Source organism: Pseudomonas sp. 4CAES_32.4 (genome assembly GCF_058136335.1).
Map to the genome: position 1 here is coordinate 3,197,968 of NZ_CM176882.1, position 55,206 is coordinate 3,253,173.

The window sequence follows — 55,206 nt, forward strand, 5'->3', positions numbered from 1 at the left end:
CAACGCTAAAAATAAAATTGCTTTCACTACCGTTTGGAAAAGTAAGCTCGATCATAGAAGGGTATGACAAATCAGCTATGTCGGGGGCGTAAATCCCTAGAGAGCCCGGAGCGTTGAAAAGATCAAATGTATTGTTGATGCCACTGTATTCCTGCTTGATACCTTTGTTATATTGGAAAAGTACCTGATCAAAGGTCATATCTTCTCCTTCTCGAAAATACAAAATAATTATCCCGTACGCCCTTACCATTATCCGCTTCCTGCGTTTATTTATAGCTACAATTACGAATAAAGTTTAACCGAAGTATAGCTGGCGTGAGCGCCCTGAACAATAACCTATAAGTGTGTTGGTTTTATGGGCAGTTATGAAATGGTTTAAGCGCCGCTCCGATTTTGAATGTCATGTCCATTTTTATGCTGGGTAGGGGATCAAACTTTCGTCTTTCTGTAATCCATGCGCGAGTTTGATCAATGTCGAATCTTAAGCCTTGCAAAGTCATGCAGCTTAAGAGAATAGATGATAGCCGACAGTGTCCGCACTCTGGGCAATGAAGATCTTGAAAACAGCCGATTGTCGCGATTTGCGCCCCCTGGTGATCGCAAATTGGGCAGTTCATAAATACTTCATCACATAATCCTTTCTGTCTTGTTAATTCCATTCGAGCCGCAGGCCTGGATATTTGCAATTAGTTAATAAATGACGAAATGCCACGCAAGCAGACAAGCATAGATGTATAGCAGTCGATTTATAAACCTGATAGAACGTTTGGCTATTGCAAAAGCGTGTTTTAATTCTATCTCTCGGTGCGCAAATCGCTTCAGCGGTATAGCTGTTGTAGGGGAAATTCTGAAAATTAACCACTAGTGGTTGCTTCCCGCGTGATGTGCATTTGATTTCATTGTGTTTAATAGTCGTTAGGTCATCACGTCTTGAAGTGCACTCATCATTTTCTTGGAACTCCCCCACCGATGCTCCGTCCTCTGAGGGAGGGGAGGCTGTTTAATTCGGCACGCCCCGCAACTAACTTTCATTAGGAAGGCGAGGGTACGTCATGAACACAGCAGACAACACAACAGGAAATCAGGGTAGTCAACAGGATCCGCCCGCATCAGAACAAGATTATGAGCACCTCAAGGAGAACGTGTCGGACGTGTTGGGAGGTGCCAGGGAGCAAGCTGATGCTCAGTTTGGGCAGTACCGTGACACTGCCGCCGATCAGATCGGAGCGTTTGCTGAAGGAGCAAAATCCTTTGTTTCCGAGCTGGAGGATAAGGATGCCATTGGGGTTTCGCATTACTTGACGGATGTCGCAGAGTCGATGGCTGGATTAGCGGAAAATTTGCGAGGCAAGAGTGCTGAGCAGCTTCTGCATGACGGTGCGGAATTAGCGCGAAGTAATCCCGCTCTTTTCATTGCGGGCAGCATTGCGCTTGGTTTCGGATTATCCCGATTTCTTAAAGCAGGGGTGTCAACGGCCATTACGCCTACTTCCATTAGTGGAGCAGATACTCCAGCAGCGCGATCTGAATTGGCCTTCGGTGCGAATCGCCCCAACGAAACCTCAATTTCTCCCACCGCCAGCGCAAGTCCGGGCCTCGCGACGGGCAGCACTCCTTCATCCTCAATTCAATCTTCTAATCCAGCGAGCGACGTGCTAGCTCCGTCGTCCGATTCCTCAAGCCAAAAAGGAGAAATGTAATGGACAGAGACAATTCAGACTTGCCCGAAGCCCGACCACTTCCTCATCAGGAAGATGCATCTGTTGTTGGCCTACTGAAGCAGCTGTCTAGGGAAGTGCCTGCTTTATTCACCAAGGAACTGGCATTAGCAAAGGCAGAACTTCAATCCAGCCTCACTACTTTGAAGGCCGGTATCGCGGCGGTGGCGGGAGGGGCCATTGTATTCTTGGCGGGCTTTATAATCCTGCTGTTATCAGCAGTCTATGGACTGAGCCTTTTTATGGCTCCGTGGCTTGCGGCGCTTATCGTCGGTGTCGTTGTAATGATCATCGGCTTCGCGATGCTGCAGTCTGGTAAAAAACAATTCGAGCCCTCTCACTTTAAACCCGACCGAACGCTGGACGCTTTGAACAAAGATCAGGAAGCACTGCGGAGGAAAGTGTCATGAAAAGCGAGCTAGAGATGGAGTCTGAAAAAAGTCCGGAGCAGATTGAGCGGGAAATCGACGCACAACGCGCGAGTATTGGCAACATTGTCGATAAGCTCGAAAGTAAATTTACTCCCGGCCAAATTATTGATCAGGCGTGGGGATTGATGCAAAACAACGGTTCGGCTTTTATCGGCAATCTCGGTACCAGCGTCCGGAACAATCCGGTACCCGTTGTCCTGACATCGATAGGATTGCTCTGGATGATGATGAGTAAGAACCGCCCACCAGTACCTCAACCTGTTTATCGCACTGGCGCCGATGACAAAAAGGGTGAATGGGGAGAAGGTATCGCAGACGGCTTGGATAGCGCGCGCGACAGCCTTCATCAGACGACTGACTCGTTAAAGGAGGGCTACCAGTCGCTTAAAGAAAAAGCGGGACAACTTGGTGATAACGTAAGCGCTGCTAGTGAGAATTTTAGCCATACACTGCATGATGCTGGAGATCGTTTGAACCGCCGCACCCAGGTTGTGGGTCAGCAGTTTAACCAGCTACTGCAGGAGCAGCCATTGGTTGTAGCAGCGGCGGGCATCGCGTTGGGAGCTTTAATCGGTGCCGCGTTACCGGCAACCACTACAGAACAGCGCTACATGGGCCGCACCAGCGCAGGTTTGGTGGATAAAGTAAAAAAACAAGCCCAAGAAGGATATGAGGCTGTCCGCGATACCGTCACAAGAACCACTGAACAAGAGAATGGACAAGGGTCGACAGCATCGGATGGAAGATCCGCTTCTGATCCGTCGGCCGATCTTTCCCAACGATTGGGTACTTCTTGAAGAAGATAATGGCGGAGGCCTTGGTAGGTCTCCGCCATTTTGTATGAACCATTTTCGCGGGGCCGACATGTTCCTAGCAAAAGCTTTCCTTTCCCGCCAAAACAGTGGGACATCGTGACCTCGTACTTTTAAACATACTCTTGAGCAGTCAGTAGATGAGTGGGTAGCGACGGCGTTTATGCTTTCACGAAAGGTGCCTGCGCGGATGCAAAAGGTTAGCGTGATGAAGACGACCTCGTAATTTTTATATGATGGTGGGCCACATTGACGAAGCATGGCGGCAAACAAGCTAACGCGAATTGGAGGCGCGGTTTTGGAAGACGACGATTTTGATTCAGGTCAATACGGTCGATGTCATCCAGTGAAGCGGAGCCTGCCCCTCGTCAGGATCCTTGAACGATCCTTTAACGCTCCGCTCAACTGAGAAATACTCAGGGTGAGAGCCATGAACGAATTCAAGCGTTTGCTGACACCAGTTCAAGAGACGCGTCTTTTGGCTTTTGATAGCTGGTACAAGGCATTTGAGGATCGTCGCCTGCGTTTGGATTGTCCTGATGCGTTTCATGAGGAGCTACTGCGGCAAGCGGACGAAATGGATCGCTTAGGCGTAGTGACTTGGGACGAATGGAGGGATTTAAGAATACTGGCGGATCAAGCTTATCTACGCACCATCGCTGGAGAGAATTACGTCTGAAAGCTTTGGAAATGCCATCAAGGGAGCGTATGGAATGTTCCGAATCTCTGTAGGTCAACCAAGTAATACTTGTGTGAGTTCAGCTCATGTCAATTGCCAACGAAACCGTTAAGTACCTGCGTGACAACAATTTGGTGGTGACTACAGCAGAGTCTTGCACGGCGGGAAAAATCGTAACTCTTCTTTCCGAGGTAGAAGGCAGCGGCGAATTTATTGAATGCGGTTACGTTGTCTATTCACCCCAAGCTAAGCAACGTGTGCTCCATGTCAGCGCACAGACTATCGCGACCTTTAACCTGACCAGCGTCCAGGTTGCGAGCGAAATGGTTACGGGGGCTCTGCGCGACAGCACAGCAAATGCTGCCATCGCCACTACGGGAATTCTTGGGCCGGACGATGTCGATGGCATCCCTGCAGGAACAATTTGTTTCGCCTGGGCGTTTCAGTCGAATGGTGAGTGCTATGTCTACACTCACGAACATCAGTTCTTCGGTGGGCGCTGCCAAGTTCAAGCGAAGGCGACTGACTATGCGTTGCGGTGGCTACCGCATTTTCATCAGCGTGCATGTGCTGGAGTGAGAGAAGAGGCTTGATGAACGAGGACTCGAATCAACCCGACTTTAAGAGCCGCGAGCACCCAATTCGCGAGGACATGCGCTATCAAATGAAGGTATGGCGTTTCGAGCGCATTGGCTGGTACTTGTTAGTGTTGATCGTGCTGATGGCGTTAGTCGGCTTGTTTTCCAGAGGATTACTCAGTTCAAGAGACGTGCACAGCGCTGATGGCAAATTGAGGGTGGAATATGAAATGTTCCATCGCAATGGATCCACCAACTCAATGAAGATCAGCGTAAGCGCGATGCCCGACTCTGCAGTGGAACTGGAATTAGCAGGCCAATTGTTGGACGGTTTCAGCATCGAAACGTTACAACCTGAACCCCTGCGCTCAAGAAGCTCTTCACAGGGCATCAGGCTTTGGCTACAAACCGACCTCGATGGGCAAGCGAAACTTTACATCACCCTGCGAGGGGATGGCCTTGGCTTCTTCCAAAGTCGAATCGTTTCACCAGGCACTAACGGTGTAAAGCTCGACCAATTCATTTTCCCATAGGTGATTTATGGATTCGGTATTACGTGCGGGTGTCATGTACCTGGCGCTTATGGTGCTATTCAAGATCGCCGGACGCCGTTCCTTAGCTGAGCTGACCACGTTTGATTTCGTTTTGTTGATGATGATCGGGGAGGCCACTCAGCAAGCCCTGCTAGGCGACGATTTTTCGCTGACCAATTCAATGATTGTCATCGTTACATTGATCGCTATTGATGTTGGATTATCGCTGCTAAAACAGCGGTCGGAATGGATATCGCGACTGATCGATGGTGAGCCCACCATCATCGTGGAGAACGGCAAACTCCTGCATAAACGACTTCGACATGCTCGACTGGTGGAGGCCGATGTGATGGAAGCTGCACGTTCCAGCCAAGGCATAGAAAAGCTTGAAGAGATCAAATTCGCAATCATTGAACGCAATGGGAAAATCTCAATCATCGCCCATGAAAACTGAATCCGTAGTAGGTAGCTGCTTTAGCGGGACAGCGAAATTCGTTTGGAACACCTGCGTTTATCAGAGGCCTAACAATTAACAGACGCAGGAGGTTGAGTCATGTCAGAAGCTACCAGCTATTTCGCGATCGCCGTCGCCGTGATCATTGTGCTCGTCGATATTTGGGCAATCGTCAGCGTGTTTCGAAGCGATAAGACTGTAGGGATAAAAGCAGCCTGGGCTATCGGGTTAATCATATTTCCGGTGCTGGGTTTGATCGTCTGGGGCGTTGCCGGGCCACGGGGCATTAAGGAAGGGCCAACGTCGCCTGAGCACAGCAAAGGATAACAACCACCCGTTGGTCGACAGTATGTAAGGCTTTTGAATTAAGCCGAGCACATTCGCTTCAGATGAATATGGGATGGCATTCGGTCTCTTACCGAGTGAACCGCAGCCCTGATTCGCCTGAGGAGAAAGTCATGTTCCTACATAACAAACGACTCCAATACACCGTGCGCGTAGCCCAGCCCAATCCCGGGTTGGCCAATCTCTTATTGGAACAATTCGGGGGGGGGCCCAAGGGGAGCTCGCGGCGGCATCACGCTACTTCACCCAGGCCTTGGCAGAAGATGATCCAGGCAGGAAAGATTTGCTGATGGACATCGCCACCGAAGAGCTCAGTCACCTTGAAATCGTTGGCTCGATCATCGTGATGTTGAACAAGGGCGCCAAAGGAAAAATGGCCGAAGGAGTCGAGGAAGAGGGCGAGTTGTACCGCGCCATAAACGGCGCCGGCAACGACTCGCACATCACCAGTCTGTTGTACGGCGCCGGTGCTCCGTTGACCAACTCGGCAGGCGTTCCATGGTCGGCAGCTTACGTCGATACCATCGGCGAACCCACCGCAGACATGCGCTCCAATATTGCCGCTGAGGCCAGAGCGAAAATTGTTTACGAACGGTTGATGAATGTCACCGATGACCCGGGTGTGAAGGAAGCCCTCGGCTTTTTGATGACGCGTGAAATCGCTCACCAGTTGTCGTTCGAAAAAGCCCTGCATGCCATTCAGCCGAACTTCCCCAAGGCAAACTGCCGGGTATGCCGGAATTCACCAACGTCTACTACAACATGTCGCAAGGCGAGGGCAGCGCACGCGGCCCGTGGAACGAAGGCGACGATTGGGATTTCGTCGAGGATCCCAAGCCAGCCGTGGACGGTGGCAATGGCACTGCGACGGTGCAACTGAGCGCCGAGGACGAAGCGCTACTGATGGATATGAAACTCAGGACGATTTCCGATCCGGACAGTAACCCGACCACGGGCGCAGACCTGGGAGCCGGAGTACAAGGCGATCCCAAATGTTGAGCACGTCACCGCACGCCAGCCGGCAGGCGGATATTCAGCTTTTTCAGAGTGGACACTTCAATCATGACCAAAAAATCAAACCATCGTGATCCCAGTTTTACGCAAATGTTTATGGCCACAAGCGTCGCGTTTGAACGTGACGCGCAGCATGTGTCCGCGCGGTTTTTGCGAGCCCTCGCCGGATTTACGGGAAAACGCGTCTCAGGAAAATAGGTGACTGCCATGCCCGATCCCTTGACCTCCGCAGCCTCGTTCCGCTATTGGATCGCCCGGTTCTCAGGCGCGGGATGGGGCGGACGAGTCTTCTGGTCAGTGCTGATTTGTGTGACCATTCTCCTGTTGATCAGCGGGTACGGCGCCTTCGTCGGTGCCAACAAACAAAATCTGCAATTTGCCTTTCTCGGCGGCTTTTCAGGCTTCGCTGCGACGGCCGCCGGCGCAGTGATTGCGATTGCGTTGCGCGATATCGCCTCGCGCACCCAAGACATCATGCTCGGTTTCGCCGCCGGGATGATGCTGGCCGCCAGTTCGTTCTCGCTGATTCTGCCCGGTATCGAAGCGGCTCAAGCGCTCTGCGGTAATCAATTGCTCGCCGCTTGTGTCGTCGTTGCCGGATTGGGATTAGGCGTCGCATTGATGGTCGGCTTGGATCGCTTCGTCCCTCACGAACATGAGAAAAGCGGTCGCCGTGGCCCTGACGCGCAGCGCGTCAATCGGGTCTGGCTGTTTGTCCTCGCGATTACCCTGCACAACCTGCCGGAAGGCATGGCCATTGGCGTCAGCTTCGCCAACGGCGACATGAAGGTGGGCTTGCCGCTGACCACAGCAATCGCCATTCAGGACATTCCCGAAGGTCTGGCAGTCGCTTTGGCGTTACGCGTAACCGGCATCTCCGCACTGCGGGCGGCGCTGATTGCGGTAAGTTCGGGGTTGATGGAACCGATTGGCGCCATCGTCGGTTTGAGCATCTCCAGCAGCTTTGCCTTGGGCTATCCCATTGCGCTCGGTCTGGCAGCGGGCGCAATGATTTTCGTGGTGTCCCATGAGGTCATTCCCGAGACTCACCGCAACGGTCATGAGACTCCTGCGACTCTGGGGTTGATGCTCGGTTTCGGGGTGATGATGTTTCTTGATACGGCACTAGGGTAACGGGTGCCTTTTGTCCGGATTTAAAAATATTTTATGAACAGGTTTTCGGTGATTCAGTCAGTTTTGATGCACAGAATGTTTTTGTTTGTCCTGGTACTCATTGCGGATGCCCGAATGGGCAATACCATACTGACCAAAAGGAAAATTGACATGGCTAGAAAAACCGTTGAAGACTTGTTTATCCACGAACTGTCCGATGTCTACAGTGCAGAGAAACAAATTACCAAGGCGCTACCCCGTTTAGCTAAGGCTTCGACAAATCCGCTACTTGCTGAAGCCTTCACCTCTCACTTGGAAGAAACCCACGGGCAAATTGAGCGTATTGATCAGTTGGTAGAGCTTACAGGCCTGAAATTGAAGCGCATGAAATGTGTGGCGATGGAAGGATTAATTGAGGAGTCCAAGGAGCTGCTCGAAGAAATCGATAAAGGAGCTGTGCTTGACGCCGCGTTGATTGGTGCCGCACAGAAAGTCGAGCATTATGAAATCGCAGCCTATGGAACGCTAATCGCCATGGCGAAGCATCTAAAGCTTAATGATGCGGCAGCCCTCTTAGAAGCTACTCTCACGGAGGAGAAGGGCGCGGATGAAAAACTGACGAAAATCGCCGAACAGGGCGGTAATCAAGCGGCTACCCTCGAAAAATAGTGCCGGTTGCACCTTCGTTTAATTTCATCTCTATTCCGTGGCAACCGCAAATTGCCACGGAGTAGTTAGGCTAAATGGCTTAGATTTCGCTGGTATCCTCTTTTGTCAAAAATCCTGACATCTCAGACATCAGAATTCATATCCTCCAAAAGCGGCGCAGAAATGTTTGGCTCGCCAAAAGAGCGTCTGATGTTTTATCGACAAGAAATCCAATACGAAACGAAAATACTGTCGAATCGAACGGACGCCTTTCTTACTGCTCAAGCGTTCTTGGTGATAGCGTTTACATCGTGCATGGCGAATGTTAACCCTGAATGGGGAAAGCTTTGTACGCTTGTCGTATCCCCACTGCTCGCTCTCTTAGGTGTTTTGAGTTCGATGAATGCTTGGCCTGGCATCCGATCGGCTTATGACATAATTGATCATTGGTACTTCAAGCAGAGCGAGCTTTTGCGCAGCGCGCCCATCATGGGCGGGGCATATGATGAAACGTCACTGTTCTGCAAGCGCGAGGCATCGCACAAGGGATATCGCAAAGCGCTGCTATTTTCTGTGCGAACGCCATACATCTTCGCTGTGTTCTGGCTAATAGTCGGTATTTGGTCGGTGGCCATCCAGTTCACTAACCCTTTCGATTAACAGAAAAACTTCGTTAAAGACATCCCTACCGCCATGTAATTTCTTGGAGCAACACCCGGTTTCGCAACTCCTACCAAAAATCTTCTCAATTAGCATGCGACTCGGAAGTCGGCAGAGCCAGATTAGGAAACTGATTCGTTATTCGTACTTCTCCGTAGTATATGGACAATATAAGGTGCTAGGAAATGTTGCTCGTCAGGTGCTGTCACGGTCTGAGGATGCGCTATGGTTTTCTCGAAGTAATATTTCCACTAGTTTTCTTCAAAAGTTTATACCTTTTTGTTGATTCCAGTATTACCGTCCCCGTCGCCGACACATTTTGATCCATGATTGATATGCCTGCGTACGTTTAGCATCAGCCTGTGCTTTGGCTTCGATGAATCGAATCCAGGTGCCATTGTCTTTTTGACTTTCATCAAAGAGTCGATAGGCAATATCATCGAGTCGATCAGCCTCGAAAAATAGGCTTTTTATCCGCGCTGCCTCGTCATCCTCGTCAGCGCAATGGAAACCTGGCTCCTGGATAACCATGACTATCCCTCCGTCCAGACCACGGCTGCTGTTTCGCGCCATTTCACTTCTGTTACGCCGAACCGTTCCGCTTGCGGTTTCGACACTACCTTTAACGGAGGTCTACCTGGTTTAGGAATCGGAGCGATGCCGGCGTCACAGCTGGCCCAATGCCAAGCCTCCGCATTGCGCATTGATTTAGCACGAATGATGAATGACTTCGGTATCCCGTGAAGCTTGTACTCAATGACGAAAATATCAACATTACCCATGAGTTCCTCCTTTGGCTCATTAACGTAATGAGTCGCGCTGCAAAAAAAAATTCAAACTGTTTTCTAACAGTTATATGTTCGTGGATGAACTGTTTTCCAGCAACGGATCAGACCACTCGAACCCCGATTTCAGAAGGGGAGGTGTCGTGCATGTGTGCGCACAATCGGCTACTGAACGAGCGGAACGAGTAAGAAGCATTCCGGCAATGCGTAAAATTCGACGATCAGCCAATTGCTACACGCTGCTGAACTGTTGACGCGGTTCGTCATGCTCGCGGGGGGCTGTATACGACACTAGTTCAGACTCGTTCCGACTCGCGACGAACTGTATGGGTATTGGTAGACCATAGTTCTCCACTCAAACACGTCACCCTCGTGTGCTGAACGAGAGCCGTGAAGATCAACTCGTTCTCCTTTCGCGTTTCGTAACGGATGCATGTCAGTTCAGTCCCGGGCATCTTCATCATAGCCACGTAGATATGTGAACCTCTTCTCAATTTTGCACGTACGTTGCTAAGGATTGAAGTCAAGTGCGTGAATCTTTGATATAAACTGCCCGTTCGATTGTTCGATAATCGGGCCCTGATAAAAAAGTTCTTAAGTTAATTATTTGCTCATACAGAACGCTTAGGTTATTCAGGTAGACGAGGAAATGAATGACAATTCAACTTTCTGATCTGCAACCATATTTAAGTGCAGTGAAGGCCGCTAGGTTGGCTCGCAATAACTTGTCGCGACAGATCATTAATGAGGAAGAGGCAAAGTCTTTGCTGCAGCTTGCCGACTTGACTTATTTTAAAGCATGAAAAATGATTTCCGCGCTTGAACTGCGCCACATAATCGAAGGTGGGTTCCTACCTTCAGCATGCATTTGCACACTAAACCCTGACCGATCTCTACAGATTCGAATATTCGAACCAGTTACGGGCAGAATAGAACTGCTTGTCACGGGCATCGCTTCGGCGAAATTGACCACGAGCCGCGCGATAGTAAATCTGATCGCCGAACTGAAAAGTGAGATGGGGGGAATCCATCGCCTCCACCAAGAGGCGGTTGACGCCAAATGAAACGGGGTCACGCCCCGATCACTAGCTGCCTACCTGATTCACGATCTCCATATGGGGTGGGCAGGTTGTAGGAGTGTTGTAATCGCTATGATAAGACTATCCAATGACCAAGGCTTATGAAGGTAAATGGTTCCCAGAGGAACATTGGACGGGTCGAGTAAATAACCCGAGGTAAGAATTGCAGGCATGACTGGCCATTTTGCATTCACCATCTCGATCAGTTCTGTACCTTGTATCTGGCCTGGCACCCCGTGGTCAGCGATGACTAGACAGCAGCGTTGATTTGTCTGCAAGAGGTAGGTCAAAGCGTCATCTGCGGTAGTAAACGCTACGGATTCAGCTCCAATTTCCGTCAATATGCTTACCATCAAGGTTTGCAGTGTTGCATCATCTTCAACAACGATGACTTGCCCAACGATCGGTAATATACCTTCCCAATCCACCTTCACATTTGCTTCCTTAATCGGCCATTTAGGCTTGGTGGCCACATTCTGACGTGAGTTTGTCACTCAGAAAGAGCGCGCTGGTAGCGTAGCCCATGAGCGCAAATTTGAGCATTTTTATTAAGAAAAATTCCTTGAGCTGTGTCAATAAATCGACACTGGGGAGTTTTATATCCTTGTGAACCCCTCACGGAAATTTTCGTGTTGAAGGTGAGACCGTTTGTCCGAGACGCTTTTAATCGATTGAACGTAGGTTCTTACCCGTTTGACTGATAAATCAGAGCAGACAAATTTTTCCTTCGTCTGGCTAACGGGAGAACACCATGAAAGCAATCGTTTACAACGGCCCGCGTGATGTCAGCGTGCAGAATGTCGCGGATGCCAAAATTGAAAAACCCACCGATGTACTGGTTCGAATCACCACAACCAACATCTGCGGCTCGGATTTGCACATGTATGAAGGCCGCACCTCGATGGAGACCGGGCGGGTGTTTGGTCACGAGAACCTCGGTGAGGTGATTGAGGTCGGCGCGGGCGTCGATCGCGTTAAAGTCGGTGACCGTGTTTGCCTGCCGTTCAACATCGGTTGCGGGTTCTGCGAGAACTGCGAAAAAGGCCTTACTGGTTTCTGTCTGACTGCCAATCCAGGTAGCGCGGGTGCCGCTTATGGTTTCGCCGACATGGGCCCTTATCAAGGTGGGCAGGCGGAGTTGTTGCGCGTGCCTTATGCCGACTTCAATTGTCTGGTGCTGCCCGAAGATGCCGAGGAGCGCGAAGAAGACTACGTCATGCTATCGGACATTTTTCCGACAGGCTGGCACGCCACGGAACTGGCGGGTTTGCTGCCAGGCGAGAGCATTGCGATATATGGCGCAGGCCCGGTCGGCTTGATGGCGGCGCATTCGGCAATGATCAAGGGCGCGTCGCAAGTCTTCGTCGTCGACAACCATCCCGACCGTTTGAAACTGGCCGCGCAGTTGGGTGCGACCCCGATCAATTCACTGGAAAAAGAAGCGGTGGATCAGATTCTCAATCTGACCCATGGCAAAGGCACCGACCGTGGTTGCGAGTGCGTCGGTTATCAGTGCTGCGATCGCCACGGCCATGAAGCCAATCACTTGACCATGAACAATCTGGTTGCCTCCACCAAGGCTACCGGCGGCATCGGCGTCGTCGGCGTGTTTGTCCCGCAGGATCCGGGGGCCGAAAACGAGCTGGCCAAGCAAGGCAAGATGGCCTTCGACTTCGGCTCATTCTGGTTCAAGGGGCAGCAGATCCGTACCGGTCAGGCCAACGTCAAACACTACAACCGTCGCCTCGCCGAGCTGATTCATCACGGCCGCGCCAACCCGGCGCAAATCATCTCGCATCGCGTGAAACTCGCCGAAGGCCCAGACGCCTACAAGCACTTCGATGCGCGTGATAACGGCTGGACAAAAGTGGTGCTCAAACCGGCGGCTTGAGCCGTTCTTTAAATCGTGCCGGCTGCACGAAGGCCGGCGCGGATTCTTACCGTGGAAGCTGAATCACCGCACCTGACATCGGTGTGAGGGAACAATAATGATTAAAAACCAGCGCAAAATCGCCTTTGCCTTGTCCGCCATTGCGGCCATCACCTTGATTAACGGTTGCGCCCGAGACCCGGAAAAACCGTCAGTCACGCAACTCGCCGTGAGTGGCACCAAAAGCATGCTGCGCACAGACGCCGACATGCAGAAAGTCCTGACCAAATTCGCCAGCTTCGACGGCAAGGCCATTGAAAAAATCACCCCCGTTGAAGCGCGCCAGCAACCGACCATCGCGGACGCCGTCAAAGGCGTGCTCGCCGATCAAAAACGCGACGCTTCGCCCACCGTGCTTGTCCCCGGCGTGACCACTCGCGAGATCCAGATGCCCGGTGCCGCAGGCTCCATGCCGGCGACGGTGTATACGCCAGAGGGCAACGGGCCGTTCCCGGTGGTGTTGTATTTCCATGGCGGCGGTTGGGTGTTCGCCGATCGCAAAGTTTATGACGGCGGCGCGCGTGGCTTGGCTAAACAGGCCAACGCTGTGGTGGTTTCGGTGGACTATCGACTCGCTCCGGAAAACAAATTCCCCGCGGCGCACGATGACGCCCTGGCCGCTTACCGTTGGCTGACCACCAATGCATCGACCGTGAATGGCGATCCGAAACGCCTTGCGCTGGCCGGTGAAAGCGCCGGTGGCAACCTCGCCGTGGCCACCGCGATCGCCGCTCACACTGCCGGGTTGACGGCGCCAAAGCACGTGTTGTCGGTATACCCGGTTGCTCAGTCGAACACCGACACCGAGTCCTACATGAAGTACGCCGATGCCATTCCGCTCAACCGTCCGATGATGCTGTGGTTCATTTCACAGACCACCCGCAGCGCGGCAGACACCAAAGACCCGCGCATCGATCTGGTACACGCCAACCTGCAAGGCTTGCCGCCGGTGACATTGATCAATGCCGAGATCGACCCGCTTCGCGATGACGGCGCGCAACTTGAACAAGCACTGCGTAGCGCCGGTGTGAGCGTCGAACGCAAGCTTTATTCCGGCGTGACCCATGAGTTTTTTGGCACGGCAGCCGTTGTGGAAAAAGCTCAGGAAGCACAAGCCTATGCTGGCGAGCGAATGAGAGCTGCGTTCTCGAACCTAGACTGAAAGCTCATTTACACATTGTAAAATCGCAGCTCTTACGGAACACCTATCCGATAAAACTAATTTCCAGCGTAGGCTGACGTTTTAATAAGACGTATTACAGGAGGACGTTATGAACCGAGTATGGGCATGTTTTGGTCTGTGTTCATTGATGATGTTGCAAGGCTGCTTCGAGGGTAAGAATGATTCACCTAATAAAAAAGGCGATACAAGCAAGTCGTCGTTACAAATTCAACAAGGAAGTCTCTAATATTGATTCATAATGCCGCCCGAGAAGGAATGAAGAAAGAGAAATAATCAAAGCGACGAGGCGGGTGGCATTCGGTCACGAAAACTGCCGAAAAGTAAGAGCGTGCAAGAGAACGCAGCCGCACTGCGAGTGAAGCGCGAACAAAGAAAACCTAAGATGAGTAAAATTCTTGCCTTTTATTGTCATGTGACATGCGCAGAAGTCTTTAACGCATCAGTTTTTGCGGTTCTCATCCCCAAACCCCTAGGTTCAGGTCTGGATTTGCAGCCGCCTACCCCGAACCGATTATCAGGTAAATCCCCTCTATTTTGAACGGAACCCCCTTTTTTGCTGCCTGATGGGAGGTAGGGGTTGCCGGCGGAAATCTCGTTCATGCCCATAGCGAGCTTCCCGCGAACGCCAAGTGCAAGGTTTGTTGTGGCTAGGTGACGTAAATGATCTGGGCTTCTAGTCTGAAATTGGAAGATAAATGATGCGTGCCATTCCCGATGAAAATCTGCCTAATGAACCCTTGCTCTTCGAAACAACCTTCGAGCGGATGTCGTCCGACGAATCTAAAATCAGCGAGCAATTAGCTGAAGTACTTCATTCGATTATGGAGACTACTTTCAAAGATAGCGGGCATGCCATTAGGGGGGTTCACGCCAAATCGCATGGGCTATTGCGAGGAAGTATCACAATTCTAGATGATCTTCCCGTAACGCTCTGCCAAGGTGTATTCGCTACGCCAGGAAAACTGCCGGTAATTTTGCGCTTTTCGACAAATCCCGGAGATATCCTTGAGGACAACGTCTCTACTCCCAGAGGCTTGGCCATGAAGATTATAGGGGTTGAAGGGGCGCGTTTGCCTGGGAGCGAAGGGGCTATCACTCAAGACTTTGTCATGTTAAATGCCAAAGCTTTTGCCTCGCCAACACCGAAAGCATTTTTGAAAACATTGAAGCTGTTAGCGAAAACTACGGACAGAGTACCCAGAACGAAAAAGGCACTATCAGCCCTTCTTCGCGGCGTCGAAAGAACCCTAGAATCCGTTGGCGCAGAGAGTGCAACGTTGAAAAGCTTGGGAGGACATCCACAAACACATATTCTTGGGGAAAGCTTTAACACTGCATTGCCGATATTGTACGGGCTCTACTATGCAAAAATCGCCGTAGTTCCGGTTTCATCGTCATTAATTGCTTTGACTAACAAGGTTCTTGATTTGTCAGACAGCCCGGACGCATTGCGCGACGCCGTAAAAGAATTTTTTGAACAAAATAATGGTGTGTGGGAAGTGCGTGTTCAATTGGGAACAGATATCGAAAAGATGCCAATTGAGGATGCTTCTGTTGAGTGGCCGGAAATTTTGAGTCCCTATATAACGGTGGCTCGTATAGATGTAGGTCGTCAGTCTTCTTGGAGCGAAGAAAAAATTAATGAGATTGAAGAAAAAATGTCGTTCAGCCCTTGGCATGGCATAGCTGCTCATAGACCTTTGGGAGGTATAATGCGAGTGCGCAAACCTTCTTATGAAATGTCTGCAGGCTTTCGGGCGTTACATAATGGATGCCCTATCCATGAACCCCGTGGCTAGAAGTATTTGTGAAGTCTGCGTTAAAAGAAATACCGAAATTTTAAACATCTATCTGAAGTTCTAGTCCTCCGTCGTCAAGTCTTCGAACATGAACCACATTTCCGACAAGAGTATCTTGGCTTTTGAACCTTAAATTTACGGAGTGAGCTTTATGCAGATCGTCTGGAACAGGCGCTTTGATGATGATTTGGAACGCTCCAGGCGTTATGGCCAGAACTTCAACTTCGCATTCGATGATTTTTGCGATGGGCCCAAGAAAAGTATCAATTAGGTAGTTCAAATGGCATTCGATATTTTTCATCACAGCCTCTTTTTTGTTTAATTTTCAGCTTTAAAGAAGATGATGTTCAAAGAGGTCGAAAATCGAGCATGCCGCGCCAGTCCCAAGAATTATAAGCATTAATAAAACTGTCATTACTAACGGCTTCGAGCGCATTTTCTAGATACCGACTGCTTGAGACTACTTAACTATAGACTGATTTTTTTTGACATTCCATAATTCGACTAATGGGTATGGGGTGACTTTAGGCGAGACGATCGCCGCAACGGAGCTGCTACTGATACGACGCCATTCCTTAAGCACGGTCTTTAATCAACGCAGAATCCTCAAAATCTCAAAGGCGGCTTCCCGCGCGTTGGGTCGACTCCAGCGTGGCGTCACGCAGCGTCTTCATCACTTGTGTTGCGACCGTCGGTATGTGAAAAAATCGAACGGTAAAAGCAGCCTGCATCTCCAAGCTATATGCCCCCAACAATGAGGGTGTAGAGAGGTGTTTATGAACGATGAACTAAAGCAACAATGTGGAACCGGGCAGGACGATCCAGTACCGACGTCTCCTGATCCTTTGTCCCCTGGTCGTACGGAGGTTGATCCGACCCGTGAGCCCGGTATTGACGAGTTACCTGGTAACGAGGGTGAGCGACCACTCGAGGATGATGATACGGGCGTTGATCCGGACAAAGTAAGGGAGGAAACGGACAACGCAGTAATGGATCAGCAACAAGACCCCCGTTGACCTGCATGATGCGCGGTGAGAGAGCGCCGTCCCGACCGGAGCTCTTTTTCACCTTTTAGGTAAGAGGCATCACGATATTATCTACGATATAAAAAGATCGGAATGAGGAAAAATTCCCATGGATAATACCCGTAAAGACGAGAAACTTGCTGAATGGCGCGGACTTTTGGAAAATTCAGAGTCAATCGCATGCGAAGGTGAGCGTTACGACGAACTTCTAAAACGGGCAGATATTTTAGAACAGGACGGAATAATTTCTTCAGCGGAATGGCGGCAATTAGTTCGCGAAGCGGCAGCGATTTTTGACAGGCGTATTGTGAGCTCGGAAGACACAAATCAGTATTGAACGAATCAGATTTTATGCCAAAAACCCGTGAAACATAGCGGGTTTTTCTAACGTAGCTTCATTATGAATTAGACCAGGATTAGACGCTATCTCAGTCGTATTACTCCAAAAAGTAAACTTCATGTCTCCCTCCGGCACAAAGGACAGGAGTTTGGAAGCTCTACGGGAAAGTTTTTATTTATTATGAATGCTAATGTGTTTGCGAGTCGTCGGTAAGTTTGTTGGGAAGGGCGACCGTTTGTCATGTCAACAAATATTAGGAAGTGGTTTCGCTGTCAATGATTCATCGAGTCATAGGATTTGACAGGATGTGGGGGTGAAAATTCATGAATGATCTTGATGATTTCCGAATGCGCTCTCATGAGCTGCTGCTAGATCTCGATTCCGCTACGTGCAGAATGATGATGCTCGTTTCTTCTCGCACGACGAATGGGCCAGAATGGAGCGACGCGGTAAACGAACAACATGCATGCTTTGAGCGCTGGATGACCTTTATAAATTATGGCAGCGAGCAGGAATCACTTTGACGCGCCGTCGGCAATGGATAATCTTTGTCGATACCATTCGGTGTGAAAATCTTGCGCTTCCATCAACAGTTGTTGTAGCTCCGCCTCGTCAATCAAGCCAACTTGCCGCAACGATCGGCAGTACCCCAAGGCCCCGTTGTAAAGTTTTTTAAACGCATTTTCCTCTCTTGCGTCTGCAAAAATATGGAAGTGGCTACGTGCCTTTGCTACGGCTACGGCCTTAATTAATGGCATGGTAGGGCTCCCCTGTATTGCTTAATAGCCTTGAGCCATCCGTGGAAATTTTAGGAGAGCCCACCCAAGCCGTTCGTCCCAGACACCTACAACTCTCGGTAGTGCATTTGTGCTCTCGTTTGCACTTGCAGCTCGTCCTATTCAGTCGGGCGGGTTGTGATCACCTCAGATCCTGTAACTCGTTGCGACAGGCTACCAGGAAGCTCCTGAGTCGCTGAGGGGTTGAGCTCTATTTCTTGATTAACTCCCAGTGAACTGTACTGTTCTCGTAGTTCTCGCAGTTCGCGGGCGCTCATTTTGTCTAACCCAAGCGTCGCATTTTGAGCTTCCTTGGTGGCTCGAATTAGCTCATCAATTTTTAAATGAAGTATGTCATTGTCGCGGTTTTGGGTGTTCTGGATCAAAAAAACCATCAGGAATGTGATGATCGTAGTGGAGGTATTGATGATCAATTGCCAGGTATCGTTGTAGTGAAAATACGGGCCTGTGAGGGCCCAGAGACAGATTAGAGCTAACGCACTCAGGAACGTTTTCGAGCTACCAGCCCAATTGGAAAGCGATTGACAGAATTTTGCGAATTTCATGATGGCAGGCTCTGGTGATGATTTCTTATAGACCTTTGAAACATCTTGAAATTCTTTCTTACAATTCTTTTTTTTGCAGCGATGGGTTTTGTGGGGGCGACAGCGATACCGCGATCACGGCATGGAGTCCGTTTGGGAGACAGAGCCTTCAAATGGAGACCGGGAGCTTTCTGATGACCAATAAAAAGCCCGCATCGCTGCGGGCTTCACACACGTCACACCACGGGTAGTCCTGCCCGCTCATAATTTAGGCATTGCTTTGTTCAAATCGTTTGAAAAAAAGTTGTAAGTCGATCAATGGCAAGCGAACCAGCAGATCGTTGACGAGGTGTGAGGATGTAGGATCGCGCGCGATTGCGCCGGTCGTTCCTTCAGCCGTCCAGCTATAAGAAGATGAATCGCGCTGCTGGTGAAGGTGGATGGAGTCTATCTATGGATTCGAAGGTGACGGTCGTGGCTTCAGGTGCTAAAGATGCCGTGACTTGCAGGCTTTTTCCTTGTTGAACGGCATGAGCGACCGTGCCCTTAGCTCCGCCGATGTCTTGTAAAAAAGCCAATGCGTATGAGCGGGTTCATGGTTCCTCGATGCGTGTATGCTTTGGCCGGATTAAACGTCTGCTCCTATGGCAGGGAAGGGCGTCTTCAGTTCAACGTTTGAGGGTTTTGAGTTTGTCCAAAATTCCTTGGTTCTTCGTCCAATGAATGCCCAAAACTTAGACAATGGCGCAGACTCTGTAGAGCGCCTCACTGCTTTGCACAGCTACGAAATCCTTGATACTCCGAGGGAAGATGATTTCGATGAGCTTGTGAACCTCGCGGCATCTATCTGCGATGCTCCCATTTCTGTCGTGAACTTGATTGACAGTCATCGCCAGTGGTTTAAGGCGGAGGTTGGACTAGGGATTTCGGAAACACCGCTGGATGCCTCCATTGGCTTGAGAATTATCAAGTCTCTTACTAATCAGCTGCGTGGGGAATTTTCAATCGTCAACGGTCACCCAGGGGTACAGTGTCTACTTAGTTTCTCGAATGACTAATGGAATCTGAGACTATGCGGCTCATGTGCGTAGTTGAGCACCGTAATATCTTCGCCGGGAGGGTTCACCCCGCCAAACGCACAGGGACGAGCTGTTGGGTTGCGAATGGCGAGGTAAACACTTCAAACCCTAGCTCAAACCGGTCAAGCATGCCAAGCAATCTTGGCTTTTTTGCAGCTCTGTCGATCGGCGGTTTTTTTGACTTTTACGGCACATTTTTTTCTGTAAAAGCTTATTACGCAGAAGAAATGCGAATAGGCACTGATTTCGCAGCAGGCACTTTGCTCCGTTCAGCATGGTGCCACAGAGGCACCAGTGGATTGCATTCCGGGTAATAACCAGCAACGCATCCTTCTGGAATGTCGTATGCAACTATTTCGAAGGGCCCCACTTGCCGGATCACTTCAGGCTCGATAGCGGTCGTCAGCAGGACACGTTGCCCTACCGAGAATCCCAATCGGACGATATCGTTGCAATGCATAAAAATGATGTCGCGCGTCCCGTGAATCCCGCGAAATCGATCGTCGTAGCCGTAAATAGTCGTATTAAATTGATCATTGCTACGGATGGTCATCAGTTGCAAAACCTCCCGAGACAAGTCCTCGGTGAGGACATCATCGTCCTCGTTAAGCGTTTTTGGCATGACGAACTGGGCTTTACCACTCTTTGTTTTCCATTTTCGCTCTGCTACGGCTATTGGACGGTGAAAACCACCAGGTTCAATCATTCTATTTTCCATATCGTGGAAAATTTCTGGATAAGTAGATGCAATGGCGCTTCTGATTTTTGAATAATCTTCACTCCAAGCCCGCCAATCAATCTTGGTGCTGGATAGGGTAGCTAATGCCAAGCCTGCGACAATGTTAGTTTCCGCGCGAACATTGGAGCCAACCGGCTCCGCACTGCCGCGCCATCCGTGCACGCATCCAGTGCTGTCTTCCGTCGAGTGAGTTTGCTCAAGTCCGTTTTGACGGTCAATTTCAATCCTTCCCAAGCAGGGAAGCAACCATTGATTTTTTGCAGGGACTAGATGTGTGCGATTGAGTTTGGTGGCAATCTGTACGTTCAAGTGAAGGGTTTGCCACGCTGGTTCCATACGAAGTGTGTCGGGAATAGCTCGAAGGAAGTTACCGCCCAGTCCGATAAAACCACGTACTTGTCCTGTTAGAACGCCTTCGCATGCATCGACCGTACAGAGTCCCTTTTCTCGAGGAACTTTGAAGCCAAACTGCTTCTCGATGAGCTCAATAGGAACTTTATCGGGATCTTCGGTAATCCCGACTGTACGTTGCCCCTGGACGTTGGAGTGCCCCCGAACTGGGCAAATACCTGCACCAGGTTTACCGAAATTGCCCCGCATAAGCAGAAGGTTAACCAGCATCTGAACGTTCTCGACGCCGTGTCTGTGCTGGGTGAGTCCCATTCCATAAATAAACATCACACGCTTACTTTTTGAGTACACCTTTGCTGCTGCTTCTAAAGCTCCACGAGATAGACCTGAACGGCGCTCTATTCGCTGCCAGTGGCAGGCGCGTACGAAAGCGAAAAAGCTTTCGGAACCCTCCGTGTGTTCCTGGATGAACTTGCCATCCAAATATGGTTCTCCATTATTTTTCCGTTGTTCATTGTCCATCTCCAAGAGCGCTTTCGCGATCCCGATCACTGCGGCCGTATCGCCGCCGATCGATATTTGATGATACTGCGTACTTATAGTCGTTGATTCTGGCGTTAGCATTTCAATCGGTGACTGTGGATTTACAAACCGCTCCAGGCCCCGCTCACGTAATGGGTTGAACGTGATTATCGGCACGTTTCTTTTACGGACATCTTGTAGCTGGTGCAGCATCCTCGGACTATTACTGCCAACATTCTGACCGAAAAAGAATAAGCAATCTGTCTGGTCAAAATCTTCAAGTGTTACCGTGCCAACAGGCACACCTATGCTTTCCTGTAAACCCACAGAAGTGCTTTCATGACACATGTTTGAGCTATCAGGGAGATTGTTAGTCCCATAGGCACGGGCGAACAATTGGTACATGAATGACGTTTCCAAAGACGCCCGTCCCGAAGCGTAGAAAACGACACTGGTCGGCACCATGGGCTTCAAGAGGGCACCTATTTCTGTGAACGCCTGATCCCACGTTGTTTCGACGTATCGATCAGATTCAGGATCGTAGCGTAACGGGTGAGTTAAGCGCCCGTGTTGCTCAAGATCGTAATCTGACCAACTACGTAGTTCCGACACCGTGTGGCCTTCAAAAAATACAGGATCTGTTTTAAGTGATGTCAGTTCCCACGCGGTCGCTTTCGCGCCGTTTTCACAAAATTCCAGGGCGTGCGGTTTTCCTGGTTTGGCCCAAGCGCAGCTCACGCACGCAAAACCGCTAGGCTTGTTTTGCTTGACTAAGGCGGCGACCCCCTTTGCGAAGGCCTGCTCTCGCCATAAAATTTTCATCACTGATTGTGCCGATCCCCACCCCCCGCATGCATGGGAATACGGACGGAAATGCGCTTTGGGATGGATGAGCATCGGGAGCTCCAAACGGCTAATTGGGGTCAATAGCTTTGGGACGCGATAGCGCAGAAAAAGGTTCGACAAAAGTGCTGTGCGGTCAATATAAAAGAAAGAGTTTGGCCAACTCTCTTGGAGTAGTTGGGGTATTGCGCAGGGTCTCCCATCCAATTGCATGGAATTGACATAAGTTTCCATTCAACACAAATGTCGCGTGGTTAAACGCGCGCCCACATAGCTGTTGACTCTGATAGGAATAGGCAATGCTCTAAGATAAACAGGCATAGGTGACCGAGTTTTCGATAGATATCATGGCTTCGTCCCTACTTATTGGAAGTCGCCATGAACAGCAGAAAGACCATCTTCATCACGGGGGTGAGCACTGGCTTCGGCAACGCGTTGGCGCAAGAAGCTCTTGCAGCGGGCCACCGTGTCATAGGTACCGTGCGTAGTGAAAGCGCCTTGCGCGCCTTTCAGACGCTCTCCGTGGATCATGCTCATGGGGTGATTCTGGATGTCACTGACTTCGCCCGGATCGACAGCGTAGTAGCTGCTATTGAAGCAACCCATGGCCCAGTCGACGTGTTGGTCAACAACGCCGGCTACGGTCATGAGGGCATCTTTGAAGAGTCGCCGCTGGAGGAAATGCGTCGCCAATTCGACGTCAACGTGTTCGGCGCGGTAGCGGTGACCAAGGCTTTCGTGCCTTATTTTCGCAAGCGTCGCACTGGTCATATTCTTAATATCACTTCTATGGGCGGCACCATCACGATGCCGGGGATCGCGTACTACTGCGGGAGCAAGTTTGCTCTCGAAGGTATCTCCGATACGCTGAGCAAAGAACTGCTACCTTTCAACATCTTCGTGACCGCCGTGGCACCAGGCTCGTTTCGCACTGACTGGGCCGGTCGTTCAATGCAGCGCACCCCACGAAGCATTGCTGACTATAACGCCAGTTTCGACCCGGTACGTAAGGCCCGCGAAGAAAAGAGCGGCAAACAGCTTGGCGACCCGCGAAAAGCGGCGCAAGCGATGCTGCAGGTTATTGCCAGCCCTACACCACCGGCACACTTATTATTGGGCAGTGACGCGCTGGGGCTGGTACGTGACAAGCTAAATCGCACGGCTAGGGAGATTGATCAATGGGAAGCGCTGACCCTTACCACCGACGGTTGAGCGGCCAGCGGAGGGGGACATCAATGAATCGGGCCGACTCACGCACCTCTCGCATGGTGCATTTGATGGAAACCCTCGCGCCGGTCGAGGGCTACAACCTCAGCGCGCTAGAGGATATCCGCTTTTTGCGTTCGAATCGGCCACTTACTCGCACTCCGGTGCTGTATGACCCGGGTATCGTGATCCTGTGCCAAGGGCGCAAGCGTGGCTATCTGGGCGATGACGTATACGTTTATGACGCCCAGCACTATCTAGTGGTATCCGTCCCAGTTCCTTTCACCATGGAGACCGATGCCAGCGAGGCGCAGCCAATGCTGGCGGTCTACATGCGCCTCGACTTACAAATGGCCAGCGAGTTAATACTGCAAATGGATGAAGCTCTCAGGCCAAGTGATGCCCAGCCCAAGGGCATGTATGCCTCGCCGATGGACGATTTGCTGCGCGCCTCGACGCTACGTTTTCTTGAGGCGATGAGCAGTCCGGTCGAAGCGCAAATACTTGGGCCGTCGCTGGTGCGGGAGATCTATTACCGCATCCTAACCGGCGAGCAAGGTGGCTCGATGCGCGCCGCGCTCAATCGCCAGGGTCACTTTGGTAAGGTCACTCGTGCGATCCGGAAGATCCATAGTTGCTACCAGGAGCGCTTGGATGTGGTGTCCCTTGCCCAAGAAGCGAGCATGAGCGTGCCCAATTTTCATCTGCACTTTCGCAGCGTGACGGACTCGTCGCCGATGCAATACCTGAAGTCGACGCGCTTGCACCAAGCGCGATTACTGATGCTACGCAACGCTATGACCGCTTCGACGGCGGCGTTCAATGTAGGCTACGGAAGCGCCTCGCAATTCAGCCGCGAATTCAAACGTTTCTTTGGGCGCACGCCCCAGGCAGAGATCGAATGGATGAAGGCGACCTACGCACTGCCTGCGCCGTCCACGCCATCTATGTACGTCTCGTCACATTAGCGATGAGCCGACCCGCTGCTCCGGCGACCCCAGTACCGGCGCTGTCCGCACCTGCCCAACATACTTTGGGCGGTTGAACGGGCGCCATTTATGCGGCAGCAACTCGGTAATCTCATTTGCCCGGTGCGTCAGCCGCGTCAGCACATCTTTGAGATAAGCATATGGATCATGCCCGTTGAGCCGCGCCGACTGGATCAAGCTCATGATCGCCGCCGCCCGTTTGCCGCTGCGCAGCGAACCTGCAAAAAGCCAGTTTTTGCGACCCACCGCCCACGATCGGATTTGGTTCTCGCAGCAATTATTGTCAATGGGTACGGCCCCGTTATCGAGATAGCGCGACAGCGCCGTCCAGCGTGTGAGGCCGTAATCCAAAGCTTTGCTGATCGCCGAGCCGTCATGCCCGATCTGTCGCTGGGCGATCATCCAGGCAGAGCATCCATCACCGGTACAGTTTTTTCTTGTCGTATTAGGCGGCGTAAATCCGGTTCAAGGTCGCGGACTCCGCTATCAATTTCGTAAAGCAACTGAATGTAGCGCAAGGCCTGTTCGGCGAGCTGGCTCTTGTTGGTGGCGTGCAATTCGAAGAACTTGCGGCGCGCATGGGCCATGAAAGGTCGCGTAGGCAGCCGCGCTTTCGGTCGGCCAGTTCACTTTGACAGTATCACGCGGGTCTGGGATTTCAACGCAGATATGCGATGATGCAGCTTGCGAATTTGCGCCGGCTAGCTGCACGGGTAACGGAATAAAAGCAGGTTGCAGCTCCGTGTTTTTTTGCGTTTGCACCCGAATCCACTTGTGGACGAGGTTCGCGTTGAGGCTATGGCTCAGCGCGACGCTGGCAATCGAGGCAGCGGGCTGGGCGCGCTCATGAATGACTTGGACTTTGTATGAATTGGAGTAGGAACGGCGTTGTGGCTGCATGAAATACCCGCTTAAAAGGCTAGAACTGGTGCTCACTTAAATTTAAGTGCACACCATGTCTTGGCTTTGCAGGACTGGGTAGATGACTTGGCCGGACGGATACATCTAAAACTCTAAAATTTTCTGATCTCCCCCATAGCTTCTGCGATCGTTGCTAATGTCGTCTCTATGTCGCTCAATCCAGCTGATAGGGTGTCGAAAGAGAGGCGAATAGCTTCGGGGCTGTCCACAGTCTGGTGCCCTCGCAATGAGGAGTGTTTTTCTGCTTCTTCGAGGTCTTCAATTAATTTTCGTAACGCACGAAGCTGGGCAAATATGGCCGGGAAAGGATGGGCAGCGTAGGTCATCAAAGTGTCCGTAGAGTTAATGGAGGTCACATGTTGATGACCAACTATCTGGGCTAGAGTTTTCAGAGTTCAGACAGGTGGCTATGCTATTTTGGCGGGCCGCCTCTGTGCTCAGCTTTTACCCCGCTAGTCCTTTTCGGTCGGGCTTTCTTCACCGGATTGACAAGCGAGGCGTCGATGCTGCCATCTTCGGCTGCGCTAGCCGGAACCAACGTTATCCCCGTAACACAGACAGCCAGCCCCGGCAGTTTTGTCTCAGGTTCGTCAGCCTTTGTGATCGACGTACCCGAAGCATTGAAATGCATCGTTAGCCCCCAATAACCTGTGTTGATATTCTGCTCGCGCAAAAGCGCCACGATCAAATCTTGAATGGAAAAATCCATCGCGTTGTTCGTCATGAAATGTGCCCCAGAAACACGCCGAAAAATTAAGCTTAGAACATGCTGGGCTTCAGTGAAAAACTCTCTAACACCGCATCGTTTATTTCCTCCTGAGGGGATGCAGTAGCGCCCCTTTCGGGCCCGTGCGTACGCTTGATGAAGAGCAGGGGGAAGACGACTTGATTGTAGGCGGCGGTTTTGGGATGTTAATTGACGGCTTTTGAGCTGGCGGTTTCACTGCTGTGACTGCACAGTATTTCGCTTCACCGCAAATTTTCTGAGCCGAGAGCCATCTTGGTGGAGCTCCGTCTGCGCGGATGCGAGCCCAATTTTCTTTTGTTTCGAGAACCTGCCCCTTGTCACCCCGCCGGCCGCTATAAACGACTCGCCACCAGACCCATCCCTCACGTTCAGTGCTCCGGCATTAACGAATTGTTCAGGTGGTAACGCTATGGGGACTGCAGCGGAGAATTTAGTAATAGACGAATGCTGCGGGTTAGAGTTGTTTTATTGGGCGTAGCGATTCCGCGTGATTGGGCGGGTGATAGTTCCTTTTCCCCATGAGCCGATAAAGTCCGAGGAGCACCAAGAGGGAGAAGAACCAGGCGTGCTTTGGTTGCGCATATTCATCGCCGTCGTTGTCCGCCGATCAAGCCCTGGCTGATGATAGTCTGTAGATATGCAGAGGTTAGCCCGTGGGCTCACCGCCGAAATTTGGAATAAACGCACGATGCGGTTCGTTCTCCACCTTAGAAACCAGTCCGTTAGGGGCTTGGAAATCTACTGATGCCGCGAACTTTCACGATCCGTTGTCTGTCGACCGTGAGCGATTGTGCGGTGTCATATCCCTGCACATCTCCTGAGCATTCACCGTCTGCACCTGGGGGACGTTATGAACTGTCTAATTTGTGTTGGCATCGCAGAGCGCATTCTTTGCGCAGGGCCATGGGAGGAGAGAGTTTGTCCGGAATGCGGCCATTATCGTGTATGCGATGAGCTACTGCTGACGTTGATAGACAAAGGTCAAATTTTCGACGTGAGTAAAACAAGGCAATGGCTGCTGGCGAAGAGTGAAGACGGCGAAGTTCCAATGGTTAATATCACCGAAGCGCTTCTCATGTCTTGACTACCGATAACGTCCGTTCAAAGACCACGCGCTTCTCAAAGCAATGCTTCATGCAAACCTACGTGGATTAAACAATGTTCGATGACTTTCTGCTCGAAACTGTGAGGCTTCCAGACGCTACATTGCGTGTCAGACACGGTGGCCAAGGAACACCCGTGCTTTTGCTTCATGGCCATCCTCGAACTCATGCAACCTGGAATCTCGTCGCCCCATTGTTAGCTCGGCATCACACGGTCATCTGTCCTGACCTCCGAGGTTTTGGTAAGTCCTCCATACCTGCAGATACTCCTGACCACGCCGGATCATCAAAACGCGCTAAGGCAAACGACTGCGTCGCTTTGATGCGCTATTTAGGGCACGAGCGCTTCGCCGTTATCGGACATGACAGGGGTAGCTACACCGCCTTTCGTCTCGCGATGGATCATCCAGATAACGTAACTCAACTAGGTATATTGGATGCGGTGCCAATCGTTGAAGCTCTCGATAGATGCGATTCAACGTTCGCCAACCGATGGTGGCATTGGTTCTTCTTCGGCCAGCCCGAAAAGCCTGAACGAGCAATCCTCGCCGATCCCGATGCTTGGTACGGCGGATCCCCAGCGCTGATGGGTGAAGAAGCCTACTTGGATTATCGGACGGCCATCCATGATCCGGCAACAGTCCACGGTATGGTTGAAGATTATCGTGCTGGATTGGGCATAGATCGTAGGCACGATGAAGAAGATCGCAGGGCAGGGCGGCGGGTATCGTGTCCCACCTTGATTTTATGGTCACTGCGCGATGATCTAGAACTGTTATATGGAGACGTATTATCTGTTTGGGAACCATGGACAACGAAATTATGGGGGCGAGGGTTGGACTGTGGTCATCATATGCCCGAAGAGGCCCCGTTAGAATTGGCGAACGAGATTCTCGCTTTCCTGAGTGAGTGCTGAGATAAAAAACCAGCGTGGAACTCTCTGGCGCCGTGTCTTGCCTGAATGTAGCGGTTTAGGTGGAAAGCGAGAAAGTACACGTTTTTAAGAGATGGGACTTCGTTCCGCAAACCGCTTAGCAGTAACGCTTTCATCTATGGCTCAAATCGCACTTTAATGGTCATGCCAGCAGGGTAGGCCTTCAATATGAATTGTCCTGAGGGAGAAATATCGTTATGCCAACGATCAATGCACTCATCACCGGCGCTAACAAGGGTATTGGACTAGAGATTGCGCGACAGCTGGGCAAGCGAGGCTATACGGTGTGGTTAGGCAGCCGTGACGAAGGGCGTGGCGAAGAGGCTGCAAATGGACTTCGTCAGGAGGGAATTGACGCTCGCTGTTTACTGCTCGACGTCGTTGACGCCCAGAGCATTAAGTCAGCTGTTGACCGTCTCGAAAATGAAATCGATGCGCTCGACGCATTGGTCAACAACGCTGGAATAAATTTCGGTCGCCCACCGGTTCCCAGTTTAGAGTCGGTGGACGAAATACGGGGGATCTTTGACGTTAACGTTTTTGGCGCAGTCAGAGTCACCCAAGCGTTTCTACCCTTGCTGCGCAGATCATGGGCAGCGCGAATTGTGATGATGAGCAGCGGCCTTGGCTCAATTGCTTCAACGCTGGATTTAACGAGTGAGAACTGGGGAATCGGCTCCGCAGGGTATTGTGCATCGAAGACGGCTCTTAACATGTTTACCGTTAAGCTAGCGAAGGAATTAGCGGAGGAGGGAATTAAGGTGAACGCCGCCGACCCGGGTTTAACAGCGACCGACCTTAACGGCCACATGGGTAACCGCAAACCGGAAGATGCAGCTCCGATCGCAGTTCGCTTGGCCACACTTGACAGGTTTGGGCCCACGGGTGGGTTCTTTCTCAACGATAACGCGGACACGTGCCCCCCGAAACATCGTTGGTAGGTAAAATGAAGACGCGTTTTATCAACGGTTCAGACGTGGTGCCGCCCTTCAGAAAGCTCGTGTCCCAACAGTCCACGACAGTACGGGCAACCACAGTACATTCATCAATACATACGTGCCGGCGTGAAGTCCGGCAATCGGATGTGCTCTCGCAGGGAAGCATGCACGCCAGTCACCACCGTCAGGAGATTTGTCGTTTTTTTTGCGATGGACTCAACGGAGCCCCTTAACGCACTAGGATCTGTGGCCACGAATCAGCCTATATCTTCGAATTCCTCCTTGTCCTGACGCCTTTTCCACTAGACTTAGAACGTTCTCTGCGGCCCTTAAAAACCACATTGGCGCCTCAATTTTTTAAAAGGAAAAACGCCCGTGTCCTCGCCATGCCTAAACGATCTCCCCGAACCCTATTTCACAAAATCGCTCGCGCATTTGAATGCGATCCAGAACGCTCCGTCGCGCCATGCCTTATTCGAAGCGCTGGATATCGGATTGAATTATCTTCGAGAGTTGAGCGCTCGACACGTTTTGACCCTAGAGGAAACGGTAGAGCTTGGCCGACTATGGGGAGATGCGGCAGACAAACGCTTGCGGGCTTTACCTGAGCAGGGCGCGCCTGCTTCGATCCATTTTTTTACGAAAAATCCCCCCCTTGAGACAACACTCGATCCGGTCACGCAAAATGCTCTTCTGCATTTACTATCATTAGCTGAACGAGATACGGGTCAGTCGCGCAAAGCCGCCAATTTCTTATTAGCGTGGTGGAATGCTGTTGAAAATGGTGGATTTGATCTTAGGGATCTTTATGGTTTGAACCAAGAGTCTGCATCTGCTTGCGCCGTTTTATTTGGTTGGGTAGCAAAACACGATGACACCCCTAAAAAACTTGGTTATGGCACTCGGTTTGAAGCTCTGGCCTTAAAATGGCGCTCGCGAGAATAGCACTGCAAGCGACTGCGACTGTGCTGACTTTTAGCGATTGACGGGTAGCTTGGATCTCAATGAGTCACTCGACTTGTACCATTTACGGTCAAAACTTTTACTCTCTCTCCCGTCCGAAATACCTCATTCTCTTGAACCTGTTGAACGTAGGCCCGCATGCTTCCGTCATCTTCTCGGACGGTAATCTCAACGCCTTGGGTGCGCATCAAACCTTCTTCAGTCGCGGAGCCAATGAGTCCTCCAGCAACTGCGCCTATGACCGCTGCAACGATGCTACCCCTCCCGCCGCCAATTGCACTACCTCCTACTCCTCCAACAACAGCACCTGCACCCGCTCCAATGGGTGTTTTTGTACCCTCAATTTTGACCGGTCTCAATGAGTAAATAGTCCCCATCCTAACCGTTTGCGCTGCTCGCGCGTCATCTCTTGAGTACGAGTCACCGCCTAAATTCTGAGCACAGCCTCCGACGCCTAATAAGCTGGTTAACAGAATTGCCGCCGAAGATAAAGCTACAGATGTTTTCATCATGGATACTCCTACGTAATACGTTTGACACTAATTCCATCTAGCTGTCCCGCAGATCTTTAGTCTGATTGGCACTTTAAAACCCAAAAGTCATACTGTGCAGTCATGACGAAAAAATGGCCCCTTTCTGTGTCGACGAGGAGAAAATTACCTCGTTGACATATTGGCTTTTATTGCCTATCTGCAATCAGCACTGCCATGCCAAGCTGCTCGACCAATGTTGGGTAGAATGTTGCTCTGGCGAGTTAATATTGTTGAATCTTTAAGGGAGGATGCAGATATGTGTTTTTCTCTCTGACTGATCAACGAAAAATATGGTAGCGGAAACCTCTAACGGCATATTCGAACGTGAGAAATTTCACGGCTTGGCCTAGTTTTAAAAGGCACCTGTAGCTATGGATGCCGACTCTTAGATTTGCATGGAACACACTGGGCACAAAGTGAGTCTACTTGTTCGTAGCCGTTATGGAGAACCAAGATGCCAGAAGAGACGCTCAAATTATTAGAGAAATTGCTACTTGCTCGCGGCCCGGGTGGCCAGGAAGACGAGGTACGTGAAATTTGCTTCAACGAGCTGAGCAAATATTGTGACGATGTTTCGATAGACGATGCAGGGAATGTGAGAGGGTTAATCAAGTCACATGCGGAATCGAAGCGTGAACGACCCATTCGCGTCATGGCCCACCTCGATGAAATAGCCATGATTGTCAAAAAAGTTAGAAGCGATGGATCTCTTGAAGTGGTGGCGCTGGGTGGGGCGAAACCTATCAGCTTTGGCGTGTGCCCCGTAGAAATCATGGGATATGCCAAGTGCCTACCTGGCGTCCTTTCATATGGATCCATGCATAACAGCGGCACTTCTTCCCAAGGTCAAGACGTACTGAAAGGCGCAGTTACGTGGGAGGACGTTTATGTCGTAACTCGGTGCACCTTGGCTGAGCTGACTGACGCAGGAGTACGACCGGGTACGCGGGTAGTTCTTAGCAAACACTGGCGTCGGCCCTACACATTGAAAGATGCAGTGGCAGCACACTTTCTCGACGACCGTGCCCCCTTAACTGCCGTGATAATGACTGCGCAGCGGCTAAACAGCAGACGGGCAGAGCTTAAGCAAGACGTATGGATAGTCTGCACAACGCTGGAGGAGGAGTCGAACGCCGGGGCGTTGTATGCAGCCTCTCGGTTACCTGGGGATACCACAATCGCCGTCGAAGTTGGCCCTGTGTTAGCCGAGTATGGAACCATTCTGTCTGCAGATCCAATTGTGAACACGGGTGATGAAAAAGGTTATTACACCCGTTCTGTTGTCGACGAGCTCATCAAAGCCGCTGAGTGTGCGGGATACACCCCACAAGTTGCGTTGTTAGTGGACTTCGCGTCCGACGCCAGCGCGGTGATGAGCGCGGGTATCGCCGCTCGCGCAGGTTGCCTAGCAATTCCAACTGAAAATACGCATGGTTTTGAGATTGTGCTTCTAGAAGGCATTGATGCCTGTGCAGCGACGCTTACTGAGTACCTAACCAAAACCCTGGACGAATGATGCACGCGTCACTGTGCCTAGCTATCTTTCTTTATATTGCCTCGCGTCGGAATGAAGGAGTCGTCCATTGGTTATCGCATGCCTAGGTTGGGGGTCGTTGATTTGGAAACCTGGTCGCCTGCCTCTGTCGACCGGTTGGTTCGAGGATGGCCCTCTCGTTCCGATTGAGTTTTCAAGGGTGAGTGATGGCGGCGAATTGGCTACCGCCATCTGTATAAATGCCCCAGTCTGTAGAGTGTTTTGGGCCGTAGTGAATGTTCAATCACTCGAGGAGGCCTGTGATGCACTGCGCGGCCGGGAGCAGATACCGAAAGATCGCCAGGATGGTGTCGGGGTATATATTTGCGCTGGAGCGGGGAGGGGGATCATCGCTGAATGGGCTTCGGCTCATCAGGTAGATGCCGTGATTTGGACTGCGCTTCCCCCCAGGTTCGAGAATGTTGAGGGACTCATCCCCACCGTTAATGATGCGATCTCATATCTTTCGAACCTCACCGGAGACACGCTGGATCATGCCCGAAATTATATTACTCAGGTGCCACAACAGATCGATACGCCCTATCGGCGTGAAATAACGCAAAGACTAGGGTGGCACGATTAACCATTTGAATCCGGTTTTGTATGAGTAAGCCCATGAAGGAACCTCGGGTTGATGAACAAATGCCCGTATGTTTGATATCGACCAATTGTTGTTGGTATTTTTAAGGGTAAGTAATGGTCAGTCTCTTGTTTTGACAAGTGCGTTTAAGAGACGCTGTAAATTTTCTCCGATTGTTCGGTCAGTCATTGCGGGAAATCTCCTGAGAGTCATGCTACTACTTTTGATGACTGACGTCGCCTCCGGCGTTGGCTGTTGAACAACGCCCCGTCGATAAAGGATTCGTAATAACATTAAACGTCGATTTGCGCACAGTCTACGTATGGACTCGGCGAACTAACTGAATTGACCTGTCCAAGTATCTTCGGAGGATGTCGTTGTTCGCCGATGACGATCGATCCGGTTTCTTTGGTTCAGCGATCGCGTTTATTGTGGGTAACCTACCCGAAAGGTAAGTCATACTTGTCCCCAAGGTTAAGAATATACAAACCTGTTCCTAAGCAGCGATCAAGATTTAGTGGCATTTCCGCCACTCCTAAGCATAAAAAAGTGATCTGTCGAGAGTTTGTCCAGTTAGTTTGGCAGGATTCTCTGCTGCGCTCTGAAGCGCGCTACTCTTGTTCAATTGCCCCCATTCTTTAAAGCTGATTGGAGCGCCGTTTATGCTTAATGGATCAGTTGCTAGAACGCGATACGATCGCGGGTTGGAAACATTCAACGATCGGCTAAAAATTTCGTTATGCTATTCCGGAATCAGCTTAGAGCAGTTTGTTATTAAGCTGGCACCTTACTGCAACTGCACTGAAGTAGAAATCAGCGAATGGTTAAGGGGAGTCAAATGTCCTCTTTCGGTGCAAATTCCGCGAATAGCAATGATATTGAATGTCAAGATAGTCTGGCTACAAACCGGTCTTGGTGACATGCGATGCTCTGTCACTCCCTAACCAATATTCCTAGTGAAATACAGGCTGTCATCGTCGTCAATGAGCGATTGCTAGAGAAGCGGTCAGCCTGAGCGTAATAGCACATCCGTACAATTCGTAACTACCTCAAAGCGCTAATCTAAAATGGTAGGAGGCTTGCCGGTTGGCGAGGCTGTTACGGGTTCTTTGGGGAACGAGGAAGTTTTCTATAACAGGAGTTGGGAAAGCCGTTTTTTCTTTAGTTTAAAATCAGTTTCTCGAAAAAGTAATATTTCGGGTCTGAAGCAGGCAGTGCAAGACAACCTACTTATATTTTGTTGCAGGAGCGCGTATGAAAATTAATGAGCTGCTAACCCGTTTGGCAATGACTTTTGTCGTATTGGCATCCCCTTCAGCGTTTGCCGAACCAGCTAAACCCACCATTGTTCTGGTGCACGGCGCTTTCGCAGGATCAAGCAGCTGGAACGGGGTCATAAAAATTCTTGAGAAAGATGGATACACTGTTGTCGCCGCCGCAAATCCGCTGCGTAGCGTCAAGAGCGACGCTCAGTCCATTCAGAACCTCGTTAAAAGCATCAAGAGTCCAGTCGTGCTCGTCGGTCATTCCTACGGCGGCCCGGTGATAAGTGAAGCGGCTTACGGCCAGGCGAATGTGAAAGCTTTGGTGTATGTCGCTGCGTTTGCACCTGAAAACGGTGAGAGCGCCGTAGCACTAACGGGTAAATTTCCGGGAGCCACCCTTGGCCCTACTCTCGACACCCCTATTGCACTGGAAGGCGGCGGCAAAGATCTTTATATCCAGCAGGATAAATTTCCTAGTCAATTCGCAGCTGACGTACCCGTGGCCGATGCTCGCCTGATGGCGGCCACCCAGCGCCCCGTTACTGAAGAGGCGCTAAACGAAGCGGCAACAGATGCAGCATGGAAAACAATTCCGTCGTGGTGGATCTTCGGTGATAAGGACAAGAATATTCCTCCACAAGCGATGGCATTCATGGCTGACCGTGCTAAGTCCAGACAGACCGTTGTAGTGAAGGGCGCATCTCATGTGGTGATGGTTTCGAACCCTCGGCCAGTGGCGCAAATAATCGAGGCGGCTGCAAAGTCTTAATGGGATAGCCGAACCATCTAACAAGAACAAATGAAGTATTAATTAGCGCTCACGTGTTTAGTCATCATCTTTCGCGTAATGGCGAGAGTGGGAGGTACCGTGCCAAACCAAATCCGTACTCAATCCAGTTCACGTAGACAAATACTTAAAGTTGGCGCTACGGCGCTAGTCGCCAGTTCGATTACCGCCATTGGGATAGGTAGCGATGTTGCCCAGGCGGGAGCTACGGCCCCGATTCAAAAAGGACAGAACGCGATGACCAGCTTCACTACAAGTGACGGCACCGAAATCTTCTACAAAGATTGGGGCACGGGTCAGCCGATCGTATTCCACCACGGCTGGCCTCTCAGTGCAGACGATTGGGATGCACAAATGCTGTTTTTCGTTTCCAAGGGATATCGAGTGATCGCGCATGATCGGCGCGGGCATGGTCGCTCCACGCAGACCTCGACCGGCAATGACATGGACACCTATGCTGCTGATGTAGCTGCCTTGGTCGCTCATCTGAAGCTAAAGAACGCCGTGCACATCGGCCATTCCACCGGCGGCGGCGAAGTAGCTCGTTATGTCGCCCGCCACGGTGCTGGCCATGTCGCCAAAGCTGTGTTGATCGGCGCGGTTCCTCCTGTAATGGTGAAGTCAGCCAACAATCCTGGCGGACTTCCGATCGACGTTTTCGACGGTTTCCGCTCTGCACTAGCTGCCAATCGTGCGCAGTTTTATAGAGAAGTACCCATTCCGTTCTACGGTTACAATCGCGAGGGCGCCTCTGTTTCTGAGGGCGTTAAGGAAAATTGGTGGCGCCAAGGCATGATGGGCGGTGCTAAAGCACACTATGACTGCATCAAGGCTTTCTCGGAAACCGATTTCACCGAAGACCTTAAAAAGATCACAGTTCCTGTGCTGATCCTACACGGCGACGATGACCAAATCGTTCCGATTGCTGACTCAGCGGAGCTGTCCATCAAATTAGTAAAAAACGGTACGCTTAAAATCTACAAGGGCTATCCACACGGAATGTGCACCACCCATCCCGAGGTCATCAACCAAGACCTATTGGCGTTCATCAAAGTTTGATCTGCAATAAGCCTCCTCCTAAGTTGGAGGAGGCTGTGTAACTCCAACTGTTGCAGCCACCGCAAGCCAGCCAACCGCGATAACCGTCAGCTAATGTTGGTTGTCTCGGACAGCGCACGCCAATCTTTTATCTCTCCTAGAACACGGTTCATTTCCGAAGAAGCGATGCTGACAGCGTCGGCACCGACAACAAAACACAATGGCGGTTGTGGATGTTGGGCCACGTTAATTAATGCACTTGCGAGCTTTTCTGGATCGCCAGGCTGTTGCTGGTTATAGTTGTCGAACTGACTTCGTAGGGTGGTAGAGGTGCTGGAGTAATCCTCTAGTACGGAGTCACCGTATCGCACTGAATTTGCTGCCAAGAAATCAGTACGAAAGTAGCCTGGTAAAACGCTAGTGACTTTGATACCAAACTGCGCGACCTCATCTGCTAAAGAAGCTGAGAAACCTGCAACCGCAAATTTGCTTGAACAGTAAACGGTTGCGCCAGCGAATCCGGCCATGCCTCCTATCGACGAAACGTTAAAAATGTGACCGCAACGTTGGGTTCGCATCAGGGGCAGCACCGCACGCGTCACGTGCATCAAGCCAAACACGTTCGTTTCAAACTGCTCTTTAATTGCGACCTCGCTGACTTCTTCGAACTGTCCTAACTGTCCATACCCCGCATTATTAATTAGAACATCAATACGCCCGTATCTTGCAACCGTGGCCTCGACTGCAGATTGAGCCTGGCCCGGTACTGTTACATCTAATGACAGAGCGAGTAGACGCTCAGCTTTTTCATTTGGAAATGCCGCTTGAATCGCGCCCGCGTTGCGGCTCGTTGCCACAACACGATAGCCCGCGTTGAGGGCCACTCGGACAATCGCAGCGCCGAGCCCGCGACTTGCCCCAGTGACAAACCAAACGGGAGCTTCAGATATCGGCCGGTTCAAATCAGATAGAGTCATTAAGGATACTCATGGTGGTTGTGCAACCAATCTAAAAGAACGGCAGGAGCATGCGTTAGCCTAATACTGGCTAATTCTTGCCCAATGCTAGGGACATATCCACGCTGTGAATGGCTGGGAAACTATCACTGATTCATTTGGCCGGTATGACGATCTGCGAAACAAGACTTTCTACCCTGCAGAGTCGATATAGAACAGCAGGCTCAATGGGCGTTCTCATTCTTCGTCCAGCAACACGAATTCGGATACTGCCTGCCTCCCTATTTTAGTCGTGCTCGTCTGTTGAGACGGCGAACTCAATCCTGACGGCGACATACATAAGCGAAAGTCTGATAAGGAAACTCGATAGTCTCGTGTCCGCGTAGCGCCGGGTGGGTCTGAATCAAATTCATCAGTTGCTCCGCCACCCTGTCTTTCTCCTCAGCAGGAAGCGCCGCGATGAAGCTGACTGACAGAAATCGATCAAGGATCACAGACTTTGCGCTGCCTGTATGGGGGTAATTGAAGCAGGTCAATTCGGGCTCCAAGAAACGGCCGTTGTTGAACGGACGGCGCCATTTGCCGGTATGAAAGCGTGGGGTATCGCCTTCGTAAGGCGTGATGATCTCAGTGATGGCGGCCACCCAGTCGACTGACTCGTCGCGCACGTTCCAGACCAGCCCGAGCCGGCCTCCCGGTGTAAGTACGCGGTGAATCTGGTGCACCACGGTGCGCTGGGTTCTTACGCAACGGTGTATTTGCGAAATTCAGTCGAGCAGGCCGACGTGATAGCGTTTTTGACTGGCATCACAGGCATCGAGTGCGTGCTAACTCGTGCGCAAGCCGCTGACCGCTTCGAATTGCCGGAAGACCGTATTGGTGATTTGATCGTTCTCGCGGAGCGGCTGACGGTGTTAGGGACTGCGGCCGAGGAACACGACTTATCCGGACTTGCGGTGCCTTTGCGCTCACAGGGCGGCGTGTCCGAGCAAAAAGTACCATTGATTTTCAACCGCAAGTTGTCCGGTTTCAGCAATCCCGATCGCCTTCGTAACTTCGACATCATCGATATTGCGCTTAACCATTTGACTTGATTCCATGATGTCGCTGCGCTTGCCTTGTTTCACGCAAAGACTTGTAAGCGCAGCGAAGGCGTGGGCATAGCTATATCACTGGAAAAATCGCGGTAAACGACGTTCCACAATCTGCAGTGGAACTCACCGAAATCGTTCCCCCGTGCGCCGTAACGATTTCACGAACTATGAATAGACCGAGTCCTACACTGCGCAGCTCGCTATCTTTTTCTGAGCCGCGCTTCATGGGTTCAAACAGCTCTGCGACAGCCGATTCCGGAATCACTGGGCCGAAATTGTGAACCACTATGCTCGCGTGGTCGCTTTCCACTTGGGAGGTCACAGTAATAGGTTGCAGCAGGTCGCCGTAGGCAACACTGTTTGCCACCAGGTTTCCAATGATCTGTTGGATTCGATCTGGATCAAGTCTCACATCGCCGTTCCCCAATGTTTGATGAACGATTTCCGCATCGGGGAATGCTAGTCGAAGTTCTCCAACACCCTGAGCAACTATGGAGTGCAGCTCTAGAGTAGATAGGGAAACCGCTATGCCGCGACCCACTCTTGCCAGCGCGAAATCCAACAAATCTGCGATCATTCGATGGGCACGATCCGCAGAACTGCTGATGTGGTTGAGCATGACCTGTTCTTTGCCGCCAGGCATTTTCCGATTGAGAATTTCTGTGGCCATCTTGATGGCCGTTAACGGATTTTTGAGGTCGTGGCTGACGATGGCAACCATCTGCTCAGCAAATAATGCCCGTCGCTTGGATTTTTCGTAGGCGGTGTTGAGCTTCTCCTGAACCTGCGCGAGGGCAGCGTCGGCAGCCGTCTTTTTGGCCAAGAGTTCTTCTGCCAGCTGTCGTGCTTTCAATAACTCCAGTTCGTACCTGTCTCTGTCAGCGGTGCAGAACAACGCCAACTCATAGTAAACCCCTGACTCATGCTGCCGACGTACGCCGTTGAGGAGCATTGAAATGAGCGATTTATCCCGGTGAATCAAATCGAGTTTGACCTCTGCCACTGAGCCCTGCATCCGCATCAGAGGTGCCCAGTGTGTCTGATGGAAAATTCGTCCGCCCATCGTGAGCAAGTTTTGGAATCGCTGGCCTTCCAGCTCACCTGGCCCACAACCGATCCAAGTGCAGAAGGTTTGATTGACGCGAACTATGCTTCCGTTTTCGAGCGTGACGATCAGGCCGCAAGGGGCATGGTCAAATAGCGAGTCTGGGTCGGGGAGGCCTGCTGTTTTACCTGCCATCGCTAGCTTCTGTCCAAGGCAGCAGGAACCTGTCCATAGCTTCCGAGCAAGCGCTCGGTGCACTCATGTGCGGGCAATGGCCAATATTGTCCACAAGGCAGAGTGTGCTGTTGGGCATTATTTGATGCAGGTATTCGCCGACAGCGAGGGGGGCAATGATGTCGTCCGTGGACTGTAAAATCAGCGTCGGAGTTGTCAATCCGCTTACGTCCTCCCGGTTGTCGGACATAAACGTCACGCGGGCAAAGTGCTTGGCTATTTCAGGATCAGTACGACAAAAGCTGTTGGTGAGCTTCTCGCTTAGATCGGGTTGGCCGGGTGCGCCCATAATCACGGGTGCCATTGTGCTTGACCATCCGAGATAATTGCTATCGAGGGTATGGAGTAAGGACTCAATGTCATCGAGCGTGAACCCTCCTGCGTAATCTCCGGTATCGATATAGCAAGGCGAAGGCCCGATCATCACATGAGCAGCGATACGGTTTTGGTGAGCGCGATCTGTCAAAGCACCGATCATGGCGCTGACGGAGTGACCGATGATAATGACTGGGCCAACAGCGAATTCATCGATTACCTCAGTTAGATCCTGCGCATAACCCTGCAGCGTTCCGTATTTGTTCCGTTCGTAAGCTTCCAAGTCGGACTGCCCAGCACCGACCAGGTCGTAGAGAACTACCCTGAATCGACTGGTGAAATGCTCAACCAGGTAGCACCACATGGTTTGATCACAACCAAAGCCGTGGGAAAAGATCAGCGTGGCCAAGCCGTCGCCTACTACATTTACGTTATTGCGGTGCAGGACAGACATGCTAGGTGCTCAGAATGATTCAGATGGAAACTCACGTGCAGCTCGCAGTGTAGACAGCCGCATCCTCTACGTCATCGTCGGGATGCAATAATGCTGATATCTGGTTCCTGCTCAATAGCTGCGGCAGCGCATAATGCTGTCCACTCTTCGGGATCGAGTAGAAAAATGGAAATGCGCCCCCCTTTCAGGCTAACGATGACAGTGGCCCTTTCGGACTATCGTCTGGCCCAGGGCGAGATCGTTACCTGCATGGAAATGGAACTGCATACGGTGAGATTTGGCGGCAAAAGCCGTTGAGACTGGATCGTGCGTTAGACGTGTGGATGCAGCTACCTAGAAAGTATTAGGGACTGAGAAATCGCTAGTTTTGGGTGGATTCCCTTACCTACATGACGCTCATAGAGCGTTTGCTGGCAGAGGCGGACGGTATAACCCTCGTTCAGGATGGAAGCCCACAATGCTGAGTCATTGATATAGGATGATCAGACACTGACCTGCTCGCGAAACACGCTCAGGTAGTTTGTTTTTCCAAGGCCGTGGGTTCATCCCTCAAGCGGGATCAGCTGCATAATGGTCATCGGCTCCGGGTGAGTTCGTAGCAGAGTCAAGCCATCTAGGGTGCCGGCTGCTTTACCGTTGTAAAAAAAGACCCCCTCCCGAATCTCACCGCACTGCTCCTGCTTAGGCCCCTCGAAATAGACGCCCTTTTGCACAAAACCTATGTGATCACCATCAAAGTGAAGTTCATAAGTGGTGGATGGATCGAACTGCTCTTCAACCATTGTGGTGACTCCATTTACAGCTGACACCGATCCGGAGTGGAGTGGTGAGGTCTTTTTTAACATTCGATGAGGATATGAATGCCTCCCGTCGAGCTGGTAGAGAAAAGGCCTTCCCTTTTGGTTAAACAAACCTAGAGGGAAGGCTTTGTTACCTGAGGCTGGCCTCAAGCCCAAACGATACTCAATTTACAGGGTTCGATTGAGCCTTCATTTTTTCTTCAATTTTTAAATCTACAGCTGCGCGGACTTGATCCACACTAAAGCTTGCTGGCTTCTGACTAGGAGGGTAATCGATGAAGGTTTGCAGGAACGCCGCCGACTTCATCACTGCAATTTCGGTCAGGTAAACGTTTTTGGTCGCCCAATCGTAATACTGGTCGGAAACAATATCGGCGCGCTCATACGGATCCATGCGCAGGTTGAACACTTTCGGTACGCGCAGGCATACGAACGGCTCGCTCCAGACTTTGAAACCACCCGGTGCGCGTTGTTCGCAGAACACGGCTTTCCAATTGCCGAAACGCATAGACACCAGCACGCCATCGTCGTTGAAGTAGTAGAACTCCTTGCGCTCACCTTTAGGGCTCTGGCCGGTCAGGTACGGCAGTTGGTTGTAGCCATCCAGATGCACTTTGAAATTGGCGCCACCGGAAGTCGGCGCCCAGCCTTTGAGCAGCTTGTTGGTGACATCGGTATCACCCGCAGCGGCGAGCAGTGTCGGGAACCAGTCCAGACCCGAGAACAGCTCGTTGGACACCTCTCCCGGTTTGATTTTGCCCGGCCAGCGAACCATTGCTGGCACACGGTAAGCGCCTTCCCAGTTGGAGTTCTTTTCGTTACGGAACGGTGTGGTTGCCGCATCGGGCCACGACCACTGGTTCGGGCCGTTATCGGTTGTGTAAACGACTATGGTGTTATCGGTTATTTTCAGGTCATCAAGGGTTTTCAACAGTTTGCCGACGTCACCGTCGTGCTCGATCATTCCGTCAGCGTAATCGTTGCCCGGCATGCCGCTTTGGCCCTGCATTGAGTCACGAATGTGCGTAAAAGCGTGCATGCGTGTGGTGTTCATCCAGACGAAAAACGGTTTGTCCGCTTTCGCCTGTTTCTCGATGAAGGCCTGAGCGGCTGCAGTAGTTTCGTCGTCGATGGTTTCCATGCGTTTTTTAGTCAACGCACCGGTGTCTTCGATCTTGCCATCAGCAAAGCTATGAATAACGCCGCGAGGGGAGGTGGCTTTAACGAATTCCGGGTCGTCTTTCGGCCAGTACGGACGCTCAGGTTCTTCTTCAGCGTTGAGGTGATACAAGTTGCCGAAGAATTCGTCGAAGCCGTGGTTGGTCGGAAGGTATTCATCTTTGTCGCCCAAGTGGTTTTTACCGAACTGACCGGTGGCATAACCTTGCGACTTGAGCGCCTGAGCAATGGTGATATCACGCTTTTGCAAGCCGACCGGTGCACCCGGGATCCCGACTTTAGACAGGCCGGTACGCAGCGGCGTCTGACCAGTAATGAACGAGGATCGCCCGGCGGTGCAGCTGTTCTCCGCGTAATAATCGGTGAACATCATGCCTTCTTTGGCAATCCGGTCGATGTTTGGCGTTTTGTAACCGACAACACCCATGGAATAGGCGCTGATGTTGGTCTGGCCGATGTCATCACCGAAGATCACCAGGATGTTGGGTTTTTCAGCTGCTGTGGCAGTTGCCGACAGCGCCATCACCGAGGTCGCCACTAGGGCGAGCTTGGGTAGCCACGTGCGTATGCGATTCATTGAGTACTCCTTTCGCTAGATTTCGCCGCTGTTTGCGACCAACTCAGTTCCGATCCCGCCTATTTATTTCCGTTACGTCTGCTCGGCCATCCTCGCAAACGCCTAGCCACTTGGACGACATGTCAACGATAGTCCAGTCGCGGGTTTTTGCTTCATCTTCCGACGACGAAGTCAATTTGGTCGCGAAGAATGTGATGTTGTGCAGCTGATGAGGCAAAAATACTGCTCGATGTTTTTCGTGCATGAATTACCGTTTTCGTTGCGTAACGCAACATTTTGAAGCAGGGGGCTGTGGAACCACTTTTTATAAGAAACAAATGTGTATTCGTGTCGGCGAATCAACTTTCCTATTAAAGAAGAAAGCTGTTAATACGAATCTAACCGGTTATTTCCTCGGCGCAGATACGTCAGCGATCACGAATTACTTTGCTGAAAGATGGTTTTTGCTGAGTGCTATTCGTGCTGCTCAATTCGTCGGGCTCGGTTTTTCGAGGTGAAGATATGAATAAAGTGCTGTAGATCTCTTCGAATATCGCCTGCTCAAAAAACTTAGTGTCTCGTGACTCTCTTTGGAATAATGTGCTTTTGAGTTTCAGCGGCCAATATATCGCGACTACGCCACCATACGCATTTCGCGATGCTACTTTGTGCCGAAGTTTAATAGAAAATTCGCGATTTGGTTCTACTACAACATGAGCCATGCCACAGACCTTTCTTGCGAGTCTGTCAGGGATTACAGAGTATTGATTGTTATTGCTCGCGCTCACGTAGATTACTGGAAGTTTGCAGTTTATATTTGATTTTATTATTTCCACAGCTGTCTGTTTTCCTGCGCAGGAATCTTCTAATATGACGGGAGAAACAGTTACGGTTAATTTGCCGTCAAAGCCTCCGCCGAATTTGCTAATGAGTTTAAACAGCAATGTTGGCTTTAAGATCTCCAGATGCTCGTTCCTGATGTCGGTCGCGGCGCTCGTAATCGAAACCCTGACCCAGAGAGATTTTGGCGTTGTTAGGATGTGTACATCAATTGCTGTGAACGTATGAATTGCATTGCTTCTATACTTGATGAAATTATTTTCTCTATTTTTAGATTGGAACACCTCAATACTCTCTAAATCCTCGGAATAAACAAAGCACCCCTGGCCCCTAAGAGATTCAAGGATTATTTCCGTAAGCTTTGTGAATGGCAGATCTATTAACCACTGAAGAGTTTCAAATAAAATCTCCTCCCGTGAAGCACATTGGTGAAGTGGGAAACAAAACTCCGAGCGCATAATTATCTCCTAGACTTTATAATTTCTCTATGAGCAAGGGGCATTTAGGTTCCGAGTTCAGCTAACGTGCCGTTGGAGCGTGCAGAGCTGGTTTAGACTCGAATTTCCGAATAAAGGAAAGCGTAGCATCTGCAACGATTCATAGATGAGACGTAGCGGCTGTTTGCTTTTGGGAAGGGTTCATGAGGATCTTAGAGAGCTATACAGGCGGAGCGCGCAGGTGTGGGAAATGGAAGGCGGCAAGCCCCGCGACTGACTACAGGGCTCGCTTATGACTGCCGTCCGCCATGAGGAGGTACGTCACAAATCCTGAATAGAGATCTTCTTTTCAATAGCGAGCTAGTATCGATCCATTTGAATCTCAGTCATATCCATTGACCGACCCTATACCTGCGCTCCACCAGGGAGGCGGAACATGTCATTGAATTCCGAATCTGCACGACCCAAAGACTTCATCGAAATGTTACCCGCTACGTTTTCACCTACGTGCCAGAGCTCAAATTTCGGGAGGTTGAGCCACGCCGGCGGCTTCGCCTCTACTGGAAAAGCCGATTTGGTTTGATAGGTGGCGACACCTTCCATTATCGAGACCAGAGCGATACCGTGAGTTTGTGCATACTTTATCGCTCCGGATTGAAATCCTGATGTAGTAAAAAGCAGTCCTTTATGAGCGCCCAGAGACCTGATTTTGTCGTGCAGCACCTGAACCAGCTCACGTTCAACCGGGTGACGGTGTTTCTTGCACTCAATTAGCACCGTGAATTCGGCGCCTCCAAAGGCTTGAAATTTCGCTAGTACATCGATCTGGTAAGTGGAGTCGTAAGCCTCAAGCTTTACGTTGTGAATGACCTCGAGCGAGGTCAGCTCACCACTCTGTTTGAGAATCCATTCCCTGACCAAATACTCGAATTCAGTCGCTGTGATATCGAGATTGGGATTCGCCATCGGTGGAAACATTTGACGTCCTTAAACTGAGTGATTGTCCGCACATCTTGTAGCTGGTGGGTGGCTGTACAGCCCCAGCGGCTACCGTGAAATTATCGCGAGCGGAGCCAACCGTCCATTTTTTCCAGCCTACCGGCCTCAAGCAGCTTTGGCGTTCCTAAATCTGAAGGCTTGAGAATCTATTGTCTTTCACAGGGAAGGGAATTACTCGAGAATCTCTTCATTCGCTGCGACCCTGTGATGATCCACCTTCGATATCTTCGACCCTCCTTTGTCCAGCAGTGCAGAGCTAACTCGTCAGTGACGTCGATGATCTCCGATCACCAAAGTAGGCGGTGGTGTGAGGATAATGAATGCCCACCAAAGAGACTTTTGTCGTTGAGCCGCAAATGCTTGAAGACGCACGGGGGATGGAATGAGCACTCCTACGGCTCCGAGTCGCTGTGTTTGCGAGGATTGTCATAACTCAAATGCGTGTTGCCCCCAACGTCAGATGAAAGCTCATCTTGGACTACAGTTGAGGATTCCATCTAGATGAGCCATCTACCCGTTCCTGCAGGTGCGATAAAAGGGCGTCTTTCAAATCGAGCAGCGCCTCACACAGTCGCCGGTCTTCCCGAGCATCACCTGAATTTGGTTTGAAAGCTTGCGCGTGCCGAAGTAGAGCTTCGGCATCGTTTGTGTTGAGGTCAAAAGTGATCATGTGGATCCTGGAGTTTGGAGGAGGGGAGCCTTAACAGGCGAAACCATGGCTAAGCCTATCGAGGTCTGCTTTTACGACTTCATATCCCTCTTGACTGTGAGCCATTTGCAACCGAGAACAATCACTGGCTTCTACTGCCGGTTGATTCAGCCAATGATCGGCTTTGGGTTTGTTGCCAAAAATTTGCTCAGCCTGGCGCTGAATCAGCTCAACATAATTCATTATCTGACCCGCTTGAGACCCATTGACGAAGGGTGACGGTATTTTGATTTCGAGCTTTTCTCTCGGGTAGCAGAAGAGTACCGGCGGTTGGTGCACGTGTTAATGAGGCTACCTAAGGTAACGTTGTGAGGAGAACGGTGCATCGATCTTTGCGAACTGGAGCTGTGAAACGCGGTTGCTAACGTTTATTCCCGGCGCGGGCCATTCTCACGCTCTGACGAGCCTTGCTGCCCTTGGGTCTAGGTAACCACCCAATGAAACCATCAGAAAAAAAATAGCAGAGCGCGAAGGGCTGCAATCGATAATTCGCTAAATCAGCTACGGCAGAGTATCCGGATTTTGCAGCTAGCGACTCTGTGGCCTTCGATAATTTTATCGTAGAAAAGACAAGGAAGGGCATTAGCCTCGTCCAGGCGCTTGAGGCATTGGTCGCGCTCAAGCACAGTCACCGATCATGAGCCTCCGAATTGGCTTTATGGGCATGTATCTGATACGCATCCAATCAATCTGTGCTGCTCATCCATTCTTCAACTTGGAAGTCCCAACTTGGAGTACAAAAATCAAGTGTTGGCCAATAATTCTGGAATTTTCTATAATCCAGCTTCAACGCCTCTGCCCGTGATTTTTTGTCGATCACGGCCCAAGCGCAACACATTCTCTCTTTCCAGTCTTCCGCAGCGAGCAAGGCATCTCCTATATCAAGTTTGCCTCCGAGGCCGTACAGTCGAGAGTTGAAAAAATCAACTGCAACGTGAGCATAGTTAGGTTGATGGAGGGCAACCGCATCGGCAAAGTTATAGAGCAAGCCGATCCCTTAGAAAATCGAGCGCGTGATCGACTCTTTTTTTCTGTCGTGTGCTGTGTTTCTAACACACGTCCAGCATTAGTTTGTAATAGACGGACATCGATGGAGAAGGTTGGCATGATCAGATCCTCATTCTATTAGCATTTCGGTGCATACTTTCCTACGATTCCGCAGTGGGGATTTCCGCACAAAATCGTGAAACATCATGTTGAACGAGTCAAAGCCAGGCCAATAATTTTTATTTTCCTCGTCGTCATAGACATATCCGAGCGCAAGTGCTTGTTCTTGATAGCTCAAAATCGGCCAAGTAAGGTTGAAACGCTCCCGCCAAGTTTCAGCTCGCACAAGAGCACAGGCAGTCTCCCAGTCCAATGACGCCAGATTACCCAACGCATCGGTAACATTGGTTTCACGGGTAATTTCTTCCCAATCATCAACGAGCGCTTGCATTTTGTCAAACACATACAAGATCCAGCCGATAGTTTGAAATTTGCACTCGCGCACTGACTGCGGAACATCACCCAAGTCATTAAAAATCACAAAAGCAGTTTTGGTATTTTCTGAATGCTCAACGTGAATAGAATAAGACTCCACTGCATAACTCCTTTTTATTGTTGTATGAACAAGCTAGCATGAGAGTTTTTTACCTTGCAAGAGAGTTTTTGCTTGACAAAAATCAAGTGATATATATACAGGCATCCTATTAAGCAATGAGGACTTAACAAGGCCCTGCTCAAATGATGCAGAAGAGTTAACCCTGGAAAACCTGATTTTATCGATGAGTGATAAGACCGACCTATGACCTAGCTTATCGCTTGGTAACAGTCATGAATTCACTGCGCCGAGTTTACCTGGCTCGATTTAGATGACTTGTCTCAAAGCCAAGGGGAGGAAAAGTACTGCAAATTTCAGCAGAAAAAGACGGTTTCTGTATGCCCAAATACGTCGCAACAGGCTAGGAGCAGTCACTCCACAATGACTGGAAAATGTCTACTGCTTACATGCTGGTCTTTTTGAATATCCTGCGAGCATAACCAGCCCGTTGGCGGCCTTGTCCGCCAGCAGGCATGACGTCAGCTCGGGAAGCTATTGCGATAAGCCCAATGTTTGGCTTGGTGGTCGGGCGGGTAATCAGGCACGGCCCTCGTGTAGACGGCAGGATCAGCCACTGACGCTCTGTGGCGGCGACACCAGCTCAATCCGCGTGACCCACGGCGCTTGAAAATAGAACCAGCGAACGCCGTCCGGCTTGGTAATGGGCTCGTTGAGAAGGGTCACATTCAAGCGCGTGAGGGTAGCCAGGCTGCCGTCCATATCAGCGGTACGCAAGGCCAAATGGCTGGCACCTGCGTCGTCACCGTGGGGTTGGGTTTGATTGATCTCAGTGCCTTGGTATTGAAATAACTCCAGCTTCGCGCCGCCGTCCATTTGCAGCATCACAAAACGTTGCAGCTCGCTGGAGCCATGCCAGCGGAATTGGCTTTTCCACTGATCCGGAATCTTGACAGGGCTGATATCCGAGATCACCCGTGCGCCCATCAGGGCGGAGAAAAAGCGCGGGCGGCTTCGATATCCGGCACATTGATGCCAACATGATCTATGGCCGAAACTTGAAGCTGTGCGGCTGTGTCTAGAGCGGTGTGGCTTTGCGAGGATATGGTCGCTGCCTGAGTAGCGTTAGTCAGGATCACGCTGATGGCCTGCAGTGGCCAGTGCAATAGGTTCATAACCTGTCCCTCTCGAAAAGGGTTGGCGGGCGCTCGTGACAGTCGCCCGCTGGGTGGTCAGATTTGCGCCTGGCCGCCGTCAACAAATAGCTCGATACCGTTGACGAAGCTTGCGTCATCCGAGGCGAGGAACAACGCGGCGCTGGCAATCTCGTCCGCTTCACCAACACGGCCCATGGGGATCAGCGACGCCAAGTAGTCAAGCAAGCCCTGCTGCTGAGCGGCATCGGGGCCGGCGAGTTCAACCAGGCCAGGAGTGCGGGTGGCTCCGGGGCTGATGGTGTTGATACGCACTTGGCGGTCTTTCAAATCCAGAATCCAGTTCCGGGCAAATGAGCGCACGGCAGCTTTGGAGGCGGCGTATACGCTAAAGGCTGCAGTGCCCGAGCTACCTGCAGTGGAACCGGTGAGAATCACCGAGGCTTTTTTGGCCAGCAGCGGCAGTGCCTTTTGCACAGTGAACAGCACGCCTTTGACGTTGCGATTGAAGGTGTCGTCGTATTGCTGCTCAGTGATGTCGCCCAGTGGCAGCATGGAGCCGCCACCCGCATTGACGAACAACACATCAATTCGGCCGTGAGCCGCACCAATCTGGTGGTACAGCGTGTCAAGCTGATCGAGGTTGGTGGAGTCCACCCTTACGCCGGTGGCGTTGCCGACAGTGGCGACGGCGGCGTCCAGTTCGGCTTGGCGGCGGCCCGTAATGTAAACGTGGGCGCCTTCCTGAGCGAAGCGTTTGGCAGTTGCCAAGCCGATGCCCGTCGTCCCGCCGGTCACCAGTGCAATTTTGCCTTCGAGTTTGTTAGCCATGGTCGTTCTCCCGTATTTCGATTTAGTGAGTTGCGGTGTGGGAGAAGTTTATCGACGGCGCACAAGTTTCAAAATAGAATTGTCTGAAACTTATCGTTGCAGAAATGAAATGAGCAGACTTCCAGATTTTGAAGGGTTGGCGATGTTTGCCAAGGTGGCCGAAGAAGGCTCTTTCGCCGGCGCGGCGCGTGTCATGAGCGTGTCGGTGCCAACGGTATCGCGGGCGGTCGCACGGCTGGAGGAGCGTCTCGGTGGGCGATTGTTCAACCGCACGTCGCGGCAACTGGCGCTCACCGAATTCGGCGCGAGCATGGCGGCCAAGGCCGGAGAAATTTATCGGCGCGCTGAAGAGGTGGAAAGCGAAGCTCAGGATTTGTCGGTTCAGCCGCGCGGCCAAGTACGCTTGGCGATCCCCATGTCGTTTGGTCTGCGCTGGGTGGCACCGCTGATGCCGCAATTAATCCGGCAGTATCCCGAGCTGTCGATTGACCTGCACCTTTCAGACGCCTCGGTAGACCTGATCGCTGAGGGCTTTGATGCGGCATTACGCATTGCCGTATTGCCAGACTCCTCGCTGGTTGCACGGCATCTATGCGCTGTCACCCAATACCTGGTCGCCTCACCAGCTTATCTAGAGACCCATGGCCATCCTGACCAACCCCGCGAACTGGCGGCCCGCACTTGCCTGAGTTATGCATACCGAGCCCGTAGCCAAGTGTGGCGGTTCACCCATAAAGACGGCACTGAAGAAGACGTGGTGCCCAGCGGCCCGCTAAGAGTGACCAACTCGGATGCGTTACTGCCGGTGTTGCTCGAAGGCCAGGCCATCGCCGAATTGCCCGAATTTATCGCCAGCGAATACTTGAAAGACGGGCGCTTGGTCGTGGTGCTACAAGAATGGAGTATGACCCGTGGCGGCTTGTATTTCGTCACCCCCTCGGCACGCACCCGGCCGGTTAAAATCAAAGCGTTGTCGGACTTCTTTGCCGAGCATTTAAGTCAGCCCGAATGGCGATGGCCGTCATGAGTTCTCACGAAAACAGGCTTTCAATTTTGAAACGATTACTTTCATTAGCGTCTATTTTTGAAAAGCAATAAATCTCTTAACGTGATCAGGTCAGCACCTACAGCGTGCCCATTCCTTATACGTTTCGGAGAAAATCGTCATGAAAAACGCCGTGGAATTACTTCAAAATTACCTGGATGCCATCCAGACGCCGCACTTGGCGGCAGCGCTTTTCGTGGAAGATGGAGTGCTGGAGTTGCCCTTCCTGGAGTCGCTGGGCATTCCCCATCGTGTGCAAGGTCTTGCGGCTCTCGAGGGATTTATCGGCTAATTGCTCGGTAAAGTGCCGGACTTCAAATTTCGCAACGTTCGCTTTCTAATCGACACACCCGAGCAGGCATTTGCGGAATACAGCGTAGAGGCCTTGGTGCCTGCTACCGGCCGCATCTATCGGCAGATGTACGCCGGCCGCCTGGTGGCCAGAGACGGCAAAATTCAGCTGCTGCGCGAATCCATGGATACCGTGGCCGCTGCCAAAGCGTTCGCGCCGGTTGGGCCGGAGCAACCCCATTAAATCGCGATGCTTTTAAGATTAAAAACTCGCGGCTAGAAAGTCTTCTGCAGGAGAGCTGTTTTACTTGCGAGGAGGGGATTTAGTCGCATGCTTTTGTCCTTATGTGTTGGGCATAGAATGTCCGCTTCTCGCCGAAAGCGGTCGGTGGTGAGTGGCAGCTATCGGCCATAAGCAGCCGTTCGTAAATGTCCGCTTTCGACTCTTAGCGGCTCTTGGTGAAGGGCAGAGGTCGCCTCGTTGCAGCTTTTCGCCCATGGCCAAAGGCGGCTATTTGTGGCGATCCGCACTGTTAGCATTAAGTAAAAGCCAACCAAGCACTGCGGTACCTATCAGCGGCCATCCCATGGAACAGATGCGAAATGAAAGTGATCCACCTGATGTATATATCAAGCCTACACTGGCCACAGTCCCGCAGATAAGCCCTGTCCATGCCAAGCCCGACCAGCTTGGCGACGCGTCTGACAGCAGAAAATGAGAATACAGCTTTACTCCCGTTATGACCCCAGCCCATCCCAAGGCCAAACCGACAGCCAATCTCAAGTGCATCATGAGGTCGCGCGTGGAAGTATCACTTTCTACAAAAATAAACGAATTAAGTTTCGCCAGCGCAAATAAGCTGAAAAAGGCGGTCGCCAACGTTGCGGGAAAGATAACGAAAATGCCTAATGCTTGAATGGACATTTTTCTGATTTGAGTTACGTCAGTCACGTGGAGTTTTCCTTGTTGCTCTCTCAATGATAAACGACGTTCGAAGGCGGATCCTGAGTCCGGTACAGCCGAGGTCATTAAACTGCTCTTGGACGAAGACGATTCGGCTGCTAAAGCATACCTTGTGCAATGTCCGCTTTTGGCCTTTTTCTGCCTGTCGCGACTGGCACCAGTAGGTCAGCATTGGCTTTTCTGAACTGTTCCGAAGCGAACGGTGGTTCACCACCAAGATGGAGCGTGTGGTGAAATCCTGAAATTAAGAGCCTCTAGGTTAACGAGTAGAGAGCTATCCTTAATTAAGATGACTCCTTCGTGGAATATAACGCTTACTTCCCATTCGACCTTGTCGGGGTGATAAACGCACAAGCTGTCACACTCGCCAATAAGATCTCTTTCATTAAGTGCAATGATTTTAATTAAGTCATCGGTGATTTGAAGTCGCTGAGTGCATCTGCCGACAATGTGGCTCGGGTAAGTTGTAACCGGCAAAGCATTGACTTTGGTTGGGGAGTCGGCGTGAAAGCCAATTATACTTTCGGCGCTCGATTCTGGGTAAAGCCAAATCACTATTTCAAGTCGCGCTTTACTCGACAGCTTCGAAAGCAATAGGATTTTCCTAGTAAAGCTGCTCTCTGTGATGTAAAGCATCGCATCTATTTTACCTGTCATTTTTTGGCGCGCCCCTTTTTCAACCCTTGTGTCGAGCGTAGACCGTAATCAAAAGCTAATTCTTGAGGAATAAAAATATTTCTGATTTGCGGGACACATATGTACGACTGGAATTACCCACGAGGGGCACGTCCGCTCCTGGCCGGTAGCTGTCGTTAGGAACGGCAGCTATCGGCAAAAAGCAGTCATCCGCGATCACCTGCGTTCGGCCAGCGTCGGCATCACGCACGAAGGCGCTGAACTATATCCAGACATCGTTTAAGGCAGTTCTTTCGCCATCTTCATGGCCCGTGTTCAAAATGCCTCGAGGCTCGATCATCATCAGTTTTGCTTCACCTTGTGCAGCAGTTCTATGTTCGACGCCGCGAGGCACCACGTAGAGTTCGCCCGGACTTACATGGACGCAGCCATCCGGCAGGTCGATGCGCAAGGTGCCTTCCAGTACAAGAAATGCCTCGTCGGTCTCGGGGTGTGAATGCCAGATGAACTCTCCTTCGATTCGCACAACTTTAAACTGGTAGTCATTCATTTCCGCAACAACCCTGGGGCTCCATTGTTGTTCGATTAGCGAAGCCTTATTCACCAGGTTTACCGGGAGTGATACTTGTGGGTGACGTGATTCAGACATGACGGTTCCTCTATCGTTGGAGTCGTCAGCCTATCGAGCCATGAGTCGGGCGCTCTTGTACGATCCTGCAAGTCAGCGTGCGGCCCGCAATCGTTCCAGCCAACGCATGGGTGGGGCACCGTAGCACCGCGTAAAATGTCGCGTCATATGACTTTGATCGTGGAAACCCGCAGCGAGAGCGGCATCTACCAAGGTGAAACCGTCCAGCACCAATGCACGGAACTGATCCAGACGGCGTAGGGTGACAAACCGGTAAGGACTCGTACCGTAAAGCGTCCGGAAGTCGCGTGACAGGCTCCAGCGCTCACGCCCGCTGGCATTCTCCAGCATTTCCAGCGTAATGCATGAGTGCAAGTGTTCGAGAATGAATGCTCTGGCACGCTCGGCTGCGCGGTAATCCAGACGCTTGCGCCCTCGCGGCTTGCCCCCGACCGCACGCAACGCAATCGCCAAGTCATACAGCGCGTCCTGTTCCTCCAGAGGTTCCAGTGGATGGTTCACCGCTTGCACGAATACTTCACTGGCGTGGTACAGACGCGGATCGCTCGAAAGCCCCCCCGTGATAAAGGGCAGCGGTTCTCCGCCCAAAACGTTCTGGATTAATGCCGGATCAACGTAGGCCATTCGATAACGAAATCCAGCATCGGTGCCAGCCATACCGTCGTGAAGTTCGTCAGGGTGAAGCACGAGCGTATTGCCGGGAACACCGTGGCGCAGCGACCCTGCATAGTGAAAGCTCTGTACGCCCGCCAATGTACGACCAATCGAGTAGGTGTCGTGTCGATGCGGATCGTAGCCATGGCTACCGAACCACGCTTCGATACGTTCGATCCCACCAGGTTGAACAGTGCGGATTACCCAGTCGGCGTTGGCACGTTGGCAATTTTTCTGATCCAAGAATGTACTTCTCCGTGTTCTCGCAGGGGTAGTGGAATCCGCCTGTCGGGAATATACAAGCACGGTTATTCAGATGGCTGTTTTTGACTGTTTATGCATCCAAGTAAGCTATTGGCCGGCTGCGGCCTGTCATGAGGGGCAGAAATCGGTCATTACCGGTCAGTTTAATACGAGGCCACTTAATCTCCCTCCTCATAGTGAGCGTGAAACGCTTGCAGCCCGTCATGGGGGCTGCTGACGACCAGCAGCAGTCGTTTCAAAGAGAGTGACAAGCAGCTCCGCAGATGACATTGACTGCTGGCAAGCTAATTCAACTTCCGGCTATCGAGTCAATTTGCATGCAGGTCTCGCGCAGATCAAACTTACCAGGACTTCCACTTTTCCTGTAACTCCAAATGCCCGATATGTTGCTAAAAACTGCGTTGCCTGGTGTCATGCTCAGGCGATGGCGTCTGTTACATCGGGTCAAACAATCCCATGCCGCAGAGTTGTTTGGAGTCACGCAATCGACTATCTCTCGCTGGGAGAGTGGCGTATTGGAGTTGGACTCCTATGCGAATAAAAAGCTTGAGGAGTTGCTGGCCGCTCGTCTTACCACAGCCGCTGATCAAGCGCTGGCCCGGATAGTTCGTGATAGCTCGCAACCCGTTCATCTCATGTGTGATTTGACGCACCGGTTGCTTGCTTGCTCTTCTTCGCGGGCAGCCCAGTTCGCGAGTCCGATCAGTGAACTGATGGGCTGTTCGCTTTGGAGATTCGCTACGCCAAATATCATTACCAAGGAATTGGCGCTGGATGAATTGGGTTGGCGGGAAGCCTTCGCACCACCAGCGCTGGAGTTTCTTACGGGCAACAACAATTCGCCCATCGTTCCGATCAACCAAAGCCTGTGCCGCTGGACACGTATCCTCCTTTCAGACGGAACAGCAGCACGCTTGATTGAATCGCTCTAAACGCTTCGACCTGCATATTTTATGCGTGGACGCTGCACACGTTGAGATTTAGTCTGATGTGAACGCGGTGAGCAGCATTCTGTCCGCCGGCTAAGTCAGAGAATTTTATGGACATAGAAAAAATTAAAGGACGTCTCGAATTTCTGCGCGAGACGGAAAAGCTCAAGGATGTACTCAGAAGTGCGCACACCTCTTCAGGCCGCACGGAAAGCACCGCAGAGCATAGCTGGCGCCTTTGCCTGATGGCCATCGTCTTCGAGGATTACTTAATCGGACTCGACATGCTAAAGATGCTTAAGATGTGTGTTATTCACGACTTGGGAGAGGCTATTAGCGGAGACATCCCCGCCGTCAATAAAGACTCGTTCCCCAACAAAAGCGAGCAGGAAAGAAACGACCTCTTGCTTTTAACCGCTGCCCTGGATGAGTCAATAAAATCAGAGATATTGGCTCTTTGGGATGACTATGAAAATGTTCTTTCGCCAGAGGCTGTAGCCGTCAAGGCGCTGGATAAGCTGGAGACGATGCTTCAGCATAACCAAGGCAAAAATCCACCGGACTTCGATTACAAATTCAATCTCGCCTATGGAAAAAAATACACAGATGCCACCCCTCTATTTGAGACTCTTCGCAATATCATCGACGTAGAAACCAAAGAAAATATGCTTGTGAATCCGAAATAGACAAGCCCACAGCATTGACTCTCCGGTGTGAGAGACGCGGACGTCGAGTGTCCCTGACAGGCTTCCTTGGCGGGACTGGAAACCACGTGATAGGGAATGACTGCTTATGGCCGAAAGCATTCAAAGGCTGAAGTTTAAATAACCGTGCTGATAATCCCGACAGACAGCTCTTCGACCCCGCGCGGAATTAGGGAACTGCATTCATGGATCAGAAGAAGGCCAACGCGCCAATGCCGACTGGATATTCCGCAGTGTCGATCCGGGGGGGGGTGACCGTATCGAAGCGTGGTTCGGCAGCCACCGCTATGATCCGCATCGACAGGACACATACTCAATCGGTCGCACGTCGGCGGGCGCACAGAGCATCACGGAATCGCTGCGACCCGGTGACCCTGCGTCACCCCGACGAACTTCACGACGGTACG

The 55,206-nt window shown here is 51.2% G+C and carries 60 protein-coding genes and 4 pseudogenes (2 of these 64 cut by a window edge); 36 read left to right on the forward strand and 28 right to left on the reverse strand.

What is annotated here, in order from left to right:
* Nucleotides 1-199, reverse strand: the 5' portion of a protein-coding gene (locus AC3Y64_RS14190; protein WP_400645215.1) for a hypothetical protein. The gene continues 89 nt to the left of window position 1, outside the view; the window shows 199 of its 288 coding nt (coding positions 1-199); it begins with the start codon at nt 197-199; the stop codon falls past the left edge of the window.
* Nucleotides 200-1,052: 853 nt separating this feature from the next.
* On the opposite strand from AC3Y64_RS14190, the gene AC3Y64_RS14195 reads away from it, so the two are divergent.
* The 12 genes and pseudogenes from AC3Y64_RS14195 to AC3Y64_RS14250 all read left to right on the forward strand — a co-directional run bounded on the left by AC3Y64_RS14195 (nt 1,053) and on the right by AC3Y64_RS14250 (nt 8,985).
* Nucleotides 1,053-1,700 carry a hypothetical protein gene (locus AC3Y64_RS14195; RefSeq protein WP_489984153.1) on the forward strand — a complete coding sequence of 216 codons (648 nt, stop codon included), beginning with the start codon at nt 1,053-1,055 and terminating at the stop codon, nt 1,698-1,700.
* Nucleotides 1,700-2,128 (forward strand): phage holin family protein, encoded by a 429-nt coding sequence (locus AC3Y64_RS14200; RefSeq protein ID WP_159811717.1) that lies wholly within the window; start codon nt 1,700-1,702, stop codon nt 2,126-2,128. Before AC3Y64_RS14195 ends, AC3Y64_RS14200 begins: the two co-directional genes overlap by 1 nt.
* Nucleotides 2,125-2,946, forward strand: coding sequence for a DUF3618 domain-containing protein (locus AC3Y64_RS14205; protein ID WP_489984154.1), 822 nt, complete (start codon nt 2,125-2,127; stop codon nt 2,944-2,946). Before AC3Y64_RS14200 ends, AC3Y64_RS14205 begins: the two co-directional genes overlap by 4 nt.
* 445 nt (nt 2,947-3,391) lie before the next feature.
* The gene (locus AC3Y64_RS14210; RefSeq protein WP_400645223.1) at nt 3,392-3,640 is read left to right on the forward strand and encodes a hypothetical protein; all 249 of its coding nucleotides are present in this window, start codon (nt 3,392-3,394) and stop codon (nt 3,638-3,640) included.
* Between the two features lie 86 nt (nt 3,641-3,726).
* Entirely contained in the window at nt 3,727-4,233 is a 507-nt protein-coding gene (locus tag AC3Y64_RS14215; RefSeq protein ID WP_489984155.1) for a CinA family protein, read from the forward strand.
* The gene (locus AC3Y64_RS14220) at nt 4,233-4,751 is read left to right on the forward strand and encodes a hypothetical protein (RefSeq protein WP_489984156.1); all 519 of its coding nucleotides are present in this window, start codon (nt 4,233-4,235) and stop codon (nt 4,749-4,751) included. The genes AC3Y64_RS14215 and AC3Y64_RS14220 overlap by 1 nt, the downstream gene beginning before the upstream one ends.
* A gap of 7 nt (nt 4,752-4,758) precedes the next feature.
* On the forward strand, nt 4,759-5,205 hold the full coding sequence (locus AC3Y64_RS14225) for a DUF421 domain-containing protein (RefSeq protein WP_400645231.1): 447 nt from the start codon (nt 4,759-4,761) through the stop codon (nt 5,203-5,205).
* A gap of 99 nt (nt 5,206-5,304) precedes the next feature.
* Nucleotides 5,305-5,532, forward strand: a complete 228-nt coding sequence (locus tag AC3Y64_RS14230; RefSeq protein WP_489984157.1) for a PLD nuclease N-terminal domain-containing protein — start codon at nt 5,305-5,307, stop codon at nt 5,530-5,532.
* Between the two features lie 131 nt (nt 5,533-5,663).
* Nucleotides 5,664-6,549 (forward strand): annotated as a pseudogene (locus tag AC3Y64_RS14235) (manganese catalase family protein).
* A 222-nt stretch (nt 6,550-6,771) separates the two neighbouring features.
* The gene (locus AC3Y64_RS14240; RefSeq protein ID WP_489984158.1) at nt 6,772-7,698 is read left to right on the forward strand and encodes a ZIP family metal transporter; all 927 of its coding nucleotides are present in this window, start codon (nt 6,772-6,774) and stop codon (nt 7,696-7,698) included.
* Nucleotides 7,699-7,848: 150 nt separating this feature from the next.
* Nucleotides 7,849-8,346 carry a YciE/YciF ferroxidase family protein gene (locus tag AC3Y64_RS14245; protein ID WP_400645239.1) on the forward strand — a complete coding sequence of 166 codons (498 nt, stop codon included), beginning with the start codon at nt 7,849-7,851 and terminating at the stop codon, nt 8,344-8,346.
* Nucleotides 8,347-8,448: 102 nt separating this feature from the next.
* Entirely contained in the window at nt 8,449-8,985 is a 537-nt protein-coding gene (locus AC3Y64_RS14250; protein WP_489984159.1) for a hypothetical protein, read from the forward strand.
* A gap of 294 nt (nt 8,986-9,279) precedes the next feature.
* Here the strand turns inward: AC3Y64_RS14250 and AC3Y64_RS14255 are convergent, their stop codons facing one another.
* Complete coding sequence (locus tag AC3Y64_RS14255; protein ID WP_400645244.1) at nt 9,280-9,516, reverse strand: hypothetical protein; 237 nt, start codon at nt 9,514-9,516, stop codon at nt 9,280-9,282.
* A 2-nt stretch (nt 9,517-9,518) separates the two neighbouring features.
* Nucleotides 9,519-9,767, reverse strand: a complete 249-nt coding sequence (locus AC3Y64_RS14260) for a DUF6555 family protein (RefSeq protein ID WP_159811714.1) — start codon at nt 9,765-9,767, stop codon at nt 9,519-9,521.
* Between the two features lie 656 nt (nt 9,768-10,423).
* On the opposite strand from AC3Y64_RS14260, the gene AC3Y64_RS14265 reads away from it, so the two are divergent.
* Together AC3Y64_RS14265 and AC3Y64_RS14270 are read left to right on the forward strand one after the other, a co-directional pair.
* Nucleotides 10,424-10,573: a hypothetical protein gene (locus tag AC3Y64_RS14265; protein ID WP_489984160.1), complete on the forward strand. Its 150-nt coding sequence runs from the start codon at nt 10,424-10,426 to the stop codon at nt 10,571-10,573.
* 3 nt (nt 10,574-10,576) lie between these two features.
* Nucleotides 10,577-10,834 (forward strand): DUF1652 domain-containing protein, encoded by a 258-nt coding sequence (locus AC3Y64_RS14270; RefSeq protein WP_489984161.1) that lies wholly within the window; start codon nt 10,577-10,579, stop codon nt 10,832-10,834.
* A 38-nt stretch (nt 10,835-10,872) separates the two neighbouring features.
* Here the strand turns inward: AC3Y64_RS14270 and AC3Y64_RS14275 are convergent, their stop codons facing one another.
* Nucleotides 10,873-11,283: a response regulator gene (locus AC3Y64_RS14275; RefSeq protein ID WP_489984162.1), complete on the reverse strand. Its 411-nt coding sequence runs from the start codon at nt 11,281-11,283 to the stop codon at nt 10,873-10,875.
* A gap of 317 nt (nt 11,284-11,600) precedes the next feature.
* Between AC3Y64_RS14275 and AC3Y64_RS14280 the strand changes: the two genes are divergently transcribed.
* The 3 genes from AC3Y64_RS14280 (at nt 11,601) to AC3Y64_RS14290 (ending at nt 15,761) form a co-directional block, all read left to right on the forward strand.
* Nucleotides 11,601-12,740, forward strand: coding sequence for a glutathione-independent formaldehyde dehydrogenase (locus AC3Y64_RS14280; RefSeq protein WP_489984163.1), 1,140 nt, complete (start codon nt 11,601-11,603; stop codon nt 12,738-12,740).
* A gap of 97 nt (nt 12,741-12,837) precedes the next feature.
* Entirely contained in the window at nt 12,838-13,941 is a 1,104-nt protein-coding gene (locus AC3Y64_RS14285) for an alpha/beta hydrolase (protein WP_489984164.1), read from the forward strand.
* Nucleotides 13,942-14,660: 719 nt separating this feature from the next.
* The gene (locus tag AC3Y64_RS14290) at nt 14,661-15,761 is read left to right on the forward strand and encodes a catalase family protein (RefSeq protein ID WP_489987966.1); all 1,101 of its coding nucleotides are present in this window, start codon (nt 14,661-14,663) and stop codon (nt 15,759-15,761) included.
* A 40-nt stretch (nt 15,762-15,801) separates the two neighbouring features.
* On the opposite strand, the gene AC3Y64_RS14295 is transcribed toward AC3Y64_RS14290, so the two are convergent.
* On the reverse strand, nt 15,802-16,062 hold the full coding sequence (locus AC3Y64_RS14295) for a hypothetical protein (protein WP_400645262.1): 261 nt from the start codon (nt 16,060-16,062) through the stop codon (nt 15,802-15,804).
* Between the two features lie 833 nt (nt 16,063-16,895).
* Here AC3Y64_RS14295 and AC3Y64_RS14300 point away from each other — a divergent pair.
* Both AC3Y64_RS14300 and AC3Y64_RS14305 read left to right on the forward strand, forming a co-directional pair.
* Entirely contained in the window at nt 16,896-17,123 is a 228-nt protein-coding gene (locus tag AC3Y64_RS14300) for a hypothetical protein (protein ID WP_400645266.1), read from the forward strand.
* Between the two features lie 326 nt (nt 17,124-17,449).
* Nucleotides 17,450-17,650: a hypothetical protein gene (locus AC3Y64_RS14305; RefSeq protein ID WP_400645269.1), complete on the forward strand. Its 201-nt coding sequence runs from the start codon at nt 17,450-17,452 to the stop codon at nt 17,648-17,650.
* On the opposite strand, the gene AC3Y64_RS14310 is transcribed toward AC3Y64_RS14305, so the two are convergent.
* Together AC3Y64_RS14310 and AC3Y64_RS14315 are read right to left on the reverse strand one after the other, a co-directional pair.
* Nucleotides 17,642-17,884, reverse strand: coding sequence for a hypothetical protein (locus tag AC3Y64_RS14310; RefSeq protein WP_489984165.1), 243 nt, complete (start codon nt 17,882-17,884; stop codon nt 17,642-17,644). The two genes, AC3Y64_RS14305 and AC3Y64_RS14310, sit on opposite strands and share 9 nt — an antisense overlap.
* A 137-nt stretch (nt 17,885-18,021) precedes the next feature.
* Nucleotides 18,022-18,468 (reverse strand): low affinity iron permease family protein, encoded by a 447-nt coding sequence (locus AC3Y64_RS14315; protein WP_400645273.1) that lies wholly within the window; start codon nt 18,466-18,468, stop codon nt 18,022-18,024.
* Nucleotides 18,469-19,166: 698 nt separating this feature from the next.
* On the opposite strand from AC3Y64_RS14315, the gene AC3Y64_RS14320 reads away from it, so the two are divergent.
* A complete protein-coding gene (locus tag AC3Y64_RS14320; RefSeq protein WP_489984166.1) occupies nt 19,167-19,505 on the forward strand; it encodes a hypothetical protein in 339 nt (112 codons plus the stop codon).
* Between the two features lie 235 nt (nt 19,506-19,740).
* Here the strand turns inward: AC3Y64_RS14320 and AC3Y64_RS14325 are convergent, their stop codons facing one another.
* Complete coding sequence (locus AC3Y64_RS14325) at nt 19,741-22,035, reverse strand: FdhF/YdeP family oxidoreductase (RefSeq protein WP_489984167.1); 2,295 nt, start codon at nt 22,033-22,035, stop codon at nt 19,741-19,743.
* Between the two features lie 324 nt (nt 22,036-22,359).
* Between AC3Y64_RS14325 and AC3Y64_RS14330 the strand changes: the two genes are divergently transcribed.
* Together AC3Y64_RS14330 and AC3Y64_RS14335 are read left to right on the forward strand one after the other, a co-directional pair.
* Nucleotides 22,360-23,193 (forward strand): oxidoreductase, encoded by an 834-nt coding sequence (locus AC3Y64_RS14330; RefSeq protein WP_489984168.1) that lies wholly within the window; start codon nt 22,360-22,362, stop codon nt 23,191-23,193.
* 23 nt (nt 23,194-23,216) lie between these two features.
* On the forward strand, nt 23,217-24,155 hold the full coding sequence (locus AC3Y64_RS14335; protein ID WP_400645284.1) for an AraC family transcriptional regulator: 939 nt from the start codon (nt 23,217-23,219) through the stop codon (nt 24,153-24,155).
* A 78-nt stretch (nt 24,156-24,233) separates the two neighbouring features.
* Here the strand turns inward: AC3Y64_RS14335 and AC3Y64_RS14340 are convergent.
* The 4 genes and pseudogenes from AC3Y64_RS14340 to AC3Y64_RS14355 all read right to left on the reverse strand — a co-directional run.
* A pseudogene (locus AC3Y64_RS14340) lies at nt 24,234-24,763 on the reverse strand (IS66 family transposase); the annotation flags it as partial.
* On the reverse strand, nt 24,663-25,076 hold the full coding sequence (locus AC3Y64_RS14345) for a transposase (RefSeq protein WP_489984169.1): 414 nt from the start codon (nt 25,074-25,076) through the stop codon (nt 24,663-24,665). The gene AC3Y64_RS14345 and the pseudogene AC3Y64_RS14340, both read right to left, overlap by 101 nt.
* Nucleotides 25,077-25,189: 113 nt before the next feature.
* On the reverse strand, nt 25,190-25,423 hold the full coding sequence (locus AC3Y64_RS14350) for a hypothetical protein (RefSeq protein WP_400645290.1): 234 nt from the start codon (nt 25,421-25,423) through the stop codon (nt 25,190-25,192).
* Between the two features lie 86 nt (nt 25,424-25,509).
* Nucleotides 25,510-25,821 (reverse strand): hypothetical protein, encoded by a 312-nt coding sequence (locus AC3Y64_RS14355; protein ID WP_489984170.1) that lies wholly within the window; start codon nt 25,819-25,821, stop codon nt 25,510-25,512.
* A 1,182-nt stretch (nt 25,822-27,003) separates the two neighbouring features.
* Between AC3Y64_RS14355 and AC3Y64_RS14360 the strand changes: the two genes are divergently transcribed.
* The 3 genes from AC3Y64_RS14360 to AC3Y64_RS14370 all read left to right on the forward strand — a co-directional run bounded on the left by AC3Y64_RS14360 (nt 27,004) and on the right by AC3Y64_RS14370 (nt 29,765).
* Nucleotides 27,004-27,864 carry an alpha/beta fold hydrolase gene (locus AC3Y64_RS14360; protein ID WP_489984171.1) on the forward strand — a complete coding sequence of 287 codons (861 nt, stop codon included), beginning with the start codon at nt 27,004-27,006 and terminating at the stop codon, nt 27,862-27,864.
* A 215-nt stretch (nt 27,865-28,079) separates the two neighbouring features.
* Nucleotides 28,080-28,823 carry an SDR family oxidoreductase gene (locus tag AC3Y64_RS14365; RefSeq protein ID WP_489984172.1) on the forward strand — a complete coding sequence of 248 codons (744 nt, stop codon included), beginning with the start codon at nt 28,080-28,082 and terminating at the stop codon, nt 28,821-28,823.
* Between the two features lie 372 nt (nt 28,824-29,195).
* On the forward strand, nt 29,196-29,765 hold the full coding sequence (locus AC3Y64_RS14370) for a DUF7673 family protein (protein ID WP_489984173.1): 570 nt from the start codon (nt 29,196-29,198) through the stop codon (nt 29,763-29,765).
* A 56-nt stretch (nt 29,766-29,821) separates the two neighbouring features.
* On the opposite strand, the gene AC3Y64_RS14375 is transcribed toward AC3Y64_RS14370, so the two are convergent.
* A complete protein-coding gene (locus AC3Y64_RS14375; RefSeq protein WP_400645302.1) occupies nt 29,822-30,292 on the reverse strand; it encodes an outer membrane lipoprotein in 471 nt (156 codons plus the stop codon).
* Nucleotides 30,293-30,770: 478 nt separating this feature from the next.
* On the opposite strand from AC3Y64_RS14375, the gene AC3Y64_RS14380 reads away from it, so the two are divergent.
* From AC3Y64_RS14380 to AC3Y64_RS14390, 3 genes are all read left to right on the forward strand, one after another.
* A complete protein-coding gene (locus AC3Y64_RS14380) occupies nt 30,771-31,832 on the forward strand; it encodes a zinc-binding metallopeptidase family protein (RefSeq protein ID WP_489984174.1) in 1,062 nt (353 codons plus the stop codon).
* Nucleotides 31,833-33,717: 1,885 nt separating this feature from the next.
* A complete protein-coding gene (locus AC3Y64_RS14385) occupies nt 33,718-34,464 on the forward strand; it encodes an alpha/beta fold hydrolase (protein ID WP_400645603.1) in 747 nt (248 codons plus the stop codon).
* A gap of 255 nt (nt 34,465-34,719) precedes the next feature.
* The gene (locus tag AC3Y64_RS14390) at nt 34,720-35,541 is read left to right on the forward strand and encodes an alpha/beta fold hydrolase (protein ID WP_489984175.1); all 822 of its coding nucleotides are present in this window, start codon (nt 34,720-34,722) and stop codon (nt 35,539-35,541) included.
* An 86-nt stretch (nt 35,542-35,627) separates the two neighbouring features.
* On the opposite strand, the gene AC3Y64_RS14395 is transcribed toward AC3Y64_RS14390, so the two are convergent.
* Together AC3Y64_RS14395 and AC3Y64_RS14400 are read right to left on the reverse strand one after the other, a co-directional pair.
* On the reverse strand, nt 35,628-36,497 hold the full coding sequence (locus AC3Y64_RS14395; RefSeq protein ID WP_489984176.1) for an oxidoreductase: 870 nt from the start codon (nt 36,495-36,497) through the stop codon (nt 35,628-35,630).
* A gap of 296 nt (nt 36,498-36,793) precedes the next feature.
* Nucleotides 36,794-37,195: pseudogene (locus tag AC3Y64_RS14400) on the reverse strand (class I SAM-dependent methyltransferase); the annotation flags it as partial.
* Between AC3Y64_RS14400 and AC3Y64_RS14405 the strand changes: the two are divergent.
* The gene (locus tag AC3Y64_RS14405; RefSeq protein WP_489984177.1) at nt 37,187-37,570 is read left to right on the forward strand and encodes a hypothetical protein; all 384 of its coding nucleotides are present in this window, start codon (nt 37,187-37,189) and stop codon (nt 37,568-37,570) included. The pseudogene AC3Y64_RS14400 and the gene AC3Y64_RS14405 overlap by 9 nt on opposite strands.
* A gap of 70 nt (nt 37,571-37,640) precedes the next feature.
* Here AC3Y64_RS14405 and AC3Y64_RS14410 read toward each other — a convergent pair whose 3' ends face one another.
* The 6 genes from AC3Y64_RS14410 to AC3Y64_RS14435 all read right to left on the reverse strand — a co-directional run bounded on the left by AC3Y64_RS14410 (nt 37,641) and on the right by AC3Y64_RS14435 (nt 44,408).
* The gene (locus AC3Y64_RS14410; RefSeq protein WP_400645317.1) at nt 37,641-38,810 is read right to left on the reverse strand and encodes a PAS domain-containing sensor histidine kinase; all 1,170 of its coding nucleotides are present in this window, start codon (nt 38,808-38,810) and stop codon (nt 37,641-37,643) included.
* Nucleotides 38,800-39,618, reverse strand: coding sequence for an alpha/beta fold hydrolase (locus AC3Y64_RS14415; protein ID WP_489984178.1), 819 nt, complete (start codon nt 39,616-39,618; stop codon nt 38,800-38,802). Before AC3Y64_RS14415 ends, AC3Y64_RS14410 begins: the two co-directional genes overlap by 11 nt.
* Nucleotides 39,619-40,160: 542 nt before the next feature.
* Nucleotides 40,161-40,400 (reverse strand): hypothetical protein, encoded by a 240-nt coding sequence (locus AC3Y64_RS14420; protein WP_489984179.1) that lies wholly within the window; start codon nt 40,398-40,400, stop codon nt 40,161-40,163.
* Between the two features lie 181 nt (nt 40,401-40,581).
* Nucleotides 40,582-42,174 carry an arylsulfatase gene (locus AC3Y64_RS14425; RefSeq protein WP_489984180.1) on the reverse strand — a complete coding sequence of 531 codons (1,593 nt, stop codon included), beginning with the start codon at nt 42,172-42,174 and terminating at the stop codon, nt 40,582-40,584.
* Nucleotides 42,175-42,581: 407 nt separating this feature from the next.
* Nucleotides 42,582-43,451 carry a hypothetical protein gene (locus AC3Y64_RS14430; RefSeq protein ID WP_489984181.1) on the reverse strand — a complete coding sequence of 290 codons (870 nt, stop codon included), beginning with the start codon at nt 43,449-43,451 and terminating at the stop codon, nt 42,582-42,584.
* A 384-nt stretch (nt 43,452-43,835) separates the two neighbouring features.
* Nucleotides 43,836-44,408, reverse strand: a complete 573-nt coding sequence (locus tag AC3Y64_RS14435; protein WP_489984182.1) for a restriction endonuclease — start codon at nt 44,406-44,408, stop codon at nt 43,836-43,838.
* A 736-nt stretch (nt 44,409-45,144) separates the two neighbouring features.
* Here AC3Y64_RS14435 and AC3Y64_RS14440 point away from each other — a divergent pair.
* Nucleotides 45,145-45,357 (forward strand): hypothetical protein, encoded by a 213-nt coding sequence (locus AC3Y64_RS14440; protein ID WP_159812317.1) that lies wholly within the window; start codon nt 45,145-45,147, stop codon nt 45,355-45,357.
* A gap of 466 nt (nt 45,358-45,823) precedes the next feature.
* On the opposite strand, the gene AC3Y64_RS14445 is transcribed toward AC3Y64_RS14440, so the two are convergent.
* The 4 genes from AC3Y64_RS14445 to AC3Y64_RS14460 form a co-directional block, all read right to left on the reverse strand.
* Nucleotides 45,824-46,126 carry a hypothetical protein gene (locus AC3Y64_RS14445; protein ID WP_489984183.1) on the reverse strand — a complete coding sequence of 101 codons (303 nt, stop codon included), beginning with the start codon at nt 46,124-46,126 and terminating at the stop codon, nt 45,824-45,826.
* 129 nt (nt 46,127-46,255) lie between these two features.
* On the reverse strand, nt 46,256-46,720 hold the full coding sequence (locus AC3Y64_RS14450) for a hypothetical protein (RefSeq protein ID WP_489984184.1): 465 nt from the start codon (nt 46,718-46,720) through the stop codon (nt 46,256-46,258).
* Nucleotides 46,721-47,287: 567 nt separating this feature from the next.
* Complete coding sequence (locus tag AC3Y64_RS14455) at nt 47,288-47,665, reverse strand: VOC family protein (protein WP_489984185.1); 378 nt, start codon at nt 47,663-47,665, stop codon at nt 47,288-47,290.
* A 245-nt stretch (nt 47,666-47,910) separates the two neighbouring features.
* Nucleotides 47,911-48,663, reverse strand: coding sequence for an SDR family NAD(P)-dependent oxidoreductase (locus AC3Y64_RS14460; RefSeq protein WP_489984186.1), 753 nt, complete (start codon nt 48,661-48,663; stop codon nt 47,911-47,913).
* A gap of 109 nt (nt 48,664-48,772) precedes the next feature.
* Here AC3Y64_RS14460 and AC3Y64_RS14465 point away from each other — a divergent pair, with 109 nt between their 5' ends.
* From AC3Y64_RS14465 to AC3Y64_RS14475, 3 genes are all read left to right on the forward strand, one after another.
* Nucleotides 48,773-49,690, forward strand: a complete 918-nt coding sequence (locus tag AC3Y64_RS14465; RefSeq protein ID WP_489987967.1) for a LysR family transcriptional regulator — start codon at nt 48,773-48,775, stop codon at nt 49,688-49,690.
* A gap of 139 nt (nt 49,691-49,829) precedes the next feature.
* The gene (locus tag AC3Y64_RS14470; protein ID WP_489984187.1) at nt 49,830-50,000 is read left to right on the forward strand and encodes a hypothetical protein; all 171 of its coding nucleotides are present in this window, start codon (nt 49,830-49,832) and stop codon (nt 49,998-50,000) included.
* Nucleotides 50,001-50,243: a nuclear transport factor 2 family protein gene (locus AC3Y64_RS14475; protein WP_489984188.1), complete on the forward strand. Its 243-nt coding sequence runs from the start codon at nt 50,001-50,003 to the stop codon at nt 50,241-50,243.
* Nucleotides 50,244-50,510: 267 nt separating this feature from the next.
* On the opposite strand, the gene AC3Y64_RS14480 is transcribed toward AC3Y64_RS14475, so the two are convergent.
* The 3 genes from AC3Y64_RS14480 to AC3Y64_RS14490 form a co-directional block, all read right to left on the reverse strand.
* Nucleotides 50,511-50,951, reverse strand: coding sequence for a hypothetical protein (locus AC3Y64_RS14480; RefSeq protein WP_489984189.1), 441 nt, complete (start codon nt 50,949-50,951; stop codon nt 50,511-50,513).
* A gap of 910 nt (nt 50,952-51,861) precedes the next feature.
* A complete protein-coding gene (locus AC3Y64_RS14485) occupies nt 51,862-52,248 on the reverse strand; it encodes a cupin domain-containing protein (RefSeq protein WP_400645352.1) in 387 nt (128 codons plus the stop codon).
* 72 nt (nt 52,249-52,320) lie between these two features.
* Complete coding sequence (locus AC3Y64_RS14490; protein WP_489984190.1) at nt 52,321-53,145, reverse strand: AraC family transcriptional regulator; 825 nt, start codon at nt 53,143-53,145, stop codon at nt 52,321-52,323.
* 395 nt (nt 53,146-53,540) lie between these two features.
* Between AC3Y64_RS14490 and AC3Y64_RS14495 the strand changes: the two genes are divergently transcribed.
* From AC3Y64_RS14495 to AC3Y64_RS14505, 3 genes and pseudogenes are all read left to right on the forward strand, one after another.
* A complete protein-coding gene (locus AC3Y64_RS14495; RefSeq protein ID WP_400645357.1) occupies nt 53,541-54,098 on the forward strand; it encodes a helix-turn-helix domain-containing protein in 558 nt (185 codons plus the stop codon).
* Between the two features lie 107 nt (nt 54,099-54,205).
* Complete coding sequence (locus tag AC3Y64_RS14500) at nt 54,206-54,781, forward strand: HD domain-containing protein (protein ID WP_489984191.1); 576 nt, start codon at nt 54,206-54,208, stop codon at nt 54,779-54,781.
* Between the two features lie 199 nt (nt 54,782-54,980).
* Nucleotides 54,981-55,206 (forward strand): annotated as a pseudogene (locus AC3Y64_RS14505) (AraC family ligand binding domain-containing protein); its annotated part runs 344 nt beyond the window's last position; the annotation flags it as partial.

Coding starts and splice junctions, on each gene's coding strand:
- AC3Y64_RS14335 (WP_400645284.1), top strand. CDS start 23,217: ATGAATCGGGCCGACTCACGCACCTCTCGCATGGTGCATTTGATGGAA.
- AC3Y64_RS14255 (WP_400645244.1), bottom strand. CDS start 9,516: ATGGTTATCCAGGAGCCAGGTTTCCATTGCGCTGACGAGGATGACGAG.
- AC3Y64_RS14430 (WP_489984181.1), bottom strand. CDS start 43,451: ATGCGCTCGGAGTTTTGTTTCCCACTTCACCAATGTGCTTCACGGGAG.
- AC3Y64_RS14295 (WP_400645262.1), bottom strand. CDS start 16,062: ATGAAAAATATCGAATGCCATTTGAACTACCTAATTGATACTTTTCTT.
- AC3Y64_RS14245 (WP_400645239.1), top strand. CDS start 7,849: ATGGCTAGAAAAACCGTTGAAGACTTGTTTATCCACGAACTGTCCGAT.
- AC3Y64_RS14375 (WP_400645302.1), bottom strand. CDS start 30,292: ATGAAAACATCTGTAGCTTTATCTTCGGCGGCAATTCTGTTAACCAGC.
- AC3Y64_RS14215 (WP_489984155.1), top strand. CDS start 3,727: ATGTCAATTGCCAACGAAACCGTTAAGTACCTGCGTGACAACAATTTG.
- AC3Y64_RS14200 (WP_159811717.1), top strand. CDS start 1,700: ATGGACAGAGACAATTCAGACTTGCCCGAAGCCCGACCACTTCCTCAT.
- AC3Y64_RS14420 (WP_489984179.1), bottom strand. CDS start 40,400: ATGGTTGAAGAGCAGTTCGATCCATCCACCACTTATGAACTTCACTTT.
- AC3Y64_RS14265 (WP_489984160.1), top strand. CDS start 10,424: ATGACAATTCAACTTTCTGATCTGCAACCATATTTAAGTGCAGTGAAG.
- AC3Y64_RS14500 (WP_489984191.1), top strand. CDS start 54,206: ATGGACATAGAAAAAATTAAAGGACGTCTCGAATTTCTGCGCGAGACG.
- AC3Y64_RS14195 (WP_489984153.1), top strand. CDS start 1,053: ATGAACACAGCAGACAACACAACAGGAAATCAGGGTAGTCAACAGGAT.
- AC3Y64_RS14435 (WP_489984182.1), bottom strand. CDS start 44,408: ATGTTTCCACCGATGGCGAATCCCAATCTCGATATCACAGCGACTGAA.
- AC3Y64_RS14280 (WP_489984163.1), top strand. CDS start 11,601: ATGAAAGCAATCGTTTACAACGGCCCGCGTGATGTCAGCGTGCAGAAT.
- AC3Y64_RS14365 (WP_489984172.1), top strand. CDS start 28,080: ATGCCAACGATCAATGCACTCATCACCGGCGCTAACAAGGGTATTGGA.
- AC3Y64_RS14465 (WP_489987967.1), top strand. CDS start 48,773: ATGAGCAGACTTCCAGATTTTGAAGGGTTGGCGATGTTTGCCAAGGTG.
- AC3Y64_RS14395 (WP_489984176.1), bottom strand. CDS start 36,497: ATGACTCTATCTGATTTGAACCGGCCGATATCTGAAGCTCCCGTTTGG.
- AC3Y64_RS14230 (WP_489984157.1), top strand. CDS start 5,305: ATGTCAGAAGCTACCAGCTATTTCGCGATCGCCGTCGCCGTGATCATT.
- AC3Y64_RS14345 (WP_489984169.1), bottom strand. CDS start 25,076: ATGCAGCCACAACGCCGTTCCTACTCCAATTCATACAAAGTCCAAGTC.
- AC3Y64_RS14415 (WP_489984178.1), bottom strand. CDS start 39,618: ATGTCTGTCCTGCACCGCAATAACGTAAATGTAGTAGGCGACGGCTTG.
- AC3Y64_RS14330 (WP_489984168.1), top strand. CDS start 22,360: ATGAACAGCAGAAAGACCATCTTCATCACGGGGGTGAGCACTGGCTTC.
- AC3Y64_RS14385 (WP_400645603.1), top strand. CDS start 33,718: ATGACTTTTGTCGTATTGGCATCCCCTTCAGCGTTTGCCGAACCAGCT.
- AC3Y64_RS14350 (WP_400645290.1), bottom strand. CDS start 25,423: ATGACCTACGCTGCCCATCCTTTCCCGGCCATATTTGCCCAGCTTCGT.
- AC3Y64_RS14315 (WP_400645273.1), bottom strand. CDS start 18,468: ATGAAATTCGCAAAATTCTGTCAATCGCTTTCCAATTGGGCTGGTAGC.
- AC3Y64_RS14320 (WP_489984166.1), top strand. CDS start 19,167: ATGAATGCCCAAAACTTAGACAATGGCGCAGACTCTGTAGAGCGCCTC.
- AC3Y64_RS14210 (WP_400645223.1), top strand. CDS start 3,392: ATGAACGAATTCAAGCGTTTGCTGACACCAGTTCAAGAGACGCGTCTT.
- AC3Y64_RS14440 (WP_159812317.1), top strand. CDS start 45,145: ATGGCTAAGCCTATCGAGGTCTGCTTTTACGACTTCATATCCCTCTTG.
- AC3Y64_RS14305 (WP_400645269.1), top strand. CDS start 17,450: ATGAATGATCTTGATGATTTCCGAATGCGCTCTCATGAGCTGCTGCTA.
- AC3Y64_RS14285 (WP_489984164.1), top strand. CDS start 12,838: ATGATTAAAAACCAGCGCAAAATCGCCTTTGCCTTGTCCGCCATTGCG.
- AC3Y64_RS14290 (WP_489987966.1), top strand. CDS start 14,661: ATGCGTGCCATTCCCGATGAAAATCTGCCTAATGAACCCTTGCTCTTC.
- AC3Y64_RS14310 (WP_489984165.1), bottom strand. CDS start 17,884: ATGCCATTAATTAAGGCCGTAGCCGTAGCAAAGGCACGTAGCCACTTC.
- AC3Y64_RS14355 (WP_489984170.1), bottom strand. CDS start 25,821: ATGACGAACAACGCGATGGATTTTTCCATTCAAGATTTGATCGTGGCG.
- AC3Y64_RS14300 (WP_400645266.1), top strand. CDS start 16,896: ATGGATAATACCCGTAAAGACGAGAAACTTGCTGAATGGCGCGGACTT.
- AC3Y64_RS14390 (WP_489984175.1), top strand. CDS start 34,720: ATGACCAGCTTCACTACAAGTGACGGCACCGAAATCTTCTACAAAGAT.
- AC3Y64_RS14460 (WP_489984186.1), bottom strand. CDS start 48,663: ATGGCTAACAAACTCGAAGGCAAAATTGCACTGGTGACCGGCGGGACG.
- AC3Y64_RS14380 (WP_489984174.1), top strand. CDS start 30,771: ATGCCAGAAGAGACGCTCAAATTATTAGAGAAATTGCTACTTGCTCGC.
- AC3Y64_RS14360 (WP_489984171.1), top strand. CDS start 27,004: ATGTTCGATGACTTTCTGCTCGAAACTGTGAGGCTTCCAGACGCTACA.
- AC3Y64_RS14410 (WP_400645317.1), bottom strand. CDS start 38,810: ATGGCAGGTAAAACAGCAGGCCTCCCCGACCCAGACTCGCTATTTGAC.
- AC3Y64_RS14455 (WP_489984185.1), bottom strand. CDS start 47,665: ATGGGCGCACGGGTGATCTCGGATATCAGCCCTGTCAAGATTCCGGAT.
- AC3Y64_RS14260 (WP_159811714.1), bottom strand. CDS start 9,767: ATGGGTAATGTTGATATTTTCGTCATTGAGTACAAGCTTCACGGGATA.
- AC3Y64_RS14485 (WP_400645352.1), bottom strand. CDS start 52,248: ATGTCTGAATCACGTCACCCACAAGTATCACTCCCGGTAAACCTGGTG.
- AC3Y64_RS14325 (WP_489984167.1), bottom strand. CDS start 22,035: ATGCTCATCCATCCCAAAGCGCATTTCCGTCCGTATTCCCATGCATGC.
- AC3Y64_RS14495 (WP_400645357.1), top strand. CDS start 53,541: ATGCCCGATATGTTGCTAAAAACTGCGTTGCCTGGTGTCATGCTCAGG.
- AC3Y64_RS14425 (WP_489984180.1), bottom strand. CDS start 42,174: ATGAATCGCATACGCACGTGGCTACCCAAGCTCGCCCTAGTGGCGACC.
- AC3Y64_RS14240 (WP_489984158.1), top strand. CDS start 6,772: ATGCCCGATCCCTTGACCTCCGCAGCCTCGTTCCGCTATTGGATCGCC.
- AC3Y64_RS14225 (WP_400645231.1), top strand. CDS start 4,759: ATGGATTCGGTATTACGTGCGGGTGTCATGTACCTGGCGCTTATGGTG.
- AC3Y64_RS14205 (WP_489984154.1), top strand. CDS start 2,125: ATGAAAAGCGAGCTAGAGATGGAGTCTGAAAAAAGTCCGGAGCAGATT.
- AC3Y64_RS14470 (WP_489984187.1), top strand. CDS start 49,830: ATGAAAAACGCCGTGGAATTACTTCAAAATTACCTGGATGCCATCCAG.
- AC3Y64_RS14270 (WP_489984161.1), top strand. CDS start 10,577: ATGATTTCCGCGCTTGAACTGCGCCACATAATCGAAGGTGGGTTCCTA.
- AC3Y64_RS14220 (WP_489984156.1), top strand. CDS start 4,233: ATGAACGAGGACTCGAATCAACCCGACTTTAAGAGCCGCGAGCACCCA.